The sequence below is a fragment of the Thermostichus sp. MS-CIW-41 genome, assembly GCF_054058915.1.
The window spans coordinates 1-51,353 of the sequence record NZ_JBSSBO010000020.1 but is presented as its reverse complement, the minus strand read 5'-3'; the positions used below and the strand labels follow the sequence as shown (position 1 = coordinate 51,353).

Here is a 51,353-nt window from a genome sequence, read left to right as displayed (position 1 = left end):
TGCTGCCCTTACCGGCCGATAGACCAAGTGGTGCAGCTTGGCGGTGTTCCAGCAGTTCTTTTGTTTGGCGGTGTCGAGAATCTGGTTGCAAGCATCCGCAAAGCCCTGCAAAGTGCGGTCAATTTCTTGACGCAACTCTTGTTGGACTATCAGCTTGCAACGTACAGAGATAGTCTGGCTCATGGGCTTATTGTAGTTCATCCAGACTTTTGACCAGCAAACCTATATGGAGGAGGGCTTTCCTCCCGACACCAAGCCTGCGGCTATGGTGCGGGCCTCCAGCCCGAAAATTTGGTGACGGGGATCGACAACGGGGATTGAGTTGCCGCATTCCCCAAGGCTACGGATTTGGAGATGGAGGCAAGCTCCGTTTGTAGACATCGGGCCACATACTCAACCGCAGCGTAGGTGGTGGCTTTGCCAAGGCTAAGGCGAATGGATCCCAGCGCCTCGGCTTCTGAGTGGCCCATGGCCAAGAGGATGCGGCTGGGGATCAGTTGGCCGCTGCTACAGGCGGAGCCGGCGCTAATGGCGATCCCCTGGCGGCTCAGAGCCCTGACCAGCACATTCCCCGGGATCCCTGCGGTGCAGTAGCTGAGGTGGTGGGGCAGACGCTGCTCCAAATCCACAGGGCCGGTCAGCCGCAAACCGGGCACCTCCGCTAGCAACTGGGCCAAATGCCGTTGCAATTGCCGCAGGCGGGCCGTTTCTTGAGATAGCTCTTGGGCCGCCAAAGCTGCCGCCACTCCCAAGCCGACAATGCCCGGGATCCCTTGGGTGCCAGCCCGCAGCCGCCGTTCTTGCCCACCCCCCCGCAGCAGCGGTCGCAGCTCCACCCCTGGGCGCACGTACAGCGCCCCCACCCCCTGGGGCCCGTAGAGTTTATGCCCGGAAAGGGAGAGCAGATCCACCGGCAGTTGCGCCAGATCCAGCGGGATCCGCCCCACCGTCTGCACAGCGTCGGTGTGGAAGAGCACCCCCGCCTGGCGACAGATCTGACCCAGCTCTGCAATGGGCTGCAGGGATCCCACCTCATTTTGGCCGTGGACGATGGAGACCAAAACGGTATTGGGTTGCAGCGCCTGGATCAAAGTCTGGGGATCCACCTGGCCGGCGGCGTTCACCAGCAGACGGGTGACCTGCCAGCCTTGGGACTGCAACTGGCGGGCAGCATTCTCCACCGAGGCGTGCTCGACGCTGGAGATGATGAGATGTTGGGGAGTAGAGTAGCGCTGGGCCACCCCAAACAGGGCCAGGTTGTTGGACTCCGTCCCGCCTGAGGTAAACAGCAGCGCCTCCGGCTCACAGTTAAGCAGCTCGGCCACCTGCTGCCGCGCCCGCTCCATGGCCATGGCGGCCCGTTCTCCCCACCCGTGCAAGCTGGAGGGGTTGCCCCAGCTTTCCTGCATCGCCATCTGCATGGCCTCGATCACCTCAGGCCGAGGCGGAGTGGTGGCGCTGTGGTCAAAGTAGAGGGCAGGATCCAAACGCAACATGCCAGCTCGACCAGCCGGGGCTCCGTGTTCCTATCTTAAGATCCTTGGCCAGTGTTGCCCAACGCTGGCAGCAGCTTCCCCTTGTTGAGGCCAAACCCGCTGGAGGCAAATTGAGCCTGCCTACTTGAAAAGACTAGTACGCTGGCGGTGCATCACCACCGATTCCACCAAGCCAATGGCCAGAAAATTGGTCAGTAGAGCCGAGCGGCCATAACTTAGAAAAGGCAAAGGCAAGCCGGTAATCGGGGCCAGGCCGATGGTCATGCTGATGTTCACCACCGCCTGAAAGAGGATCATCGCCAGCACCCCAATGGCAATCAGGGATCCAAAATTGTCCTTGGCCCCTTGGGCAATCCAGATCAGCCGCGCACACAGGATCCAAAACAGGATCAGCACCGTCAGGGTGCCGATAAAACCCATCTCTTCCCCAATGGCCGAGAAAATAAAATCCGTGTGCTGTTCGGGGATGAAGTCCAGCTGGGTTTGGGTGCCCTGCTGGATACCGCGGCCCCAGAGGCCGCCGGCTCCGATGGCAATGCGGGATTGAATGAGGTGATAGCCGGATCCCCAAGGCTCTTGCATGGGATCGATGAAAATCTCCAGCCGCCGCCGCTGATAGGGCTTGAGAAGGTGCCAAGCTAGCTGCCCCAACTGCCCCGAGAGCAGGTTGATCACCCCAAAAGTTACGGCCCCCGTCCACCGCCAGGGGAGACGCCAAGCGGCCAACCCCGCCATTCCCAGACACCAGAGCAGCCAAATCCAAAGCATCCAGCTCTGCTCTGGGCGAGTGTGTAAGCCATAGAGAATGGCTCCCACCCCCGGCGACAAAAGCAAGAGGATCCAACTGCCCTTGGCCCCGGCCCAGTAGAGCATGACCAGCACAATCACCACAAACACCAGGGCAGTGCCCAGGTTGGGCTGCAGGAAAATCAAGATCCAGGGGGGAGCGACGACGGCAACAGCCACCCAAATCTGGCTGAAGTACTTGATCGGCCAGTGGTGCAGGAGAGCAGCCAGGGTAACAATTACCCCCAGCTTGGCAAACTCAGAAGGCTGCACCTGAAAGCCGGCGATGGAGAGCCAGCGCTCCGCTCCTCCGCCTGCTGTGCCGAAAAAGAGCACTGCAATTAAACTCGCCAAGGTCAAGAAGTAGGTGAACCAGTGCCAGCGCAACAGCCGCTCATATGGAATCCGGGCCACCACTCCCAAAAACGCCAGGCTGATCCCGGCCATGATCAACTGCTGCAGCCAATAGTGGCTGATGGGACGCTCCCAGACTGCGCTGCGGATGGCAAGAATGCCGATGCCTGTCAAGGCCAGCACCGTGGCCAGCAACATGCCATCGAACTCGCGCCAAGGAGCCAAGATCTGCCGCAGAAGCTTTTTCCACCTAGGCTGAGAAGACACCTTTGGGTCAACGTTGCCCAGCAATAGACCCCATCCTCCAAAGCAAGGCCAGCACCAGTTTGACATGCCCCTTGCCCCACTGGCTCACTCTCGACCCCTCTCCCACGGGGGGAGCTATTCCCAGCTCTGCAGTTGCCCTAGCCAAGCGGAGAGGCGGGATCCCACCTCTTCTCGACGCCCTTCAAGATTGGCTGCCGTCCAAATCAGAAGCAGGCCCAGCAGGATCCCAGTGGCCCAGAGCAGCAGCGCATCAGTTGTTACCAACAGCCATCCCTGCCGCAGGATCCCCAGCCCAAAGGCCAGCGTGCCCACGAAGAGATAGGCTCTTACCCGCAAGGCCAAGCCCAGCAGACCCAAGGCCAAACCCAACCCTACCGGCCAAAAGCCCGTCCACCGTTGCCCGTGAGTTTCCACCAGCACCACCAGCAGCCATGTGCCCAAGGAAACCAGCCGCAGCCAATGCCGCCCCCGCCGTCCGTTGGTTTCCTGTAATCCCGGATCCACCTGGGCCACATAGAGCAGGGATCCCACCAGGGGCAGGGCATAGAACGTCAGGGAAGCCCAATCCTGATGCCAGCCGTAATTCCACAGGATCCAGTTGCTCAAGAACAGGCTGACATAGCCCAGGCGCACTTGGGATCTCCAGATAGCCAGCAGGGCATAGTAGGTTGCCCCCAGCAGCAGATTAAGGGTGTTATTTCCTCCCGCGGTTACCAGAAAAGCGGCCAGGGGCAGCACCAAGGCTGTATTCTGCCAAGGAGCCGCCGGCCAGCCCCACCGTCGCCAGGGCAAGCCATGGTAAACCAGCCCCAGCCCACAGAGCAGGGATCCGGCCCATCGCGCTATGGATAGCTGCGGCAGCCCCAGGAACACACCGCCCAGCAGAACCCCAGCTCCTTGCCATGCACTGAGGTAACCCCAGACCGTTGGCACCCAATTTTGCTCTGTTGGAGATTCTAGAGTTGAGGTTCTCGCCTGTCCGGCGGCATAGGCCACCAGGCCGGATCCCGTCAGCACCCAGAGGAGCTGTCCCCAACGGCTGAGGCGAGGATCGAAAAGGGCAGACCAGAGGACAAGGCTGGCCAGAGCCCAGTTGGCCAAGGCCATCCAGCGCAACCCAGCTCTTTTAAGCTGCAGGGTCGCCGCCAGCCAAGGGGGACAAAAGCCGTAGCCCCAGGCCAAGCTCAGCCCTAACAGAGCGATCAACACCAACCCATTTGCCAGGGATCCCCCAGTTCGCTGGCTGAGGAAGTAAACCCAGCTCTCGTAGGCGGCCACAGACACGCCCCAAGCGCCCAGGAGCCCTTTCCAGTTGGCAGGACGGAGGTCTTCCCGGCCTTGCTCTTGGGCCCGTTGGACCGCCTGTCGACGCCCCAGGCCCAGCAACACGATGGAGAGACCTAAGCTGCCCAAGCCCGTTACCTCACTCCACTGGGCATGGGATCCCAGCCAGCCCAACCCTGCATAGATCAAAGGCCCTGTCCGCCAGAAGCTCAGGGCCCTGACCTGTTGCAGGAGCTGCCCCCCCAAAGACTTTGTCCCGCCAGCGCGAGCGGCCCCCTCAAGCAAGAGTTTTTCCGGCCCAATCCAAAAGAGGATCCCCAGGCTCAGATTGATGACGGCAAGCAGAGGGGCAACAGGACGGGATCCCTGTACCACCCACAAGAGGCTGCTGGCCACCAACAGCTCCAAAGCCCAGATCAGCCCATAGGACAGCCCCTCCATTACAGACCATGAGATGGCCGACGAAGCCTCCTGACCGCTGCCGCCAGTTGAGACATCCTCCGCCCTGGAAGGAGACGGGCTTTCGCTCTCCAAGCCAGCAGGATGGACACCGCCGTCGCGATAAAAAGCGGGAGCCACTTCCACCCAAAGCCGCAAAACAATGGCCACCAGGACAGTCCCAGAGGCCAGGGTCAGAGCCACTGGGGAATCCAGGTACTTTCCACCACCGATGCGACCTGCTTCTGGCTGCAATGTCTGCAACGTTAGGGAAAGTAAAAGTACGATCCCCAGCAGAAAGCCAAAGCCATCCAGCACCGGTCGGTAAGCTGCCCGAAGGCGGGGAGAGAGGTAGTGGAACGGAGTCCCTAGGCTGTAGCGACAGCCGCTAGTGCTCCGCACCGCTGTCGCGAACAACAGCAGCACCCCCAAGGCCGTCAGCCATTCTGACTCCGTTAAAGCGGGGAACAGCCGATGGATTCCCACCAGACCGAACCCCCAGCCAAACGTCACTGTCAACAGCACCTCTGCTGGAACAACTGCGTTGGCGGTGTGGAGCTCATGGTCGGCGGAGGGGAAAGAGGCCCACACCCACACCTGAGTGGCCATCAGCAGCAACCCCAAGCCCAGACCCAGAAACTCAACCCCCGGCCTTCCAAAGGTGAGTAACTGGGCCAGCAAAAGGGAGAGAACTGCCGGGAAACGCAAAGACCCGCGCTCCGGGATCCCCTGCTGCCAGGAAAGGGATCCCAATCCCCCTTGCTCTGGGCTCTGCAGCCAGCGGGGCATGAACTCCAGGGGGGGCAGGGCCAATACCTGAGCTGCCGTCAAAACAAGAGGCACCAGCAGCCACAGCCAGCCAAAGGATTGTTCACCAGTCGCAGACAACTCGGGGAGCCGTTGCAGCAAAAACGCCAAGTAGCTGGATCCCACCAACACCGACCCTATGCCATCTGCACTTCGCTGCCACAGCCCCACGGGCAATCCCCAAAAGCGCTCTGACCCACCCAGAGCTACCCGCCCTGCCCATTGCAATAGGCCCACCAGCAGCAGAACCACTCCCCAACTGGACAGGCTAGTGCTCCGCACCGCTGGCGCGAACAAGTCGGGCAAAAGCCAGCGGATCCCGGCTAGCAGTGCCCCCACTCCGTAGGCGTGGGTCAGGAGTACCCAAAGAAAGTTGGGAGTTTCTCCTGATCTGGACTTTTGTTGTAGCCACCAGGCCAGGATCCCGGCGCTCAAAAGCAAGTGCCAAAAGCGAATGGCCGGATGGGGAAGGCTCAAAAGCAGCAGGGATCCGCCCAACCCCAGCACCAAGCACTCTGTCGGTTCTACCAGCCTAGAAAAGCCTGTCTCACCGGCTTCTGGACCGCTCCTCTGCCAGCGGGCCGCCAACCCCAGCCACAGCACCTCATAGGGCAGCAGCGCCAACCCCAGCAAGCCCCAGGGGGAATCAAGGGGCTGAAACCAGTTGGTTACTGTAGCTACAACCTCTTGCCGCCAGCTTGCTGGCCACACCTGCCAAAAAGCCCAGCAAGTTTCCAGGCCCAGCAAGAACAGCAACGTCAAATGCACCCTAAGGACTTCGTCCCGCTGGGGCGACTGGGTGTGTCGGCGCAAGCGCCCGATTAAGACATGGATCCCCAGCAGGCTAATCCCCAGCAACTGCCAGCCGCTGAAAGGGCTCTCCGCCAAGCCAATGGCAGCCAGCAGCCAGCCCACCACCAACAGCACCCAGCTCCCCTCCCACCAGCGGGAGAGCGTCCCCTCCTGAGCGCCTTCTGCTACGACGTCCGGGGATCCCTGGGGCCATTCCGCTGCTAGCCAACCCAACAGGGCCACCGCCAACCCCAACTGCGGCACTTGGACATGCCCAGACAGCAGCCCCCGTAGGATTAACAGGGATCCGGCAGCCCCGATTAGCCAGATCTTGGAGCCCCGTAATTCCCGAGACCGGCGGCTCCAGGTGTAAATCACGGTGCTGAGGATCCCCAGATACAGGATCCCCAGGACAAAAGCAGGGCGAAGCTCCTGCGGCCCCAAGCTCCAGAAAGCGTGCAAGCCAGAGAGGGCCAAAAAGTTCACCAAGGTTCCGTAAAAGGCATTGGGCTCCACACCGCTGTCGCGAAAGCCGGCACCTGAACCCAGCGAGCGCACCCGACCCTCAGCCGTCAACGGGATCCCCAGCAGCAAGCCCAGCGCCAGGATGCGGATCCCCCAAAGGATCCCCAGCCCATCCAGGGCCCACACGTTCACCGGCACCAGCAGCAGGGCAATAGCCTCCAAGGTTTGACCGGTTAGACGCAGCCCTTCCTGCCGTTGGATCCATCCAGCACCTACCCCAAAAGCCGCCGTATAGGCCAAGAGCACCCCATACTGAGCAGTTGGAGAAAATTGCTCCCAGTGGCTGGCCGCCAGCACCCCGGAGGACACCACCACCAAAAACAGGCCCAGCAGCAACAGCCAAGCCACGCTCAGCTCTGACAGCAAGTTCCGCAGCAAAACAGCCAGCGCCGGGGTAGGGGGGGGCAAGGACTCCGTCCGAGTAGCGCGAGTGGATTGAGGGGCAGCTTGGGGCTCTTCTCCCCCCTCGACCGTAGGTTCCTCAACCCCAGATCCGGCCAGGCGAGCATTTCTTTCCCGCACCATTCCTGGGATCCAAATCAAATCCAGGAGCTGTCCGATCCCCAGCAGCCCAAAGGTCAACAGCCAGAGCAAACCCGTCCGCCAGCGGCCCAGATAAAAACGGTGCAGGCCACAGATGCCAAACAAACCCAAAATCCAGAGCACGTAGGCCGAGCCAAGACGAGCCGGGATCTCGTCGCTGGGGGAAACTGCCGCTGACCTTGGTTCCTCCCCCTCTAGCCGATACTGCTCCACCAGCAGGCGAAAGTGCTCTGGAGTCAGCAAGCTCAGCTCCAGCCAGGCCCGCAAACCCTGCAAGACTTGCTGCCGGGATCCCCGAACGGTGAGCTGCAAAAGGACTTGCTCCGAGGAGGGCGAGCGGTCAGATTGCAGCTCCTCTGCTCCTGGAGGCAAGAGGTGATCCTGGGATCCCATGGCCAGATTCCTTGAGCAAAAGGCTTGGGGCTACTGCTACTCTAAGCCTTGCTCTAGCCGGTTGCCATGCCGTTCTCAAATCCTTCTGATACATTTACGCTGAACACTGCTGAACATCACTGTTCAACTATGCAGCGATAGCATTCTGTTTGTTTCCATTCGCGTTAGCGGGACGGAGTCCAAACAGAATGGCGGTATCCCGCAAAGCTTTGAGTAGAATACCCAAAGCGCAGTTTCCGTGTCGTCTTACTACCAATTTTCTGCTTTGCTTTGGCTACCATGTTGGCAGACTCGAAAGTAAACAGAAAGATCAACTGGTAGTAATCCGTACTGAACATATTATACATTATTTTCAGTATAGTTGAGCTTATTATTGACTAGAGTCATGCTCTTGCTCCGGCAGAGTGTCAGTTCCTGCTGATGCGACCAGCCCTCTAAACCTCAGTCGGGATCCCTGGAATCTCGCTGCTGTTGGTGACGGGGAGTGTCATCATCTGCCCCAGGCGTGAAACGGTGAGCTCCGCCGCCGGAATGGGCTCCGAGACCTGTCCGCCGCTGAACACCATCACTCGGTCGCTGTACTGCAGGATCTCGTCCAAATCCGCCGAGGCAAAAAGAATAGCCGTACCCGCTTGGGTGCGTTCCAGCAATTGCCCCCAGACCCACAGCGCCGACTCAATGTCCAACCCTCGCGTTGGGTGCTCCATCAGCAAAAGACTCAGGGGTGTGGGCAAGAGAGCCAACTGACTGCGCTGTTGGTTGCCCCCCGAGAGTTGCTCCACCCGGCTGTAGGGGTGACCCCGAATGCTGAAGTGTTCAATGGCCGCTTGGGTCTGCTGACGGGCCAGAGCCCAGTTGATCCAGGGATCCTGCTGCTGGAGGGCAAAATGCTCCTGCAAGGTTAAGCCGGGGATCAGCCCTTCCCGCAGCCGATCCGCCGGAGAAAACCCCACCCCACAGCGCAGATAGTCGCCGTAAGGACGGCCTGTCATCTCCTGCCCCCCCAACAGAATCCGGCCACGCCTGGGCGGCAACAACCCTGCACAGGTGAGCAGGAAAGAGCGTTGCCCACTGCCTTCCAAACCGGCCAACCCAATCACTTCCCCCGGCTGCACCGCCAGATCTGGCAAAGCCAGGGTAAACGGCTCATGCCGCACCACCAGGGAGCGCAACTCCAACAGGGGATCCGCTCTCCTTTGCGGAGAATGGGGCCGAGCCGGGGGTGTCAACTCCCGCCCGAACATCCAATCGATCAACCGCTGTTCCAACAGGGCAATGTCTTCACCCCTAACAGGCAGCTCCCCCACCACCTCCCCCTGCCGCATCACCGTCACCCGATCGCAAAGGCATTCCACATCGGCCAGCTTGTGGGAGACGAAGATCACCGATTTGCCCTGCTCCGCCAACCTTCTCAGAGCCGCGAACAGAAGATCTTTTTGCGCTGCAGAAATGCCCGTCGTTGGCTCATCCAAAATCAAGGTGTTGATCCCCAGGGAAAGCAACCGCAGCATTTCCAGTTGTTGCCGTTCCCCCACCGTCAAGCTGCCGATGGCTCCATCGGGGTTGAGGTTGAAACCAAACTCTTCACAGGCTTTCTCGAGACGTCTTCGGCTTTCCCGCAGCCCCAAGCCCAAGCGCCCCCGCTGCCCGGCAATAAAGTTTTCTAGTACCGTCAGAGAAGGAAAATCCAAGGGATCCTGGTGCAACATGCCAATGCCCAGGCGAATGGCCGCTGCAGGGCTGTCGATGCGAACCGGTTGCCCATCGATCCAAATCTCCCCCTGATCGCAGCGCAGAAAGCCGCTCAGGATCTTAACTAAGGTACTTTTGCCGGCCCCATTCTCCCCAAGCAGGCCGTGGATCGTGCCCGCCTCCACCCGTAAGGACACATCGCAGTTCGCCTGTACCGCCCCAAAACGCTTGTGGATGTGCAGCAGCTCGACCTTCATTCTGCTCATAGTAACCTGCCTCCCCAGAAAATCCCCAAGAATACAGTTGCTGAGGTTGCAAGTGCTGGTGCTACGATAGCGACAGCTCGCCGTTAGGCGTTGGCTGCGGACGAGTTCAGCATCGATCTGTGGTTCGCCCTGCCCCTCTTCTCCGCCCTTCCCCCCTGCCACCCATCTCGGATAGCAACCGCCTCAAAATCTTCTCAGGCAGCGCTAACCCGGCTCTGGCTCAAGAGGTGGCGCGTTACTTGGGCATGGATCTGGGCCCGATGTTGCGCAAGCGCTTTGCCGATGGCGAGCTGTACATCCAAATCCAAGAGTCGATCCGGGGTGCCGATGTCTACTTGGTGCAGCCCACCTGCCGCCCCGTCAACGACCACCTGATGGAACTGCTGGTGATCATCGATGCCTGTCGCCGCGCCTCTGCCCGGCAGATCACCGCTGTCTTGCCCTACTACGGCTACGCTCGCGCCGACCGCAAAACGGCAGGCCGAGAAGCGATCACCGCCAAGCTGGTGGCCAACATGATCACCCAGGCAGGGGCCCATCGCGTGCTGGCCATGGATCTGCACTCGGCCCAGATTCAAGGCTACTTCGACATTCCCCTCGACCACGTCTACGCCCAGCCGGTATTACAGGCTTACCTCAAGGAAAAGGGCTTGCTCGACGAAGACATTGTGGTCGTCTCTCCCGATGTGGGGGGTGTGGCTCGTGCCCGTGCCTTTGCCAAAAAACTCAAGGAAGCCCCTCTGGCAATCATCGACAAGCGCCGTCAAGCCCACAACGATGTGGAAGTCATGAATCTCATTGGGGATGTGCGGGGGAAAACTGCCATCCTTGTGGATGACATGATCGATACCGCAGGCACCATCTCGGAAGGGGCAAAATTGCTGCGCAAGCTGGGAGCCAAAGCGGTTTATGCCTGCGCCATTCATCCTGTTTTTTCTGAGCCGGCCATTCAACGCCTGCGGGGTGGTCTATTTGAAGAGGTGATCGTCACCAACACCATCCCTATCCCTCCAGAGCAGCACTTTCCCGAGTTAACCGTTCTCTCGGTAGCCAATGTGCTGGGGGAAGCGATCTGGCGCATCCATGAAGATAGCTCCGTCAGCAGCATGTTTCACTAAAGTAAGTTTCAAAGTAAGTTTCTCCAGAGTATCGCTAGAGTAGAGTGGGTGCAGAATGGGTGCGCCTGCTCCTTTTCCCTGTGGAGATCAGCCCAACCAGGCACCCCCGATCTGTCGTGATGGACTGGGTTGAGCCAGCTCCTTGGCCAGGTTTTCCCATGTCACCTCCCATCTCTCGCTCGCCAAGATCCGTTGTGACCGGTTTTGCTCCCCCGCAGGCTGCTCCCAGGGAAGGGCAGTCCCTTCAAACCGAACTGGGTACAGCGCTGTACCCGCTGTTGCAATTACTGGGTCAACTGTTGAAAGTACCTTTGGTCTATCTAGAACTGGCCCAGCCGGGATCCGATCCCCACTCGCCTTCAAAAGGGATCCTCTACCGGGATCCGCAAGGGATCCCAGCCGGAGAACCTTTCAACCCCGATGTCGGCTCTGAGCAATGGCCTTTTCATGAGTCCTTTCTCTTGCAAACTGAGCAGGGGATCCGGTTGGCCGATCTGCACCTGCTCGACTGCCACCCTCGCCAACTGAGTTCCTTTGAACGGGAACAGATTGACCTCGTTGCCCTCAGCCTGAAGCACATTCTTCTCCAAGCCCAGGAGCATCGGCAAACCCTCGAGCAGCTCCAATCCCAACTGCAGGACAGCCGCAGCACTGCTGCCCGCTACCAGCAGATCTTCGAGAACGCCGTCGAAGGCATTTTTCAAACCACCCTAGAGGGCAAATATCTGGTTGCCAACCCGGCCTTGGCCCATATTTTCGGCTACGAATCCCCTGAGGATTTGATGCACAACGTCTCCGATATTGGCACCCAAATCTATAGCGATCCGGAGCAACGAGCCGAATTCATCCAGCGCATGCTGAGAGAAGGTCAAGTTGTGAATTTTGAACACCAAGTCTGCTGCAAAGATGGCAGGCTAATTTGGATTTCTTTAAATGCCCGTACCATCTACAACGACCAAGGGGATCCCCTCTATTTTGAAGGATTTGTTACCGACATCACAGCATCCCGTCAACTGAAAGAACGACAACAACAATTGGAAGAGGCCCGCCGAGAGAGCGAGCATCGTTTTCTGCAACTGGCAGAGAATACGCAGCAACTGTTTTGGATCACAACACTCTACAGCAAAGAGCTGATCTACGTCAGCCCAGCCTGCGAAGCCCTTTGGGGCCTTTCCGCCGAAGAGGCTTACGCCAACCCCCAAGCCTGGATGCGCCAAATCCACCCCGACGACCGCTGGTTGTTCCCCACCATCCTCAAAGCCCAATCGGAGGGCAAATCCACCGATGTTGTCTTCCGCATTTATCACACTGATGGCCGCCTGATTTGGCTGCGAGAACGCACCTTTCCCATCGCCGACAAAGAGGGCAAAATCTATCGGGTGGCAGGGATCGTCGAAGACATCACTGAGTCCAAGCAACTGGAAGCCGAACGGCGTCGGATAGAGCAAGCTTGGCAACAAAGCGCCAACCATTTTCGGCAGATTTTTGAGCTGGCCCCCAATGGAATTGCCCTTGTGGACTTGCAGGGGCGATTTATTCAGGTCAACGATGCCTTTGCCCAGATTGTCGGCTACACCCCCGAAGAATTGAAGCATCGGCAACAACTGGACATTCTCCACCCCGAAGATGTCAACCCACTGCTGGGGGCCAATGAGGCTTTGCTGGCAGGGAAGGTCTCTGTCAGCCAGCGCCAGATTCGCTACACCCACCGTTCCGGCCAGGTTGTTCATGTGCTGTTTCAGGCCACCCTGCTCACCGACGAGGAAGGACAGCCCACCCAGTTTCTCAACCAGGTGATCGACATCAGCGCCCGCGTGGAGGCAGAAATTGCCCTCAAAGAAAGTGAAGAACGCTTCCGCCAATCCTTTGAGTGGGCTCCCATCGCCAAGGCCATGACCCACCTGGATGGCACCTATTTGCAGATCAACGCCGCTTTTACCGAAACCCTGGGCTACACCCTGGAGGATCTCAAGGGGAAAACCGTCCTTGACATCACCCATCCCGACGACATCGCCACCACCCTGGAAAACAGCAACCGCCTGCTGGCCGGCGAGGTGCATCAGTGGGAACAGGAGCAACGCTACATCCACAAGAACGGCCAAATTGTCTATGCCATTCTCCGCATCACTCTGGTGCGCACAGCCCAAGGGGATCCCAGCTACTTTCTAAGCCAGATTTTGGACATTACCGAGCGCAAGCAAGCCGAGGCAGCCCTTCGCCAAAGTGAGCTGAGTTTACGGGGCATCTTCCAGCAGTCAGCCCTGGGCATTTCCATCGTCGATCATCGGGGCCATTACCTAAAAGTGAACCCCGCTCTGGAAGAGATCTTGGGCTATAGCGCTGCCGAACTGACCCACATGAGCTTCTGCGACCTCACCCATCCCGAGGACATTCAGGAAGATTGGCAACTCTTCCAGGAGGTTTTGAACGGCCAACGGGATCGCTACCACCTGGAAAAACGCTACATCCACCGCAGCGGAAAGGTGGTTTGGTGCCGCCTGGCGGTCTCTGCAGTCCGGGATCCCGAGGGCAAAAACCTCTTCATCATCGGCATTTGCGAAGACATTACCGAAGAAAAACGGGCAAAGCTGCAGATCCAAGCTGCCCTTCAGGAAAAAGAAGTCCTGCTGCGGGAGATTCACCACCGCGTCAAAAACAACCTGCAAATCATCTCCAGCCTGCTGCGGCTCCAAGCTGACCAAATCAAAAGCCGCAAGTACGCCCGCGTTTTTAAGGATGCCGGCAGCCGTATTCAAGCCATGTCTTTGATCCACGAAGGTTTGTACCAATCCAACAATCTGGCCGCTGTGGATCTCAAGCAGTACCTACACAATTTGATCTCCAACCTCTTTCACTCTTACGGGGTAAACCCCGAGAGCATTCGCGCCAACATCCGCGCCGAAGGGATCCGCCTCAACCTGGACGATGCGGTCTTGTGTGGCCTGATCATCAACGAGTTGGTGACCAACAGCCTCAAGTATGCCTTCCCGAAGGGCCGCAGTGGAGAGATAGAGGTTTGTTTCAGCCAAACCCGCAAATATACTCAGTTGCGAGTCTCCGACAATGGCGTTGGCTTGCCCCCGAACTTTGACTTCAAGGAAACTCAATCTCTGGGTTTACAACTGGTTGCAACCCTCACCGATCAGCTACAGGGCAAGATACAATTGAGGAGCAAACCGGGTACTACTTTCATCATTACCTTTCCGAGGAGCGAGCCTTGAAGAGAATTCCACCCCTTGTCAAAGGCAGTATCCTGGTCGTCGAAGACGAGAAGATCATCGCCAAGGACATCGCCAACGTTCTGAAAAAATTCGGCTACGCTGTGCCCGCCATTGCTTCTTCCGGGGAAGAAGCGATCCGAAGGCTGGAAGAGATGCCGGTGGACTTGGTCTTGATGGATATCGTCCTAAAAGGCGATATCGATGGCATAGAAGCCGCCAAGCGGATCACCGAGCGCTTCAACATTCCGGTGGTGCATCTGACGGCCTACGCCGACGAAGACACCCTCTCCCGCGTCAAGGAGACCCGGCCCTTCGGCTACATCATCAAGCCTTTCAAAGAGCGGGAACTCTACACCACCATTGAAATTGCCCTGCACAACCACCGCCAGAGCCTTGAGAACCGCAAGCTGGAAGAAAAAAGAATCGAAGAGCTGCGGCAAAAACTGCAGCAGCTGCAGCAGTTCTCGGAGGTGAAGGGCACTCTGTTCAAGAAATTCTTGCAGGATCTGAGCGAGCCCCTCTCGAACCTCAGCTTTGCCTTGGGTCTGCTCAAGGATGCCGAGTCGGAGCAGAAGCGGGAGCACTACCTGCAGGTGCTGGAGGATGAGTTTCGCCGTGAGCTGGAGCTGATCCACCAGACCTCTAACCTGGAAAATCTCCTGAACCTGGAAAATGTCGGCCTGTTGAGCCAGTTCAGCCTGCTGCGTCCCCAGGAGCCCAGCCCTGGTCACCGGTTGGAGCAGGAAGCACCCACCCCTGCAGCCACGGCCCCCCAAGAGTCGGCAGGCTCTGCCCCCACACCCAGCCCCACCGCCGTTACGGCGCCACGGGCACCGCTGCGCCCCCTCAACCAGACTCAGTTGGCGGAACGTTTGGGGGTGGTGGTTTCCGCCATTACCTATTGGAAATTCAAAACCGGGTTTCCGGAGTGGAGCCGCAGCCGGGATCCCGAGGGCATTTCTTGGCGCTATTCCCCCGATTCCAAGCGCTTTTCACCCGTGCCCTAGCTAGCGTTGCACCACTTCCACCCGCACAGGCGCCAGCCCTGAGCGCACCATCCCCAACACCTCTGCCGCCCGCAGGGAAAGGTCGATGATCCGACCGGGAATAAAAGGGCCGCGATCGTTGATGCGCACGACAGCCTGGCGGCCATTTTTCAGGTTGGTCACCCGTACCTCGGTGCCAAAGGGCAGGGTGGGGTGGGCAGCCGTCATCTCATGGCGGGTTGGGTGCAGGTCATACCAAGAAGCAATGCCCTCTTGCACAGGCCCAACCACGCGGACAGGGGCGGGTTCCTGTTGAGGGGCTGTTTTCGGCTTGGAACCTGCAACAGCGGCTTTGGCGGTCAGAGCAGCCGGTTGAGGCAGGGCCGGAGCTGAAATGGGCGGGGCATCGAGCAGCAGACGGCGCAGACGATTGGCAGCCAAAACAGCCACATCCACCGGGCGCTGGTTGTCGATCAACAGCACTCCATCGTCGATGCGCAGCAATTCCTTGTTGTTGACCTGAATGGTGTAGAGAGGAACACCCAAGCCTTGTTCGGCCAATTCCAAACCTGCCCAACCTAGGGTGATGGTGGTGTCTTTCAGGGATCCCTGGGCCATTTGGTTGAGCTGGGCCACAAGGGTGCTGGCCCGCATCAGCGGTGGTTCTAGCCCAGGGTGCTCGACAAAACTGACAATGGGCAGATCCCGCACATAGACAGTAACCACCTGTTGCCCGTCCATCTGATAGTCGTAGAGGGTGGAGATGGGCTGGTTGGTGTGCTGCTGTTGTTCGCCGATCTTGAGAATGGGTTCTTCTGCTCGACGGGGCAGGATCGCCTGGCGAGATCGGTTCAAGGGATGATCCAAGTTCAGGGTACCCAGTTTGGCAGGGGCAAGACCCTCGTGGCCGGAGATAGGGGTTTGGGGGGTTCTCGGCAGCGTTCTGACTGGGGCTGCGGCAGCAGTGGCGGGTTGGGAAGGGGGAACGAGGTCGGTGGCCGGGGAGGGCAATTGGGAGTCAGATGACAGCTCCGCTGCTCGGGTGTTGGGGGATCCGGTTCGCGTCGAGGCTTGTGCTCGCGGGGCGAAGCTGCCCAACATGCCTACCGGCAAGCCCAAAGCCGTGACACAGAGACAGCTGACCAAGCCCATTTTGCGGGCGGGATCCAGTCCCTGTCCAAGCTGTTTCCAATTTCGCATGAGGCCGCGCTCCTCTCCAATCCTGTACAACTTCCAAGGCGACGGTTAAAACAGAAGTTAATGTACCATAGGTTTCTGAGTTGACCCGTTTGTACGGTCGGACACAGGAGCTCAAGTCTTGATAGCATAAGGGGTTTCGGCATCTTGGACTACCGCTCAGCAGGGGTTGACATCGATCTGGGCCAGGCCTTTGTCAGGGGGATCCGCGAGCGCGTTGAACGGATTCAAATTCCGTCTTCAGGTTCTTCAGGAACCTTGGGCGGCATCGGCGGCTTTGCCGGTCTGTTTGAGCTGCCGACAGGGTATCAAGCGCCGGTGTTGGTGGCGGGCACCGATGGGGTGGGGACAAAGCTGGACATTGCCCAGCAGTGGGGTCAGCACCGGGGGGTAGGTGTTGATCTGGTGGCGATGTGCGTCAACGACGTGCTGACGGTGGGGGCCCGGCCGCTGTTTTTCTTGGACTATGTGGCCACCGGCAAGCTGGAGCCGGAAGCCCTGTGGCAGGTGATCGATGGCATCTTGGCGGGCTGCCAGGAAGCGGGCTGCCAACTGCTGGGCGGGGAAACGGCGGAGATGCCGGGGTTTTATCCCCCTGGGAAGTACGACCTGGCCGGGTTTTGTGTGGGAATTGTGGAGAAGGCGGCCATTCTGGATGGGTCGCGGGTGCAGCTTGGGGATCGGTTGTTGGCTTTGCCCAGCAGCGGCCTACACAGCAACGGCTACAGCTTGGTGCGGCGGATTGTGGCCGACCGGGGTTGGCGCTGGGATCACCGGCCTCCCGGCTGGGATCGGCCTTTGGCGGAAGTATTCCTCACCCCCACCCGCATCTACGTGCAGGCGGTGCAGCGGCTGCAGGCAGCAGGGATCGCCATCCACGGCATGGCCCACATCACTGGCGGCGGGATCCCGGAAAATTTGCCCCGCTGTTTGGCCCCGAACCAGGCGGCACGGCTGCAGCCCCATAGCTGGCCCATCCCACAGGAGTTTCTCTGGCTCCAAGAACAGGGCCAGGTGGAGACCTTGGAGATGTTCCGCACCTTCAACCTGGGGGTGGGCTATGTGCTGGTGATCCCCCCTGAGGCGGAAAATCAGGTGAGATCCCTGCTCCCCGAAGCCTTCCCCATTGGGGAGGTGGTGGCGGCCTGTCCAGGGGAGAGCCGGGTTCTGGGACTGGAACAGTGGGGATCCCTCACAAGCCCTGCCGACTAGCCAACCGATGGATCCCCACCAAAAGGGGGAAAGGGATCCCAGTTCCCTCGACTCATCCTCGCCGTCGCTATGCTAAGTTGGCATGTGGCCTCAGCGCTGTTGCCCGCCTTCTTGCCCGAGCCTGCTTCCCGACATTTGTCCTCTTTGGGAATAGGGGTAACTCGGCCTTGGACCGTTTGCTAATCGCTGCTGACCCTCTAGGTTAGGAGTTGCTGATGACAGGTTTACCCACTGCTCGTGCAACCGCGGGTGCCATCGAAGTTGAGCATCTGAGCAAAACCTACGGCAGCTTCACTGCCATCCGCGATGTTTCCTTCCAGGTGAACGCCGGCGAGATCATGGGTTTTTTGGGGCCGAATGGGGCTGGCAAGACCACTTCCATGCGCATTTTGGCGGGGTATCTGCCTGCCAGCGAGGGGACGGCGCGGGTGGCCGGGTTTGATGTTCACGAAAACTCGATGGCGGTGCGGCAGCGCATTGGCTATCTGCCGGAAAACCCACCCCTCTACCCCGACATGACGGTGGAGGCGTACCTGCACTTTGTGGCCCAGATCAAGCGGGTCAGCGCTGGCGATCGGCCCAGGCGGGTGGACGAGGCGATCCGGCGGTGCAGCCTGGAAGAAAAGCGCCACACCCTCATCCGCAAGCTCTCCAAGGGGTTTAAGCAGCGGGTGGGCATCGCCCAAGCTCTGGTTCACGACCCGCCGGTGATCATCCTGGATGAGCCCACCATTGGGCTGGATCCCAAGCAGATTATCGAGGTGCGCAAGCTCATCAAGAGCCTGGCGGGGGAGCACACCATCATCCTCTCCACCCACATCCTGCCCGAGGTGAGCATGACCTGCGACCGAGTGGTGATCATCAACCGCGGCCAGGTGGCGGCCATTGGCACGCCTGCCGAGCTGACAGCCCAGCTCCAGGATCGGCAGCAGGCAAAGCTGGTGGTGGGGGCAACCGAGGCAATGGCCATCCGGACGGCCCTGCAGCCTTTGCCCCAAGTGGAGGTGGTGAGCCTACAGCCCTTGGCGGCGGATCCCTCCCGCTGGCAGGTGCAGCTCAAGAGCAACGCTGCCGCGGACGGCTGGATCCCGGAGGCAGCCAAAGCGCTGGTGCAGGCGGGGATCGACCTCTACGAGATAGGCCGTCCTCAAGCTTCTTTGGAAGAGATTTTCCTGCAGCTCACTACGCAAGAGGGATCTGAGGGCGCATTGGAGGAAGCGGCATGAACGGAGTGGTTGCCATTTTTCGCAAAGAGCTGCGCGGCTACTTCACCTCCCCCATCGCCTATGTGGTGGCCGCGGTGTTTTGGGGACTGGCGGGGTTTTTCTTCTTTAATATTCTGGTGCGGGTGATCAGCTTTTCTCAGCAGGTGGATCTTTTCGCCCAGTTCGGCCAGGAGAACCCTTTTGACGCCGCCACCATCCTGTCACAGCAGTTTCTCAACCTCTTGGGCACCCTCTCCTTATTTCTATTGCCCATCTTCACCATGAGCTCCTATGCCGAGGAGCGGCGGCGAGGCACGATGGAGCTGCTGGCTACTTCTCCCATCACCAACTTGGAGGTGGCCCTGGGCAAATGGTTGGCGGTCTGGGTGTTTTTCATCACGCTGCTGCTGCCGCCGCTGGTCTACCATGTGCTGGTGCTGAGCAGCGCCAACCCGGCAGTGGACTACCGCCTGACCCTGATGGGTTATGTGGGCCTAACCCTGCTGGCGGGTAGCGTTATGGCCTTGGGGTTGTTTATCTCTTCTCTGACAGACAGCACCCTCATCGCAGCAGTGGCCACCTTTGGCTTGATTTTGTTGCTCTGGGTGATCGACGCGGCAGCCGGCCAGGAGGAGAACTGGATTGCCGCGACGCTGCGGCATGTGTCTTTGCTGCAGCAATACAGCAACTGGGTGCAAGGGATCCTCAGCAGCAGCAGCCTCATTCTTTTCTTGAGCATCATCGTCCTGGGGCTGTTTGCCACGGTGCAATCGGTGGAAAGCCTGCGCTGGCAACAGAGCTGAGGTCAGATGGGAGGAGTGCGGTGTTCGCGGCAGCGGTGCGGAGCATTATGAAGGACTGGCGCGCGTTATTGGACTGGACAGGGATCCTGGGCATTGGCGTCATCGCCATCGGCCTGGTGGTGGGATCCGCCTTTACCGGTTGGACGGCTGTGCCCCTGAGCATGCTGGCAACGGGCCTGGCCCTGCTGGTGGTTTGGGGCATCACCCACCGGCAGGAGGTGGGGGTCTTCCTCGGTTTGCGTTCCACCCAGACCAATGCCAACATCCTGGTGGCGGCGGCGGCGATGGCCGTCATTCTGGTGCTGGTGAATGTGGTGGCGGTGCGCTACGACCTGCGGCTGGATCTCACTGAGGAGGGTCTGTTTACCCTCTCGCCCCAAACCCGGCAATTGGTGCAGGGATTGGCGCAACCGGTCAAAGTTTGGGTGGTCACCACTGCGCCGGATCCCAACTTGCGGGAACAACTGGAGCGCTATCGCCGCCTCAACCCCAACCGCTTCCAGTTTGAGTTTGTGGATCCCAACCGGGATCCCCTGACCATTCAGCGGCTGCAGGTGACCCAGAACAACACCCTGGTGGTGGAGGCCGGAGAAAGCCGGCAACAACTGCCTCAGCCCCCTGCCCCTGATCTGGAGAGCAAACTGACCCCCGTCCTGTCCAAAGTGGTCAACCGAGGGGAGTTAGTGGCCTATTTCGTGCAAGGGCACGGGGAAGTGGGGCTGGAAGCGAGGGAAGGTACTCCAACTCTGGCCCAGGCGGCGGCATCCCTGGGTCAGGAAGGCTATCGGGTAGAGACCCTCAACTTGGTGCAAGCGGAGATCCCAGAGGATGCGGATGTCCTGGTGCTGGCGGGGCCACAGCGGGCTTTGTTCCCCGGCGAGGTGGAGAAACTGCAGGATTATCTGGCGAAAGGCGGACGGCTGCTGTTGCTGATCGGGCCGCGGGTGGAGGCTGGCCTGGATCCCTTGCTGGAAGAGTGGGGCGTGGTCTTGGGGGATGACATCCTCATTGAGGTGAGCAGCGTCAGCCAACTGTTGGGGACAGGGCCGGCGGTTGCCCTGGTTACTACCTACGGGGATCACCCCATCACCGCCCCCTTGGCGGCCCAGCGGCTAATGACCCTGTTCCCCCTGGCCCGCTCTGTGGAAACCGAAGCCCGCGAAGGGATCCAAGCCACGCCCCTACTGCGCACCAGCCCGCAAAGCTGGGGGGAGACCAGTCCTGACCTGGAAAGTGGCCCCCTGCAGTTCGATCCGGAGCAGGACAAGCCTGGCCCCCTTACCCTGGGCGTTGCTTTAACCCGCCGTCTGGACACCGACCCAGAACAGGGCTCGGGATCCCGGCAGGAGGCCCGCCTGGTGGTGATCGGCAATGTCAACTTTGCCCTCAACGGCAACTTGCGGCAGCAGGGCAACCGGGATCTCTTCTTGAACACCCTCAACTGGCTGACTGAGCAAACGGAGCAGATCTCCATCCGCCCCAAATCCATCACGGATCGCCGTCTCACCCTGACCGGTCAAAACTTCCGCTGGCTGGTGCTGGGATCGACGGTCCTTTTGCCCTTGGCGGCCCTGGGTTCCGGAGCTGCCCTGTGGTGGCAAAGACGGTAGAGCTGGAGGAAAGCAGGCATGTTCAAGCGAACCACCTGGATTCTCCTGGGTTTGGCGGTGGCCTGTTTGCTGGGCTACTTCCTCTTGGACAACATCCGGCAACTGCGTCAGGAGCAACAGGCGGAGCGAGCGCGGCTGTTCCATTTTGCCACCGACACCATCGCCCGCATTGAAATCCGCCAACAGAAAGAGGGGGAACCCGTTCGCGGCAGCGGTGCGGAGCACTTGGAAATCCTTTTGGAGCGCACTCCGGAAGAAGAGGGATCCCGCTGGCGGATTGTCAGTCCCATTCAGTCAGCGGCGCTGGACTTCCCCATTGAGCAGTTGCTCAACACCTTCTCCCGCCTCACCCCCCAAATCACTCTGGAGGGGGTCACTGACCTGGCCGCTTTTGGCCTGGATCAGCCGCGACACCAAATCGCCCTTTTCCCCAAAGAAGGGGATCCCTACCGCCTGGCCATCGGCAACGACAACTTCGACGGCTCCGGCTTCTACGCCCAGCCCGAAGGGGGACAGGTGGTGCTTCTAAGCAGTGCCCAGAAGGGATCCCTGTTGCCCTCTCTCTTGGCTTTGCGGGACAAGACTTTGCTTCAGTTTGATACAGCCGAGGTGAAGGCCCTGCAAGTGCAGTTGGCAGAGGCGGAGCCGGAAGTTGTTCGCCTGCAGCGGCAAGACGTTCGCGCCAGCGGTGCGGAGCACTTTACTTGGCAGATTGTCGAGCCCAGAGAGCTGCCTGCCGATGAGATCAACGTCAACCGCTTGCTCAATACTCTGGCCCGCCTGCAGGCCGTGGAGTTCCCCGCCGAGACCAAAGACGAGCTCGCCCCCTATGGCCTGGAGCAGCCTTCCGCCCGCCTGACGGTGGAGCTGGAGGAGGGCAAAACCCTGAAGGTCGCTTTGGGATCGGAGAAAGATGGCCAGGTGTACGTCATCACCTCTGAGCACCCGGCAGTAGCCACCTTGCTCACCTCCACCGCCGATATTCTCCGCTCCGACTTGGAAGAGCTGCGGGATCACCGCATTGCCCGCCTCAATCCCAACCAGGTAGGTCAAGTGACCCTGGAGTCGCTGGGGGAGCGGGTTACCCTTAACCCTCTGCCGCAGGAGAAGGGATCCTTGGAGCTGCGCTGGGAAAACCCGGAGCGACCGGGCCAGCCTGTGGATCTCGGCTCTCTGTTCTCCAGCCTGAATGCTGCCCGTGCCAAGGAGTTTGTGGAACAGGCCGACGCGGAAGCCCAGAGGGTGTTGTCTGATCCGGACCTACGGCTGACCTTTGAGCCCAAACCCGACGCCGAGCAGGATCCCTTGGCCCTGAGCTTGGCCTCCTCTGGCTTGCGGGCCTATGTGCAAAGCAGCCGCCAGCCGGACATTGCCGTGATCGAGCTGAGCACCTTCAACAGCCTGGAAACCGAAGTGAATCGCCTCTTGGAAGGCCAGCCGGAGAGCAAGGACTCTGCCCCACTCACGCGACCAGATCCCACTCCCTCGCCCTAGAGTCCCTAGAGCCTTAGCCAGCAGAGGTAGCTGTCTTCTCCTCCGCGGTTTGGGTTGCTTTTTTCAGGGCTTCCCCTTGTATCGTCAGCACCGAGCAGGGAGCGCGGTGGAGCACGTAGTTGCTGACGCTGCCCAGAAACAGCTCGCTCAGGCCGGAGTGGCCGCGGCGGCCCACCACCACCAAGTCCGCATCCCAAGAGCGGGCCAGATCGCAGATGACTCGACCGGGGTTGCCGTAGTTGAGGCTGTACTCAGCACGGATCCCGTGCTCAGCCGCTTTCTCCACCAGCGAGCGCAGGTAGTCCATCTGGTTTTGCTCGAAGATGGCACATTGCTCCCGGTAGGACTGCCACAGCTCGGCGCTGATGGTGGAGCTGTAATCTACCCCCAGGATCATCGGCGGCTCTGGGGCGCCCGGCTCTTCCTGAGACAGAACATGGAGAATCATCATCTGGGCCTGCATGGCCTTGGCCACTTGGACGGCCTTTTGAAATACTCCCTGGCTCAGCTCCGACCGATCCACTGCCACCAAAATCCTGCTGAACATATTGGCTTCCTCCAGATGGCTAACAGCGGGCAGATGGCTAACAGCGGGGCACAAGGCAGAAGCAGCGTGACTTCGGGGTTGACCTCTGACCCCTTTTCCCTCGACTCCAAGCTCCCCTCTGCTCTGCCCCACCTATCTGTGTTGTAGAAGATTTGGGCGAGAAAACCCCAGATATCTTGAACGAACTAGGCAGATTGGCAACGAAAGTTCAGAGATCTTGACACCGGTCAGAAGGCATCGCCTTGGGCTGCCCACTCCAACACCGCCTGCAGCGCCTCGGCCTGCTCTTGCCAGACTTGATCGAGGGGAGTGCCCCGCAGGATTTCCAGCGTTAGGGTTGGGATCCGCCGTTCCTGCCCTGCCCAAGTGCCCAGAGAACCAGGGGTAGGGTAGCCAATGTCGGCGGCGACGGGCAAGCCGTTGCAAGCGGCCATCACCTGGGCCAGCTCAAGGGCAGGGCCGTTGTAGTTCACACAGGGGTGTGCCTGACAGGAGTGGGCAGAAAGGATAAATTGGGGCTGAATCCGGGCCAAACTCGTCAACAACACTTGCGTTTCGGGCTCGGAGCCTGGGGCTGCTCCGGGCGGATAGCGAGCTTCCAAAGAGGCCGGGATCCAATCTTGGGTGGGCAGATTGCGGTTGAGATCCACACCGTTGGCATTGAGACGTTGCCCCAGGGCACAGCCATCCGGGTTCAAGCGAGGGATTGCCCATAGGGTCGCTTTCCCGGCCAGGGATCCCCATCTCCCCGAGGCCACATAGCGCTCGATCAGAGTGTATCCTTCCACCTCGTCCCCGTGTACTCCGCCGATCAGCAGCAAGGAGCGGATCCCTTGGGTGAGCTGCCAAAGGTGAATAGGACGTCCCTGCACCGAGTAGCCGATGACCTGCAGGGATCCCAAGGGTTCGCCAAGTTTTTGAGACATGGGGGATCCCGGCAAGTCTCGCAACCGTTAGAACGGGAGATCGTCCGGCTCCGGTGGGGAAACCACATCCCCCTCAGAGGATTCCACAATCGCCGGTTCGCCCATCCCCGTCAGAGAGAGGACACGAGCGGATCCCAGCTGATGGACACGGCGCGCGGTGATCTCGGCCAGCTTTTCCTTGCGCCCATCTCGCTCCACCACATTCATGTGCAGTTGGCCTTCCACTGTGATTTGGTCGCCCACATGGCAGGTGTCCACCACCCTTTTGGCCAGTTCTCCAAAAGAGGAAACGCGCACCCGGTAGGGCGGCTCATCCGGGCGCAAGCTGGGAAAGCCAATCACCAAGGACGCAACAGCTAAGTTATCAGGGGTGTAGCGCAGCTCTGGCTCAGACAGAACCTCGCCCATCAACACAATCGAGTTCATAACGGAGCCATCCAGGGATAAGGGGCAGCTCAGGGCACTTCCATCATGCCCGCAGGCCAGGATGCCGTCAAACCTAGCCGACGCGGAGAGTCATGTGGCGCAGCACACTCTCGTTGATGCGCAGGTTTTTCTCCCAGGCAGCCACCGCATTGGGTTCGGCTTCGTAGTTGAACTGGATGTACAGACCCTCCTTGAACTTTTTCATCTCAAACCCGGCAAAGCGGCGCTTGCCCCTATTGGTAATCTCCACGTGGGTTACTCCGTTCTCTCGCAGGATTGCCTCCTGACTGCTGAGCAGTTGTTCGAGGGGTTCATCTGACAGATCAGGACGCACAATCAGCATCGTTTCGTAAGCGCGGGGCATGGAAGCAAGTTCTCCTTAGAATCCAGTGGTAGAGACGCAGTGGACTATACTAGCTTTTCTTTCCTGCAACCGAAAAGGCTGCCGCCCAATTCCCATACCCTGGCCGCAGCAGCCAATGCAGGTGAGGCTGCTCACAAGAGGGGATCCATTGTCCGATACAATAGGGATTGCTTCATTGGCCGCTGGTTGGCCCGGCCAAGACACGCTGAATCGAGAGTTGGGATTCCAAGCATGAGCGCAGACGAAGTTTACAGCCGTGTTCGTAAGATCGTGTCCGATCAACTGGGCGTGGAAGACGACAAAGTGACCCCAGAAGCCAATTTCCAGAACGACCTGGGGGCCGACAGCCTCGATACGGTGGAGCTGGTCATGGCTTTTGAAGAGGAATTCGACCTGGAGATCCCCGATGAAGATGCAGAGGGGATCGCCACCGTGCAAGACGCTGTTAACTACATCCTCTCGAAGAAAGCTGCCTAGTCTGCCCCCAGTTCTGACTCTATACCCCCGGGCTAACACCGGACGATGGCTACCACAGATCCCGCCACTGCTTACAGACCAACCCGCCGCGTTGTGATTACGGGCCTGGGTGCGGTCACCCCTATCGGCAACTCTCCTGCCGAGTTTTGGCAGAGCTTGCTGGCAGGGCGCTCCGGCATTGGGCCGATTACCCATTTCGATGCCTCCCGCCACGACTGCCGTATTGCCGGAGAGGTGAAGGGATTTGATCCCCTCGACTACTTGGATCGCAAGGATGTCAAGCGCACCGACCGCTTTGTGCATCTGGCGATGGCGGCCACCCGGCAAGCCTTGGAGGACGCCGACTTTCGCATCACCGCTCTCAACGCCGAGCAAGTGGGGGTGATCTTGGGCACCGGCATCGGCGGCATCCGCGTCTTGGAAGAGCAGCAGACCATCTATCTGCAGAAAGGGCCGGATCGCTGTAGCCCCTTCATGGTGCCCATGATGATTGCCAACATGGCTGCAGGTCACCTGGCCATTCATTTTGGCGCCAAAGGCCCCAATTCCTGCACAGTTACGGCCTGTGCCTCTGGCTCCAACGCCATTGGCGATGCCTTTCGGCTCATCCAGAGGGGAGAGGTGCAAGCGGCGATTACAGGTGGCACGGAAGCGGCGGTCACCCCTTTGTCCATGGCGGGGTTCAGTGCCATGAAGGCCCTTTCCACCCGCAACGACACCCCGGAGCAAGCCTGTAGGCCCTTTGATCGGGATCGGGATGGCTTTGTCATGGGGGAAGGAGCAGGGATCCTGGTCCTGGAGGAGTTGGAGCATGCCCGCGCCCGCGGGGCCAAGATCTATGCGGAGATAGTCGGCTATGGCCTCACCTGCGATGCCCACCACATGACCAACCCTGCCCCCGGCGGCGAGGGAGCGGCCCGGGCGATGCGGCTGGCCCTCAAGGATGCCGGGCTTCAGCCTGGGGACGTGCAACACATCAACGCCCATGCCACCAGCACCCCTGTAGGGGATATTGCCGAGGTACAGGCCATCAAGTCGGTCTTTGGCGAACATGCCCCCCGTTTGGCCATCAGCGCCACCAAGTCCATGACCGGCCACCTGTTGGGGGGAGCGGGCGGCATTGCCACGGTGGCCACAGCTTTGGCCATCCACCACGGCTGGGTTCCTCCCACCCTCAACTTGGACAACCCCGATCCCGAGTGCGAAGGGCTGGATTTTGTCCCCCACAAGGGGCGGCAGATGGCCGTTGAGGCCGCTTTGGTGAATGCCTTTGGGTTTGGTGGGCACAACGTCACGCTGGCCTTGCGCCGCTACTCTCCCGCTTGAAGGGCTTGGCCTATGTCTTCTCCCGAAAGTTCACTGCCCTCAGTTCGCCAACAGGCCTTGGCCGCTTTGACAGCGGAGCTGGCGCAGCAGGGTCACCCGCCCGAATATGCTCAGCACATGGCGGCGGCGGTTATTTTTCAAGCGGATTTGGATCTGTGTGCAGCCCAATTGGCGCGGGTGCTCAGTTGGCTGAAGCAAAACCATCCTGAACTCTATCCAGAGGCGGTGCAATTGGTGGACGCCACTCGGGAAGAGTTCGAGCGTCGCGTTCAAAATGGATAGACAAGCCATCTGCTGTGATCTGAAGCAGGGATCCGGCAGTTGGGTTGCGGTCGTTAGCAGAGGGTGATGTCCCCCCTATGGGACTGCAAGGGGTGATCTTGAGCTGGAGTGGAGTGGTGGCCGATGACGAGAACTTGCACCTACAGGCCATCAACCAACTGCTGGTGGAAGAGAACCTGCGCCCCTGGAACCTGTGCTGGCCGAAGTCGGGATCCCCTGGGCAGCGGGAGCTCTATCGGCTGCAATACCTGGGCCGACCGGATCGAGAGCGCCTGCCGGCTCTGTGGGGGGATCAAGGGCGGGTGCTCAACCCCAAGCAGCTGGAAGAGCTGCTGAAACGCAAGGCCCTATACTACCAGCAGGCTTTGCAGGGGCAAAGGGAGCTGCCTCTCATTCCCCGCCTGAGGGAAACTTTGGAGACGCTGGAGCGGCTGCAACTGAAGGTCGGCCTGCTGTGCGGCCAATCGGCAGCCGAGGTGACCGCTTTTCTGGAGCGTTTCCAGTCCTGTTGCCCGGCCCTGATACAGTTGACCGATGGGGGATCCTACCGAGTGACGGGGGATGATGCAGGCCCAATATTTTCCCCAGGACACTTGCACCGCCTGCTTTTGCAGCGGATGGAATTGCCCGCCCAGGCGTGTTTGAGCATTGAAGCCACCTACTCTGGCATTCAGGCAGCCCGTTCGGCAGGGATCCCGGTGCTGGCTCTGGCCACCTTCTTTCCTCTGCACATGCTGCAGCGGCGGGCCAATTGGGCGGTGGACGGCTACCACCAGGTGGAATGGGATCGCATCCGGAACTGGTTTGCCGGCGGGCAAAACCGTCCTTCGACCCCAGTTGAAGCAGAAGCGGAGGCCGGTTCCTTCAAGGGATCCCAGGGAGCATGACTCTAGTCAATAATAAGCTCAACTATACTATGTATAATATGTTCAGTACGGATTACTACCAGTTGATCTTTCTGTTTACTTTCGAGTCTGCCAACATGGTAGCCAAAGCAAAGCAGAAAATTGGTAGTAAGACGACACGGAAACTGCGCTTTGGGTATTCTACTCAAAGCTTTGCGGGATACCGCCATTCTGTTTGGACTCCGTCCCGCTAACGCGAATGGAAACAAACAGAATGCTATCGCTGCATAGTTGAACAGTGATGTTCAGCAGTGTTCAGCGTAAATGTATCAGGTCAGCCCCAGCCCTAGGGCAGGATCAGCATGCCATCCCCAAAGGAATAGAAGCGATACCCCTGGTCGACGGCCTCTCGGTAGAGATCCAGCAGCCTTTGCCGCCCGATCAGCGCAGCCACCAGCATCATCAGGCTGGAGCGGGGCAGATGAAAATTGGTGACCAGTCCTTGAATCACCCGCCAGGAGTAGCCGGGGTAGATGAATAGATCGCTTTTCCCCTGCCAAGGCTGCAAGGTGCCAGAGGCTGCCGCGGTTTCCAAAGAGCGCACCACAGTCGTTCCCACCGCGATCACCCGCCCCCCTCGGGCTTGGGCTTTTTGGATGGCTGCCACCGTTTCTGCCGGCACCTTGAGCCACTCGCTGTGGAGACGATGCTCGGTTACCCGCTCCGCTTCCACCGGTCGGAAGGTACCCAGGCCGATGTTCAGGGTGATGTAGGCCGTTTGGATCCCTTTTTGGGCCAGCCGCTCCAGCAGCTCCTGGGTAAAGTGCAGCCCTGCCGTGGGAGCAGCCACCGAGCCGGGGTGTTTGGCCCAGAGGGTTTGGTAGTCTTCAGGGCGAACTTGTCCTGAGCCCGGGGATCCGGAAGCCTTGATGTAGGGAGGAAGCGGGATCCGGCCCACCTGTTCCAGGATTTCCTCAAAAGGTTGCGCCCCCTCCCACTCAAACTGCACCACTCGCCCACCGGTCTCCGGATCCAAATCCAGGACAGTGGCCCTCAGCCCAGAGGGGGATCCCTGCTTGCTCCAAAAACCAATCCGATCCCCCACCTTCACCCGTTTGCCCGGCCTGACCAAAACCCGCCAGCTCCACGCCTGATCCGGCAGAGGTTGCGCAGCGGCAGGGATCCCTTCCAGGCAAGGCTCCAGCAGCAACACTTCGACCCGCGCCCCGGAGGGTTCCTTGGCCCCGAACAGGCGGGCCGGGATCACCTTGGTATCGTTGAGAACCAGCAGATCCCCTTCCTGCAGGTAGTCGGGCAGATGGCAGAAGCGGCGATGCTCGTGCCTATCCGGGTACACCACCAGCATCCGCGCCTGATCCCTGGGCTCCACCGGCGTTTGCGCAATCCGATCTGGAGGGAGGGTGTAGTCGTAGGAAGCTGTGAGCAGATCCGGATTGGGCTCCCTATCGCCCAAAGGCTCGGCCTCACCGGGGGGAGCGGCAGCAGGCGAAAAAGAGTCATCCATGGAGATGAATCAAGATGGGGTTCTACGTGGATCCAGCATAGCCAACCGGATCCCGCCAACCCTCTCCCTTTTGAGGGAAGCAGCTAAACCTTGGCCACCACCACCTGCTGCGGCTGATCCTGATACTTGCCGGCGCGGTCGGCGTAGGTCACTTGGCAGGGATCCCCTTCCAGAAAAAGAAGCTGGACCACCCCTTCGTTGGCGTACACACGGCAGTCGGCGCTGGAGGCGTTGGAAAACTCCAGGGTGAGATAACCCCGCCATCCCGCCTCAGCGGGCGTCAGGTTGGCAATCAGGCCCACCCTGGCATAGGAAGATTTGCCAATGCAGATCACGGTAATGTTATCCGGGACTTGCAGCCGTTCCAAGGACACCCCCAACCCATAGGAATGGGCCGGGATGATAAAGTAATCCCCCATCTCGTCGTGGTGCAGCTCCACCGCTTCCAGATTCTTGGGGTTAAACCGCTTGGGATCCACCACCGTGCCGGGCACATGGCGAAAGATCTTGAACTCCACTGGCGACAGGCGGATGTCGTAGCCATAGGAGGACAGCCCGTAACTCAAAACAGGCCGAGACTCAACAGCGCGCACCAGCTCAGGACAGAAGGGCTCGATCATCCCTCGCCGCGCTTGCTCACAGATCCAGCGGTCGTTTTTCAACATGGCTACAGCCGGCTTCCTGGAGAGTGAGGGCACATCTGGTGGACAAGCTCCAGTCTTATTGGGACTCCGCCCCCCTGACGCGACCCGTGTTGCCTAGGTCTTTCGGAGCGGAAACTGTTTGCGCTAGCGGTGCGGAGCAACATGGGCTGCTGTAGGCATAGCACCTGTGCCGCTGACTTGAGGGGGATCCAGAGAGCAGGCAACATTCGCATCGGCAGTGCGCAGCCCTGGGCCTGGGGTTCCACGTAGGCGCAACTGCGTGATCAAGTCCGCCCGCTCCAGAAACGAATCCGGCATCTCCGGCCCGGTGATCACCATGTCCATGGAGATGGGGCGCTGGTCGATTAAGCTCAGCACTTCCGCTTCTGGGATCAGGCCCAACTTCACAGCCAAGCTCAGCTCATCCAACACCACCAAGTCATAGCGGCCACTCCTGACAGCCTCCTGGGTAAATTGCCACAGCTCATCCAATGCCACCCGCTCCTCAGGCTCTAGGTGAGGTGTATCGATGCACCGGTGCAGGCGACAGCGAACCCACTCCAAGGATCTGCCCAGGGAGAGACGATTTTCGGGCCCCTGATTGATCCCACCCTTGAGAAATTGCACGATCAGCACCCGCGTTCCCTGGCCGGCCAAGCGCATCGCCTGAGCCATGACGGGCGTAAACATGCCCCGGCTGGGGTGGGTGTAAAGCTGCAGGGATCCCTGGGGAACCAACTGGGCGGAGAGGGATCCATTCTGCTGAAGGAAAAGCTCGCCGGCAGCAGGGCTGGCTTGAGCCGCAGGCTGTTTGGCGCGGGCTACAGGAGCGGCATCCTTGGAGGAAGGCATAGGATTTGGAGAAGCAGTGCAAACCACGTTCTATCTCGCGAGCAGGCTAGAGAACACGGCCCTAGGTTACAAGGCCTACAAGTGGTGGAGAGCGTCGGCTATGGATTCCATGAAACACCACCTGTGCGTATCCGTCAATGAGTCGGTTCTGCTTCTAGCTGGCATACAAATCATCCCCAATAGAGTAATAGAAAATACAATCCTTGCCCATCCTAGCCTTTTGGCACAAGAGGCAATACCTGAAAAGCTTTGACAGGGGATCTCAATAAAATTTCAGGCCTAGCCCAGAAGCTTGTGTGTGGGGCTATCTCACTTGAGTATAGAGGTGCTCTATAAAAATTTGAGAAAAAGATCAATTTCTTCCAAATAAGATTAACTCTCACAAACAGGAATGCCAGTACCAGCAGCCCACCCACGAGAGAGGAGCAAGGGTCAACCTACCCCAAAAGCCTTGTCCACCAGGAGAGATAGTCATTTTTAAAATAACTATACATTTGGTCGGGAGCCGGGTAGGCCTACACATTAGCGAACATTCGTAGTAGAGAGAATTGTAACCAAAAGTCCAAGGAGTTAATTTCTAACCTCGAGAGTGAAGAAATATAAATTCGTCAATCATCTTCGTCAAAAAATGGATTATTGACAATACTTTTTTGAAAACCAGCATCTGATTTAGCAGAAGCGTAAAGAATTGCGTGCCTTTTATAATCTGAGGTCGTCTTCTTCAAGAGATCGCCTCTTTGATCATTTTTCTTACCGGTCTCAAGGCCAATGTTTTCTACTTAATTTAATCTCTATTTCTGTTATGAGAAATGAGCATTGGGCGTTCAGTTTGGATCCCACTTAAAATTGACCTGAAAAAGCTCTGGGGCTTTGGGTGCTGAGATTGCCGGGATCCCATTGCGCAATCAAAGCCGAGTCCTTCCTCTGGCGGGGGGAGAGATCTTTTTCTTGAGAAGGTAGATCCAATCCTGGAGAATACTTGACCCCTCATCCAATCAGCCAGAAAGTCCGGGGATCCCACCCTCGATCCCTGGATCAAAGGGAAAAGACTCCATCCCGCCGGCACAAAAGTTTTCTGTCACCGACTTGGGCTTGGGAAAAACCCTAGGCCATTGTGAACTCGGGGTGTGCGCCGCCGGGAGGGACTGGGATCCGTCTCACTGTTGGGTGGGCTGGCTTCTGGGTGCCGGTGTTCCCAATTGACGGCTTCTCCCCCCAGCACCAAGGTGGAAGCATTGCCCCCATCCAAGTTCAGGGCATGGCGACAGCCCAATTGCTGCATCAACTGCGCCATCTCCAGCAGGGTAAGCCCTTGGTTTTCCTGGGCATTGCCGGCGGTCACCAGCAGCAAATGTCCGCTGTCCAGTTGGCCAATGGCACTGCGGGCGGCTCGCTGCCGGCGAAAGAGGGGTTGAAATGCCTCCAATCGGGCATCCAAAACCACCTGCCCATCCAAGAGCAAGAGCGGCCCTGCCCCTAGGATGTGGGGATAAGCTTCCAGCTCGGGCGGATCCAAGCGCAGATGAAGGCTGAGGCGATCCCCGGGAACCAGCTTGCGGGCTTCTAGGGCACCTTCTAGCCCCCGCCCTGCCAATACATACCCCTCGCTGGGAATCTGTACCGTCAAACTGCCGGCCAGGCCCGCCACCAGAATTTCTTGCACCTGATCCTCCCGCACCATCACGAGCATTTCGTCGTCCGTTTGGGTGGTGTAGGTGGATCCCCAGTCGGGGGTGAACTGGGAGATGCCAGGCAGGATATAGCCTGTATTGATGCCCACCACTGGGATTTGATCCCCAATGGCATTGCGCAGCTCTGCTTGCATCTGCAGACGGGCAAAGCGCACGGATCCCCCTTCTTGCCCTGCCGTCCCATCCGACCAAGCGATGACCCCACGGCCCAAAGTGGGGCTGGAGATCCAACGGCCATCCCGACGAATTGCCCCCAGCGGCTGACGGGTGTTGCGGTTGAAAAACCCACCGTTAATGGCGGCTACTGCTCCCTGTTCGGGGCCAAAGGAAGACAGCTCCCCCAGACCCACCAGCCCCGCAGGTGCAGCCCAGATAGGCCGCAGTTGGCCCGCTGCGAGAGAAATGACCACGATAGAAACGGGGATCCGATTGTCTCCAACCCAAACCTCCTTCTGGTACAAAGGGATCCCTTGCACCACCCGCACCGGCTGCACACCGAGGGTCACCTGAGCTTGGGCAGCCACGCTGGGCAAAAAGAGAGCAGCAGTGCAGGCTAACCCACAGCTCATGACCCAGGCGCTCAGCTTGGTTTTGGACATGTCTTCACGTCTTTAGGGCTTCACCATTGTCATTGGGAGATGATTATCCCCCTGCGGCAAAGGTTCCCATCACAATGAGCGACAACAGGATCCCGGGAAAGAGCAGCGTCACCAAGATCAGCAGTTCGGATAGGGTCATTGGGGAATGCTACCTACTTAAGGATTGAGCCAACACAGCAGCCCTAATTTTCACCCTAGCGATCCTATGGAAGTGGCCCAGGATCCCTTTGGGATCCCTTAACACTCGATCACCGGTTTTTGCGGCTGCCCGTGCATGCCATCTCTCGCTCTGCCGACAGTATCCTGGCAAGGGGAAAGCCTTATCCAACGGTTCCTATGGGCATCCAAGGCAAACGCATTGCCGTCGAACCCGACAATCTTCGCCCCTGGCTCAAAGAGGCTGTTTTGGCGGGGGGCGGCGAAATTGTGCCCCTGGCAGAAGCAGAAGCCTTGGTCTGGGCCGATGCCTTTGATGTGCCCGGCCTGAAGCGTTGTCTGGCGGAAGGGAAAGGGATCCGCTGGGTGCAGTTGCCCTGGGCGGGGGTAGAGCCTTTTGTCCGGGCAGGGGTTTTGCATCCTGCCTATGTGTGGACTTGTGGCAAGGGAGTCTATGCTCAACCGGTGGCAGAACATGCCTTGGCCTTGACCTTGGCCGGCTTGCGCGACTTGAAGATCCGCGCCTTGGCCCAAACGTGGCAGGAAGGCTCCGGTACCAGCCTCTGGGGCAGCCGCGTGGTCATTTTCGGGGCCGGGGGCATCGCCCAAGAGTTGATCAAGCTGTTGCAGCCTTTTCAATGCTCCATCGACGTGGTGCGTCGCAAGGCGGATCCCTTGCCGGGGGCCACGCGGGTGGTGACACTCGCGGAACGGCAAACGGTGTTGGCAGGGACAGATGTGGTGATCCTGGCTTTGGCCCTCACGCCGGAAACCGAGGGGATCATCGCCCAAGCTGAGTTGGAGCAGATGGGATCCCAGTGTTGGTTGGTGAATGTGGCGCGAGGCAAGCACATCGTGACCCCCGACTTGGTGGCCGCCCTGCAGCAGGGGGTCATTCGCGGGGCCGCCTTGGATGTCACGGATCCCGAGCCCCTACCGGATGGGCATCCCCTCTGGAGCTTGCCCAACTGCCTGATTACCCCCCACACTGCTCTTACCGATGCCATGATTGTCCCAGCCCTCTCTAAGCGGGTGCGAGAAAATGTGCGGCGCTTCCGGGCCGGGGATCCCTTGCTGGGGGTGGTGGATCCGGTTTTGGGGTATTGAGTCCTCTAGCCCCCCTCCCTTGGGGAGCCTGGGATCAGAACATTTGACGCCAAACCCTACTGCGAAGCCATCTCCCGCACGCGGGCAGCAATGGCCTCTGCCATCTCCTGAGTGCCGACGGGATCCCCTGTGGCCAGGTCATAGGTGACCTGCTTGCCCTCGGCGATCACCGCCTGCACCGCCGCCTCCACCCTTGCGGCAGCCTCCCGCTCTCCTAGGTAGCGCAGCATCATCGCCCCGGAGAGGATCAGAGCGCAGGGGTTGACTTTGTTTTGGCCGGCATATTTGGGAGCAGAGCCGTGAATGGCCTCAAAAACCGCAATGCCGTCGCCGATGTTGGCCCCCGGCGCCACCCCCAGCCCGCCGATCATCCCCGCGCACAAGTCGGAAATGATGTCCCCATAGAGGTTGGTGAGCACCAGCACATCGTAGAGCTGCGGCTTTTGCATCAGTTGCATGCACATGTTGTCCACGATGCGATCTTCAAACTCGATGTCGGGATACTCCTGGGCCACCTCCCGCGCCACCCGCAGAAACAAGCCATCGGTGAATTTCATGATGTTGGCTTTGTGCACTGCCGTCACCTTCTTGCGGCCATTCTGGCGGGCGTACTCAAAGGCAAATTTGACAATGCGGCGGCTGCCGAAGTCCGAAATGGGCTTGATGCCGATGGCGGATCCCTCGCGGATGGGTTTGCCGGAGAGGCGCATCATTTCCTCCCGCGCTTGGATGGCTTCCGGCGTGCCCCGTTCAAACTCGATCCCGGCATAGAGATCTTCAGTATTTTCCCGCACCACCACTAGGTCAATGTCTTGAAAAGGGCTTTTGACACCGAGCATGGATTTGGCCGGGCGCAGATTGGCGTAGAGATCCAGCTCCTTGCGAATGGCTACGTTGACCGAACGAAAGCCAGTACCTACGGGAGTGCCAATCGGCCCTTTGATCGCCACTTTGGTTTCCCGAATGGACTCCAACACCTGGGGTGGCAAGGGGGTGCCGTATTTCTCGATCACCTCCACTCCTGCTTCTACCGGGATCCATTCGAACCGAACCCCAGTAGCCTCCAAGACCGTGGTCATCGCCTTGGCCACTTCCGGGCCGATGCCATCCCCAGGGATCAAAGTCACACGATAGGCCACAGATGCTTCTCCTCGCAGTGTTAACGACAGCGCAAAAACTCCGCCTTGCCAGCGTGAGAGGATCCCCTACAAACGGGTCAGACAACCGGGGATCCGTTGAGCTTAAACGACTATAGAACAGGTTGAGACCGAAAATGCTGCGTCTGCTACCTTGAAAAGACTGGGCTGGGGACAAGATTAGGAACTCGGCGGCAAAGAGATCCGCAGTTCCACCACTGTGCCACTGCCAAAGCGGCGATTACGCCAAGCAATGCTTGCCCCGATCAACTCGGCTCGGTAGCGCATGTTGAGCAACCCGTGTCCATGGCCAGACGGCTGGGCGGGATCCACCCCACTCTTGGACGCCGGCATACCACAGCCATCGTCGATGATCTTCAGCTCCAAGTGGGTGTAGGGAGCGTAAACTACTCGACCCTGACTGCTTCGCAGTACAGGGCGGGCTTTCGGTAGCCCTGCAGTTGGCAAGCCAACCACGAACCTCTAGGCTGGTTTACGACAGCCCCCAAGAGCGCAATCACATTCGCACCATTCAAATCCGCATCCCCTTCCCATCCACAGTGCCCACACTTGAACGACTTGCCACTGCGGTAGGATTGCGCAGGATCGGGATGGATGTGTAAACACTTGTGACAGGTCTGCGACGTGTAGGCGGGCGGAACAAGAATCAGAGAAACCCCTGCAACCCTCGCCTTGTACTCCAGAAACTGACGTAGTTGGTAGAACGCCCAACTGTTGGTCCTACGCCGCTCGGCTTTGCTGCGTGGCTGTTGATTGACTCTTTCCCGGATCCCTGTCAGGTCTTCCAGAGCAATAGCGCTGTTGGTAGCTTTTGCCCTAGAGACAATAGCTTTGGAGATGCGATGATTGACCCACGCTTGAAAGCGTCTCTCCTTGCCAGACAGCCGTTGCAACAGTTCTCTGCATCTGCGCCGCGAACTGCGGGTGCCCTTACTGGCTTTGCGTTGGAGTACCGCCCTCAGTCGGGAGTAGTGGTCGCGGACTCGGTTCAACTGTTGTCCATTCCAGTTCTTCCCCTCTGAGGTATGAGCGATATCTATCCTTCCCAAATCCACCCCGATCACCTTGTCGGTATCTTGTTGCTTGGGTGGCTTTTTCTCTACGCAAATCTGGATGTAGTAGGAGCCATCTTTGCGCTTGATCAGCGTGGCAGCTTTTGGGTTGGAACCAGCCAGCATCCCACGCTGGTAGTTACCAATGGCTAGCTCAAAGCGTTCTCTCCCTTCCACCGTGGTCAGCGACACCGTCCAGTCTTTTTGACGGAACGAGAAGATGCGTGCGTCGTAGGTAACGAACCCACGCTTGAACTCTTTAACCGGACGGTTGCGCTGTCTCGCCACTTTGCGAGCGCCTGCCACCCGTCTGCACACCTGTTGAGCCAAGTTACTGGACAAGCCGAACCGGGCTCGAATCTCGTAGTAGCAAAGGGATTGCAACTTGACCGCGTTGACGATCTTCTCCGGCGTGTTCTGGTTGACCCAGTTCAATGCCTGCACAAAGACATCCATCGTCGCGTCCAATTTGGCGGCTTGCGACTGGGACGCCTTGAGCTTACAGGAGACGGTCAGGACTTGGCTCATAAGTTCATTGTACTTCATCAAAGCGCATTCCTCCCGGCACTGACCCTACGGGTACAGTGCGGGGCTCCTGCGATTTCTAGCTGAGAAGAGAGCAGCACCAGTTCTTGGACAATTTGGTTTGCAGCCTGTAGCTGGCCTAGCAGCATGGGATCCCGATTGCGGCAGCGGTGCGGAGCACTTTCAACAGAGGCAACCGAAGGCATGACAGCAAGAGATGGGCTTCCATCAACAAGGAACCAACTTCTGCACAGCCTCTAACCGCCCCAAAGCCCAGCCCCGCCGCTGCAGAAGCGCAAAAGATTGCAGCAAATCCGGCCCCTGCAGATCCCCTGTCAGGGCGGCCCGCAAACTCTTCATCAGCAGGCCCTTTTTCATGTTCTGGGCTTTGGCCACCTGATCCACCAGCGGCTTCAAGCTGTCCACCATTCGCGTCAGCGGGACGGAGTCGTTAACCTGAGGCAGCTCGGCAGCAGCCAGCGTGGCAGCCATAGCAGCCATAGCCTCTGCCACCCCAGGCAGGCGCAACTGTTCCAGAGCTGGCAACGTGTAGCTGAGGGGCTCCTGAAACAAAAAGCGGCTGAGCGGAGGAGCCTCTGCCAGGCGGTCGATACCATCGGCAATCAGGCGGGCCACATCTTCCAACCAGGTGGGATCCGGCACTCCGGAAAGGTCAAACCCTGCCGCCTGCCAAAAGGGGGTGAGCCGTTCTACCAGTTCTGGCGGAGAAAGCCGCTTGATGTACTGGCTGTTGATCCAGTTGAGTTTGTCCCAGTCAAAGCGGGCAGCCGCACGGTTAACCCGGTCAAAGTCGAACAGCGCAGCCGCCTTTTCCAAAGAGAAAAGCTCTTCCCCATCCGGGGGCGACCAACTGAGCAAAGCCAAATAGTTCTTGAGAGCTTCCGGCAAAAAGCCCAGTTGCTGGAACTCTGCTACCGAAGTTGCCCCATCCCGTTTGGAGAGCTTTTTCCCTTCCGGGTTCAGGATTAAAGGAGAATGGGCGAACTGGGGAGGTTCGTAGCCAAGAGCGCGGTAGAGCAAAATCTGCTTGGGGGTATTGCCGATGTGATCTTCGCCGCGAATCACATGGGTGATGCCCATGTCAATATCATCCACCACCACCGCCAAGTTGTAGAGAGGGTAGCCATCCGCTCGGGCAATGACCATGTCTCCTCCCAAATCCTGGGTGTTCCAGGTAATGGGGCCGCGGATGAGATCCACCCAAGACACCTCTAGGGGCTCCTCGATTTTGAAGCGGATCACCGGCTGCCGACCCTCGGCTTCGTAGGCCCGTCGCTGGGCTTCGGTGAGAAAGCGGTGGCGGTTGTCGTAGCGGGGGGCTTTGCCGGCGGCCTTCTGGGCAGCGCGCATCTCCTCCAGCTCCGCCTCGCTGACGTAGCAGCGGTAGGCCAACCCTCGATCCAGAAGCTGCTGCACCACTGCTTGGTAGCGCTCGATGCGCTTGGATTGGTAGATCGGCCCTTCGTCCCAGTCTAGGCCCAACCAGGCCAGGCCCGCCAAAATGTTGCGGGTGTAGCGGGGCAAAGAGCGGTCGCGGTCGGTGTCCTCGATGCGCAAAATGAACCGGCCACCGTGGCGACGGGCATACAGCCAGTTGAACACTGCCGTTCGGGCGGTGCCGATGTGCAGATTTCCAGTTGGACTGGGGGCAAGGCGAACACAAACACTCACAGGTCTAAGGATCCCAAGCAGAGCATTCTGATCCTAGTCGGCGGCGAGATCCTTTGTCATGTTGGCCCTCCATTGGGTTGCAGGCGGTTGCCAATTGAGGCATTTCGAGTAGAATCCGCTCTAGCCGCCGGTCAAAAGGTAGGCTGCACGGGGATCAAGGTTGACTGGCAATGTCCAACCCCCCCTTTTTTCCGGTGTTGAGGAAAAGCTGTAGCGCAGGAGGAATCACAGCACATGCGTCTGACTTTGGCCATTCTTCTGGGTTGTCTGTCCGCCGGGATCCCGATTGGATCCGCCTTGGCCCAAATTGCCTATCCTTCCTATCCGGTGGGAGATGCCCTGGATAGGATCCTGTTGGATACAGGCAGGAATGTGGATCCGGTCATTTTCCCTGAGGAGGTGGTGCGCTCCCAGGCCCGGCAGACCACCGCCTTCTTCACCACGCTGCTGAACCAACGCACCAACATCCCACCCCTGCGCTCGCTGGATTTGCCCAGCCCCTATCAGGCTTCGGTTCGTACCCAGGCCGGGTACTACCGCGTGACCCAGACAGAGCCCGTTTTGGATTTTGAAATCTTGCGCTAGGCAGGGCAGGTATTCGGGGCCTGTTCCAGCGCCGGCCTGTTGCTGTTGCCAAAACGTTGTGTATGAAGCTCCGTTCTACTGCTGCGCGGAAGAAAGCTAGCTAGGGCGGTGGTTGTGCCCTGGTCGGCGTGGCGGAAAGGGCAGTGACTGCCTGGTGGTTGCCTTAAAGCTGTTCACCCAGGAGAGCATGGTTTTTCTCAGCGAAACAGCTCCCTGGAGAGGCGCTCCGCCGGTGCAATCGGACAAGAGGGAACTGGGGAAAGTTGTGTTTGTGAGAGCCTTCATCCTATGGCCCGCTCGCGCGGACGGTAACTGCCTCTCCGGTCAGCGAAAAAGCTCGCGTGGCGGTAATGCGCACCGGCACCAGGGATCCCTGCAGTTGCTCTGGATCCCCTTCAAAGAACACCAAGCGATTGCCGCGGGTACGCCCCATTGCCTGGCGGGGGTTTTTCGGGTTGGGGCCTTCCACCAGCACCTCTTGCACCTGGCCTAGGAGTCGGGCACTGCGGGCGGCGGCCACCTCGGCCACCAGTCGGTTCAGCCGTTGCAGGCGGTCGCTTTTTTCCTCCTCGGGCACTTGGTCGGGCCACTCAGCGGCGGGGGTGCCGGGACGAGGGGAGTAGGCGGCGGTGTTCACTTGGTCAAAGCCAATGTCCTGCACCAGTTGCAGGGTTTCTTGGAACTGAGCTTCGGTCTCTCCCGGGAAGCCGACAATGGCATCGGCGCTGATGGCGGCTTCGGGCATGTATTGGCGGATGAGCTGGATGATCTGGCGATAGCGCTCGTGGGTGTAGCCGCGCCGCATCCGCTTGAGCACTTCGTTGCTGCCCGCCTGGAAGGGAATGTGGAAGTGCTCGCAGACTTTGGGCAGCTCGGCGCAGGTGGCGATCAGCTCCTCGGTAAAGTAGCGCGGGTGGCTGGTGGCAAAGCGAATCCGTTCAATACCTTCCACCGAATGGACGAAGCGCAACAAGCTGGCCAGGTTGGTTTTCGGATCCAGATCCCGTCCGTAGGCATCGATGTTCTGCCCCAGCAACGTCACCTCTCGATAGCCTGCTCTGGCCACGTCTTCGATTTCGGCGCGGATGGCCTGGGGCTGGCGGGACTGCTCTTGCCCTCGCACCCGCGGCACGATGCAGTAGGTGCAGCGCTCGTTGCAACCGTAGATGACATTGATCCAAGCAGTGACCTGGCTGTCGCGGCGGGGCTTGGTGATGTCTTCTGGGATCTCAACCGGCTCGGTGGCCACCACCTGGTTTCCGGCTTCCACCTGCGCCAACAGATCCCCAAGGCGGTTCACGTACTGGGGGCCCATGACCAGATCCAGCTCAGGGACGCGGCGCAACAATTTTTCCCCTTCCTGCTGGGCCACACAGCCGGCCACGATCAGCTTGATGGCCGGGTTCTTGCGCTTGCGCTGTGCCTGGATGCCCAGGTAGGAATAGACCTTCTGCTCAGCATTGTCGCGGATGGTGCAGGTGTTGTAGAGAACTAAGTCCGCCTGCAACTCATCTTCGGTGGCCACATACCCCAGGGACTCCAGGATCCCGGCCATGCGCTCGGTATCGGCGCGGTTCATTTGGCAGCCGAAGGTGATGGTGTAATAGGTGGGAGCAGCCATGGGAAGTAACAGCACAAAGAACCACCATCTTCGAGCTTAGCGGATCCTTAAAAATGGCTGAGGGGTTTGAGACTGCAACGGTTAGTCTAGATAAAAGTTCCTACACCGGCAAAGGCTCATGTTGCCCAAGCATCGTCCCAAGCAACTGTCGCTGGGCCCTCTGGAATCGGAAATCTTGGAGATCCTCTGGGATCTGGGCAGCGCCAGCACCCGTCAAATCCACGAGCGCATCTTGGCCGATCCGGATCGGGAGCTGGCCTATGCCTCTGTGACTACAGTTTTGCAGCGCTTAAGCCAGAAGGGCTGGGTGAGCTGTGAGCGCCGCACCGATCCCCAAGGGCGGAATCTGCCCATGCTGTGGCGGCCTCGTCTTTCGCGTCAGGAAGCGGCCAGCCTCAGGGCCTTCACCCACCTGCAGCAGTTTTTGGCCGTGGGGGATCCCGATACGGTGGCAGCCTTTGCCGATAGCCTGGATCAGGCCAGTGTGTCCCAGTTGCAGGCGATTGCCGAACGGCTGCGGGCGGCCCGTCAAGCCAGGAGGGATCCGCGATGAGCCACTTGGGCATGTTACTGCTGGGCTTGGGCCTCAGTTGCCTGTGGCGAGCCCAGGTGCGCCTGGACAGGAGTGGGGGATGGGGCCGACGTTGGCAGCGGGCTTGGATCCACTTCTTGCTGCCCCCGCTGCTGTTGCTGACCACTGCTTTGGCCTTGGCCTGGATGGGGCCGTGGGGACAAATGGCCGGGGTGGGGGGCTGGTTCTGCTACGGCTGTGCTCTGCTGTTGCTGGCCGTGGCCGGCGGCGTGGCCTTGCACTGGATTTGGGAATACTGGCGCTCCTATCGACGTGCCCATCTGCAAGCTTTAGCCCATGTGGATTTGCATGGCTCTCCGGCCTATGTGCTGGATTTGGAGATCCCTTTTGCTGCCCAAGTGGGGGTGTGGAATGCCCAGTTGGTGGTCAGCCGCGGCCTGCTGGAGCAGTTGGATGATGAGCACTTGCGGGCTGTAATCGCTCACGAAGAAGCCCATCGCCACTACCGCGACACCCTGTGGATGTTTGGGGTGGGCTGGCTGCGACGCCTCACCGGCTGGCTGCCCAACACCGAGGCCCTCTGGCAGGAATTGCTCACTCTGCGGGAACTGCGGGCGGATCGCTGGGCGGCCCAACGGGTGGATCCCTTGCTGTTGGGAGAGGCCCTGCTGCAGGTGGTGGGCTATGGCGTGGTGGAGCAACCGGCGGCGGCCTGGGTTGGCTTTGCAATGGCCGTGAGTTCAGACTCAGGGCAACGGCTGCAGGAGCGTATCGATGCCCTGCTGCAGCAGGCAGAGTCAGGGCCCGTCGATCCCCTACCCCATTCTTCTTCCATTCGGGGTTGGGCCTGGTTGGGGTTGTCCCTATTGCCTTTGCTGGCGATCCCGTTCCATACCTGAAGATTGACGGCGATTCCTCAACCAAATTGTCCTTGGGTTGGGGAAGCGAGCTTGAAAAAAAACCACCAGTTGACGCCCAAAGCCTGAGATCTGCTTTGCAAGCAGAATGGGATACTCTAGGTCAGGTTTTCTGGACTTCTAGGGACTTACAGCAGTGCAAACCAACTCTTCCCTTTCTGAGGCGACCGGGTCGGCGTGTGATCCCCTTACGCGGGCGCAGATCCTCATCGAGGCTTTACCCTACATTCAGCAGTACCAGGGCCGCGTTATTGTCATCAAATACGGCGGCGCAGCCATGGTGCACCAAGAGCGACGGGCCGAGGTGCTCCGAGACATCGTCTTTCTGGCCTGTGTGGGGATCCGCCCGGTGTTGGTGCATGGGGGGGGGCCGGAGATCAACAGTTGGCTGCAAAAACTGGACATTCCCTTCAAGTTTGTGGATGGCTTGCGGGTTACCGATGCCGCCACCATGGAAGTAGTGGAGATGGTGTTGGTGGGCAAGGTTAATAAGCAGATCGTCCAGCTCATCAGCTTGGCCGGCGGATCGGCGGTGGGGCTGTGCGGGCGGGATGGCAACTTGATCAAAGCGCGATCCCAGGGCCGGGCAGAGATCGGCTTTGTTGGGGAAGTGAGCAGCATCAACCCCCAGTTGCTGCAAACCCTATTGGAAGGTGGACAGATTCCGGTGATCTCCAGTGTGGCTGCCGATGAGACGGGCCAAGCCTACAACATCAACGCCGATACGGTGGCGGGAGAACTGGCGGCCTCTCTGGGGGCAGAAAAGCTGATTTTGCTCACCGACACCCCTGGCATTCTCAAAGATCCTCAGGATCGCAGCTCTCTGATTACGTTGCTGGATATCGAGACGGCTCGCCAGTTGATCCAAGCCGGTGTCGTCAAGGGCGGCATGATCCCGAAGGTGCAGTGTTGCATTCGCGCCTTGGCACAAGGGGTGCGGGCGGCCCACATTCTGGATGGGGGATCCCCTCATTCCCTATTGCTGGAGCTGCTGACCGATGCCGGGGTGGGCACCAAGCTTGTTCCTTCTCAGTTTTCCGCTCAGTTGGAAGGACTGAACAACGGATCCCGCTAAGCTTCCTTGATAAAGCGAAGAATCTCCCGCACATGGCCGAGAAACTGGCTATCCACACTGAGCTGAGCCACAGCTTGGTGGGTCTCCTGGCGCAATTGCCTGTGCTCCAGCTCGTTGCTGGCCCGCAACTGTTCCAGTTGGGCTTTGAGCGCGGCCAGCTCCTGCCGTAGGTAGCGCCGGGTTTCTTCCTCTTGTTGGGCCCAAGAGCCAGGTTTGCCGGGATCCCATTGCTCCTGCAACTGCTCGACTTGGCGTGTCAACTGCTTTATCCGCTCGGCCAACTCGATGGCATCTTCGCGAGGGATCTGGATTTGCCCTTGCAACTGGGCCAAGCGGTCGGCCAAATACTCGTAGCCGCGGATGGCCGGGCGCAGAGCCGTCAACAACAGGGCAGCCACAGCGCTGGGGTAGCCGAGGGGGGTCACCTGCCCAGCCGCCAGGCCGTAGAAAGCCAGAGCCGACAGCCCATGCAGGGCAATGGCCACGCGCAACGACCAGCGGCTGAGCTTTTGTAGGAAAGCCAAGGTTGAATCTTCCACCGGGATCCCTCGTTCCTGAGACACGACCGCCTCCTGCTGAACGGCCTTGGCCTGAAAGTAGAGGTTCCAGGGAAGGGTGACGATCACCACCAGCCACCAAAAGCTGGCGATCCCAATGGCCCAGTCGGCCAGCTCCCCAATAGGTAGCCCAAAAGCCCGCAACAGGCCAAACAGGATCCCGCCGCCGATCAACAACAGCAGCCCCGCCACCCAAACTGGGAAAAAGATTTTCGAGTAAGACACGGAGTAAGAGGTTGAGTAAGACATTGCCGGTTTCTCCTCATCAAGCTGCCTACAGCCTGCCCGAACCGAGCGGCCAGAAGCTCGTAAACTACCCGACTCCGACCGCTAAGCGGTACGGAGCGGGCTTTCAGTAGCCCTGAGCCTGTTCTGCTCTACCAGAGAACAAAACAAGCCCGGACCTCTAGGCTGGTTTACGACAGCCCCCAAGAGCGCAATCACATTCGCACCATTCAAATCCGCATCCCCTTCCCATCCACAGTGCCTACACTTAAACTTCTTTCCACTGCGGTAGGATTGCGCAGGGTCGGGATGAATGTGCAAACACCGGTGGCAGGTCTGCGACGTGTAGGCAGGCGGTACCAGAATCAAGGCAACCCCTGCACGCAGAGCCTTGTACTCCAGAAAATGACGGAGTTGATAAAACGCCCAACCGTTGGCCCTGCGCCGTTCGGCTTTGCTCCGCGGCTGTTGATTGACCCTTTCTCGGATCCCTGTCAGGTCTTCCAGGGCGATAGCGCTGTTGGTAGCTTTTGCCCTGGAGACAATAACTTTGGAGATGCGATGATTGACCCACGTTTGAAAGCGTCTCTCCTTGCCAGACAGCCGTTGCAACAGTTCTCTGCATCTGCGCCGCGAACTGCGTGTGCCCTTACTGGCTTTGCGTTGGAGTGCCGCCCTCAGCTTGGAGTAGTGGTCGCGGACTCGGTTCAACTGCTGTCCATTCCAGTTGTCCCCCTCTGACGTATGGGCGATATCCGTCCTGCCCAAGTCCACCCCGATCACCTTGTCGGTATCTTGTTGCTTGGGTGTTTTTTCCTCTACGCAAATCTGGATGTAGTAGGAGCCATCTTTGCGCTGGACTAGGGTGGCCGATTTGGGGTTAGAGCCAGCCAGCATTCCCCTCTGGTAGTTACCAATGGCTAGCTCAAAGCGCTCTCGACCCCCAACGGTGGTCAGCGACACCGTCCAGTCTTTCTCGCGGAATGAAAAGATACGTGCATCGTAGGTAACGAACCTACGCTTGAACTCTTTAACCGGACGGTTGCGCTGTCTCGCCACTTTGCGGGCGCCGGCCACCCGTCTGCACACCTGTTGAGCCAAGTTACTGGACAAGCCGAACCGGGCTCGAATCTCGTAGTAGCAAAGGGATTGCAGTTTGACCGCGTTGACGATCTTCTCCGGCGTGTTCTGGTTGACCCAGTTCAATGCCTGCACAAAGACATCCATCGTCGCGTCCAATTTGGCGGCTTGTGACGGGAACGCCTTGAGCTTACAGGATATGGTCAGGACTTGGCTCATAAGTTCATTGTACTTCATCAAAGCGCATTCCTCCCGGCACTGACCCTACGGGTACAGTGCGGGGCTCCTGCGATTTCTAGCTGAAGAAGCGGCGGCGCGACATCAGCCGCTTTGATCTGCGCCAGTTGGCCGCAGCCTGTGAAGGCTTCTCCGGCGCGGAGATCGAACAAGTTTTGATTGCTGCCATGTACGAAGCGTTTGCCCAGAACCGCGAATTTACCCAACTGGACATTTTGGCAGCAACGAAAGCAACTCAACCGCTATCTCGCACCATGACGGAGCAAGTGGTAGCGTTGAGGGAATGGGCCCAGCAGCGGGCTCGGCCTGCAGCGGCCTCTGTAGCCGAGTACCAGCGGCTGGAGTTCTAGGAGGAGGTGAGGATCCAAAGCTACCTTGACAGAAGCAGGGACGGCAGGGCCCAAACCTTCCCCAAAGAACAGTGCCCATTGTTTGTGTTGATGTTCCAACCCCTACACACAGGAGAGAAACACCATGTCTCATTTTAGCACCTTGCGTACCAAGATCACCGATAGCCAAATCCTGATCAACTCTCTGCGCGATCTCGGCTACACCGTTAAGCTGAACGCCGACGTGCGTGGCTACAACGGCCAGCGTGTTCGCGCTGACATCGTGGCTCAGTTGGAAGGCGACTACGATCTGGGCTGGTCGAAGAATCCCGACGGTTCCTACGACCTGATTGCCGATCTGTGGGGCGTGGCCAAGAAGCACAACCAGACCGAGTTGATCAACTCCATCAACCAGAAGTACGCCGTCAACAAGACCTTGGCCGAGGTGAAGCGTCCTGGCTTGAACAACGCCAACGTTAAAGTGGTGATGCACTAAGCCGGATCCTGTCTCGCCATCGCTGCAGCGATCTACACCGACTAAAGTTAGGAGGGGCTGAATCCAGCCCCTACTTTTTGGCTTGGTTTTTGGATTGGAGGGGCTGGGACCCGAAGGAGGAACCTACGCTTCTGTGAGAGCGGCAATGCCGGGCAGCACCTTCCCTTCCAATAGCTCCAGGCTGGCTCCGCCACCGGTGGAGATATGGGTCATTTTGTCGGCCAGGCCCACTTTTTCCACGGCAGCCACCGAGTCTCCCCCGCCGATGATGGTGGTGGCTCCCGCTTGAGTGAGATCGGCCAGGGTGCGGGCAATGGCTTCTGTGCCCAGGGCAAAGCGGTCGAATTCGAACACGCCCATTGGCCCATTCCAGACCACGGTTTGGCACCCCTGCAGGGCAGCCTGGAAGGCTTTGATCGATTCCGGGCCGATGTCCAAGCCCATCCAATCCTCGGGGATGGCGTGGATGGAAACGGTCTGGGCCTGGGCATCTTTGTCAAACCTATCGGCTACCACCACATCCACCGGCAGCAGCAGCTCCACCCCCCGCTCTTTGGCTTTTTCCATCAGGGAGCGGGCCAGATCCAGCTTGTCGGTTTCTACCAGGGATTTGCCGGTCTTGAGGCCCTGGGCTTGGTAAAAGGTGAAGATCATGCCGCCGCCGAGGAGGAGCTTATCCACCTTCTCCAGCAGCCTCTCGATGACGCCGATTTTGCTGGACACTTTGGAGCCGCCGATGATGGCCGCCAAGGGGCGCCGCGGATTCTCGATGGCGCCGGAGAGGAATTGCAGCTCCTTTTCCACCAGGTAGCCGGCCACAGCAGGCTGGAGGTAGGCGGTGACGCCGGCAGTGGAGGCGTGGGCGCGGTGGGCGCTGCCAAAGGCGTCGTTGACAAACAGGTCGGCCAGTGAGGCCAGCTTGCGGGCAAATTCCGGGTCGTTGTCCTCCTCTTCTGGGTAGAAGCGGACGTTTTCCAGCAGGGCCACCTGGCCGTTTTCCAGGCGGTTCACTACCGCCTCGGCCTCAGGGCCGATGCAGTCGGGGGCAAAGGCGACCGGCTGGCCCAGCAATTGAGAAAGACGGGTGGCCACGGGGGCTAGGCTATTGCCCTCGCGAGCGATCTTAACCGCGCCTGTCTCTTTGTCTTTTTTGACGGGGCGGCCCAGGTGGCTGGCGAGGATCACTTTGGCGCCCGCTTGGATGAGGGCCTGGACGGTGGGCAGAGCAGCCCGAATGCGGGTGTCATCGGTAATGTTGCCCTGGGCGTCCAACGGGACATTGAAATCGGCTCGCACCAGCACACGCTTGCCGGCCAGATCAAAGCCGGATGACAGCAGGGATCCCAGTGTTTGTTTGGCCATCGTTGTCTTTCCCCCCGGACTGCGGAAAATCTTTACTTTTTCTTCCGTATGTATCCTACCAGCGATTGGGATCCCGGCAGCGAGACCGATGGGCTCAGGGATCCCCTTGTTCCGCTGCTTTTGCTGGGTCGGCCTTCCGTCTGCCCCTTGGCCCCGGCAATTGTAACGGTTTGCAAATAGAATAAAAATGTTGCTTTGTCGTTACCCTCATGCGTGTTGCCATTGCTGGTGGCGGGCTGGCCGGGCTGGCCTGTGCCAAGTATCTCTGCGATGCCGGGCATCAACCGCTCCTCTTTGAGCGGCGGGATGTTTTGGGTGGCCTGGTGGCTGCCTGGAAAGATGCCGACGGCGACTGGATCGAGACGGGGCTGCACAACTTTTTTGGCGCCTACCCCAACACGTTGCAGCTGTTCCGGGAGCTGGGCATCTCCGATCGCCTGCAGTGGAAGGAACACAGCTTGATTTTCAACCAGCCGGACAAGCCGGGCACCTATTCCCGCTTTGACCTGCCGGATATTCCCGCTCCTTTCAACGCCATTGTCGGCATCTTGCGCAACAACGACATGCTCACCTGGGGGGAAAAGGTGAAGTTTGCCCTGGGGCTGGTGCCGGCCATGATTCGCGGCCAGCGCTATGTGGAGCAGATGGATCGCTATAGCCTCTTGGAATGGCTGCGGCGGCAGGGTATTGACGAGCGGGTCAACACCGATATTTTCATTGCCGTCTCCAAGGCCCTGGCCTTCATCAACCCGGAGGAGATCTCGGCCATGGTGCCCCTGACGGCCTTGAACCGCTTTTTGCAGCAAAAAGATGGCTCTAGGATTGCCTACCTAGACGGCGCTCCCCCAGAGCGGCTCTGCCAGCCGATGGTGGACTACATTGTCGCCCGTGGGGGGGAAGTGCATTTGAAGGCGGCGTTGCAGGACATTCGTCTCAACCTCGATAACAGCGTGGCCGGGTTTTGCTTAGCCACCCCCTCTGGGCCGGTGGAGGTGACTGCCGATGCCTATGTCTCGGCCCTTTCGGTGGACGCGCTCAAGGAGCTGCTGCCGGCGCAGTGGTGGGGGATCCCCTTTTTCCAAAAGCTGCGTGAACTGGAGGGGGTGCCAGTAATTAGCCTGCAGATCTGGTTTGACCGCAAGATTACTCACATCGATCACTCCTTGTTTTCCCGCTCGCCGCTATTGAGCGTGTATGCCGACATGAGCAACACCTGCCGGGCCTATGCCGATCCGGAGCGGTCCATGTTGGAGCTGGTGCTGGCTCCGGCTGCCGAGTGGATTGATCGCGGCGATGAGGAGATCTTTGCCGCCACGCTGGAGGAACTGAAAAAACTCTTTCCCCAGCACCTTACCGGCCCCAACCCCGCCCGCGTGCGCAAGTGGGTGGTGGTGAAAACGCCGCGCTCGGTCTACAAGGCTACCCCTGGCAGACAGCAGTATCGCCCCACTCAAGTTACCCCTATTCCCAACTTCTTCTTGGCGGGCAGCTACACCCTACAGCCCTTCCTGGGCAGCATGGAGGGGGCCATCCTCTCCGGCAAGTGGGCGGCGGAGGCCATCAACAAGGGGATCCCATTTCAACGCGCTTCTGTCTCGGCCTCAACTCTGGCAGCTGCGGGGGTCTAGCTCTCCGCCGTCCGCCTCCTATGCCTTTTGAATCTTTCTTTTCCCCACAACCTCTTCTAGGCTATCCGCGGCGTCCGCTTTCCCGTAGTGTTGATATGTGCCCTCGCCGTTCCTCTTCCTTCTCTATCCTGGCCCTGCGCCCCTGGAGATCAGCCAGATGAGTCCGCTTGAGCAATCTTTTGCCCTCTGTCGCCAGATTACGGCCAAGCACGCTAAGACTTTCTACCTGGGATCCCTGCTCTTGCCCCAGTCCAAACGGCGGGCCATCTGGGCCATCTACGCTTGGCTGCGGCAAACCGATGAGTTGCTGGATGGACTGGAAGCCAGCCAGGCAGAGGTGGAGGTCACCCGCAGCAAGCTGGAGCAGTGGGGATCCCATCTGGAGTCGTTATTTCAGGGGGGTGAGCCGCAAGTCCCCACGGACCTCGCTTTGATCCACACCATCCGCACCTACCGCCTTTCCATCGAGCCGTTTCGCGAGATGCTGCGGGGGCAGAGCATGGACTTGGATACCCAGCGCTACGCCACCTGGGAGGATCTGCGGGTCTACTGCTACCGCGTGGCCGGGGTGGTGGGGCTGATGTGCTCGGAGATCATGGGGTTTGTGCCGGGCCGGGATGGCCGCGAGGAGGCGGTGGCGCTGGGGATCGCCATGCAACTAACCAACATCTTGCGGGATGTGGGAGAGGACGCCCGCCGCGGGCGGATCTACATCCCCCTGGAAGATCTGCGCCGCTTCAACTACTCCGAGCGGGACCTGTTTAACTATGTTATTGACGAGCGCTGGATGGCTTTGATGGACTATGAGATCCGGCGGGCTAGAGAGCTCTATGCCCAAGCGGAACGGGGGATCCCTACCCTGCAGCCGGACTCCCGCTGGCCGGTAGCCGCTTCCTTGATGCTCTACCGGCAGATTCTCAACGCCATCGAGCGCAACCACTACCAGGTTTTTCGCACCCGCGCTTACGTGTCCACTCTCAGCAAGGCATTGGCGCTGCCGGTGGCCTGGTGGCGGTCGCGGCGCTCCAACTACTACGGTTACTAGTAGGGAGCAGCAAGCAGTTCCCCACGGCCGCGGCAGCAGAAAACAAGAAGACCTCTAATACAGCGAAGAAAACCTATGGTAAGCCGTGCCCTGACCCTACCCTATCAGCGAATCTGGGAAGACAGTTTAACCATCTTCTGGCGCGACTGGCTGGATCTGCGGGGGCGAGTTTGGCAGGTGGTGGCCTCGGGGCTGGTGGCTCCCCTCATCTACATTGTTGCCTTTGGGGTGGGCCTAGGGGGATCCCTGCGGGCCGAAGCTTTGGCCGAGGTGGCCGGATCCACGGCGGCAGGTTCTTATTTGCGCTTTATCTTGCCGGGGATGGTGGCTCTTTCAGCCATGACCATCAGCTTTGCCGGCACCACCTTCTCCATTTGTGGATCGCGGCTATTTACCAAGAGCTTTGAAGAGCTGCTGCTGTTGCCGGTGCACCCCTTGTCTTTGCATCTGGGCAAGGTGCTGGCGGGCATTGCCCGCGGCCTGCTGACGGCCTTGGGGGTGTTGGCGGTGGGGGTGCTGGGTACGGGGGCCTGGGGCCTGCTTCACCCCTTGTCGCTGTTGGTTCTACTTTTGGATTGCGCCGTCTTTGCCGGCATTGGGGTAATTGCTGGCTTGAAGGTGCCCAGCCTGGAGAGTGTGGGCGTGCTAACCAACTTTTTGATTACGCCCATGTCTTTCCTAGGGGCCACCTTTTTCGATCCCGCCCAGTTGCCGACCTACCTGCAGGTGCTGGTCTATTGCCTGCCCCTTTCCTACGCCAGCATTGGCATGCGGGCAGCCGCCTACCAGCCGCTTGCGGAGTTTCCCTGGTACACGGTGGGAGTTTTGGGCGGCTTGGCGGTAATCCTGGCTTTTGTGGGAGCTTATCTGTTTTCCCACCAGCAGGACTAGGTTGTGTTGATCTTTCATTTGAGCCAAAAGAGAGCACTGACGAGATAGAGAAAACTCAAGAAGTTCCTGGCCAATTTGTCAAAACGAGAAC

General features: G+C 59.3%; 43 protein-coding genes and 2 pseudogenes. 23 read left to right on the top strand and 22 right to left on the bottom strand.

The genetic code is table 11. From position 1 onward, the window contains the following. The 5 genes and pseudogenes from ACVWXE_RS07835 to ACVWXE_RS07815 all read right to left on the bottom strand — a co-directional run. Window positions 1-183: pseudogene (locus ACVWXE_RS07835) on the bottom strand (RNA-guided endonuclease TnpB family protein); the annotation flags it as partial. Between the two features lie 80 nt (window positions 184-263). Continuing rightward, window positions 264-1,496, bottom strand: coding sequence for a cysteine desulfurase family protein (locus tag ACVWXE_RS07830; RefSeq protein ID WP_457490004.1), 1,233 nt, complete (start codon window positions 1,494-1,496; stop codon window positions 264-266). 120 nt (window positions 1,497-1,616) lie between these two features. After that, window positions 1,617-2,927: a rod shape-determining protein RodA gene (gene rodA / locus ACVWXE_RS07825; RefSeq protein ID WP_457442789.1), complete on the bottom strand. Its 1,311-nt coding sequence runs from the start codon at window positions 2,925-2,927 to the stop codon at window positions 1,617-1,619. Between the two features lie 90 nt (window positions 2,928-3,017). Continuing rightward, window positions 3,018-7,685 (bottom strand): NINE protein, encoded by a 4,668-nt coding sequence (locus tag ACVWXE_RS07820; protein WP_457490003.1) that lies wholly within the window; start codon window positions 7,683-7,685, stop codon window positions 3,018-3,020. A gap of 434 nt (window positions 7,686-8,119) precedes the next feature. Beyond that, window positions 8,120-9,643 (bottom strand): ABC transporter ATP-binding protein, encoded by a 1,524-nt coding sequence (locus ACVWXE_RS07815; RefSeq protein WP_457490002.1) that lies wholly within the window; start codon window positions 9,641-9,643, stop codon window positions 8,120-8,122. Window positions 9,644-9,762: 119 nt separating this feature from the next. Between ACVWXE_RS07815 and ACVWXE_RS07810 the strand changes: the two genes are divergently transcribed. The 3 genes from ACVWXE_RS07810 to ACVWXE_RS07800 all read left to right on the top strand — a co-directional run bounded on the left by ACVWXE_RS07810 (window position 9,763) and on the right by ACVWXE_RS07800 (window position 14,989). Continuing rightward, on the top strand, window positions 9,763-10,761 hold the full coding sequence (locus ACVWXE_RS07810; protein ID WP_011433256.1) for a ribose-phosphate pyrophosphokinase: 999 nt from the start codon (window positions 9,763-9,765) through the stop codon (window positions 10,759-10,761). Window positions 10,762-11,060: 299 nt separating this feature from the next. Continuing rightward, window positions 11,061-13,982, top strand: a complete 2,922-nt coding sequence (locus ACVWXE_RS07805) for a PAS domain S-box protein (RefSeq protein WP_457490001.1) — start codon at window positions 11,061-11,063, stop codon at window positions 13,980-13,982. Continuing rightward, the gene (locus ACVWXE_RS07800) at window positions 13,979-14,989 is read left to right on the top strand and encodes a response regulator (protein ID WP_457490000.1); all 1,011 of its coding nucleotides are present in this window, start codon (window positions 13,979-13,981) and stop codon (window positions 14,987-14,989) included. The genes ACVWXE_RS07805 and ACVWXE_RS07800 overlap by 4 nt, the downstream gene beginning before the upstream one ends. Here ACVWXE_RS07800 and ACVWXE_RS07795 read toward each other — a convergent pair whose 3' ends face one another. Continuing rightward, a complete protein-coding gene (locus ACVWXE_RS07795; RefSeq protein ID WP_457466489.1) occupies window positions 14,990-16,168 on the bottom strand; it encodes a septal ring lytic transglycosylase RlpA family protein in 1,179 nt (392 codons plus the stop codon). It abuts the gene before it with no gap. A gap of 144 nt (window positions 16,169-16,312) precedes the next feature. On the opposite strand from ACVWXE_RS07795, the gene purM reads away from it, so the two are divergent. The 5 genes from purM (at window position 16,313) to ACVWXE_RS07770 (ending at window position 22,489) form a co-directional block, all read left to right on the top strand. Further along, window positions 16,313-17,377, top strand: a complete 1,065-nt coding sequence (gene purM / locus ACVWXE_RS07790; RefSeq protein WP_457466490.1) for a phosphoribosylformylglycinamidine cyclo-ligase — start codon at window positions 16,313-16,315, stop codon at window positions 17,375-17,377. A 215-nt stretch (window positions 17,378-17,592) separates the two neighbouring features. Beyond that, the gene (locus tag ACVWXE_RS07785) at window positions 17,593-18,603 is read left to right on the top strand and encodes an ABC transporter ATP-binding protein (protein WP_457387269.1); all 1,011 of its coding nucleotides are present in this window, start codon (window positions 17,593-17,595) and stop codon (window positions 18,601-18,603) included. Then, complete coding sequence (locus ACVWXE_RS07780; protein ID WP_414343288.1) at window positions 18,600-19,385, top strand: ABC transporter permease; 786 nt, start codon at window positions 18,600-18,602, stop codon at window positions 19,383-19,385. The genes ACVWXE_RS07785 and ACVWXE_RS07780 overlap by 4 nt, the downstream gene beginning before the upstream one ends. Window positions 19,386-19,432: 47 nt before the next feature. After that, entirely contained in the window at window positions 19,433-20,995 is a 1,563-nt protein-coding gene (locus ACVWXE_RS07775; protein ID WP_457489999.1) for a GldG family protein, read from the top strand. Between the two features lie 18 nt (window positions 20,996-21,013). Beyond that, the gene (locus ACVWXE_RS07770) at window positions 21,014-22,489 is read left to right on the top strand and encodes a DUF4340 domain-containing protein (protein WP_457489998.1); all 1,476 of its coding nucleotides are present in this window, start codon (window positions 21,014-21,016) and stop codon (window positions 22,487-22,489) included. 13 nt (window positions 22,490-22,502) lie between these two features. On the opposite strand, the gene ACVWXE_RS07765 is transcribed toward ACVWXE_RS07770, so the two are convergent. From ACVWXE_RS07765 to rpsF, 4 genes are all read right to left on the bottom strand, one after another. Further along, a complete protein-coding gene (locus ACVWXE_RS07765; protein ID WP_457402522.1) occupies window positions 22,503-23,036 on the bottom strand; it encodes a universal stress protein in 534 nt (177 codons plus the stop codon). 227 nt (window positions 23,037-23,263) lie between these two features. Continuing rightward, window positions 23,264-23,962, bottom strand: a complete 699-nt coding sequence (locus ACVWXE_RS07760) for a M14 family zinc carboxypeptidase (protein WP_457394338.1) — start codon at window positions 23,960-23,962, stop codon at window positions 23,264-23,266. A 27-nt stretch (window positions 23,963-23,989) separates the two neighbouring features. Continuing rightward, entirely contained in the window at window positions 23,990-24,388 is a 399-nt protein-coding gene (locus ACVWXE_RS07755; RefSeq protein WP_414332102.1) for a single-stranded DNA-binding protein, read from the bottom strand. A gap of 73 nt (window positions 24,389-24,461) precedes the next feature. Continuing rightward, window positions 24,462-24,752: a 30S ribosomal protein S6 gene (rpsF, locus tag ACVWXE_RS07750; protein WP_011433268.1), complete on the bottom strand. Its 291-nt coding sequence runs from the start codon at window positions 24,750-24,752 to the stop codon at window positions 24,462-24,464. Window positions 24,753-24,983: 231 nt separating this feature from the next. On the opposite strand from rpsF, the gene ACVWXE_RS07745 reads away from it, so the two are divergent. From ACVWXE_RS07745 to ACVWXE_RS07730, 4 genes are all read left to right on the top strand, one after another. Then, window positions 24,984-25,229, top strand: coding sequence for an acyl carrier protein (locus tag ACVWXE_RS07745; protein WP_041436540.1), 246 nt, complete (start codon window positions 24,984-24,986; stop codon window positions 25,227-25,229). A gap of 45 nt (window positions 25,230-25,274) precedes the next feature. After that, a complete protein-coding gene (gene fabF, locus ACVWXE_RS07740) occupies window positions 25,275-26,555 on the top strand; it encodes a beta-ketoacyl-ACP synthase II (RefSeq protein WP_414419164.1) in 1,281 nt (426 codons plus the stop codon). A 12-nt stretch (window positions 26,556-26,567) separates the two neighbouring features. Then, window positions 26,568-26,837, top strand: a complete 270-nt coding sequence (locus ACVWXE_RS07735) for a hypothetical protein (RefSeq protein WP_414421639.1) — start codon at window positions 26,568-26,570, stop codon at window positions 26,835-26,837. 77 nt (window positions 26,838-26,914) lie between these two features. Beyond that, window positions 26,915-27,724, top strand: a complete 810-nt coding sequence (locus ACVWXE_RS07730) for an HAD family hydrolase (RefSeq protein WP_457489997.1) — start codon at window positions 26,915-26,917, stop codon at window positions 27,722-27,724. A 304-nt stretch (window positions 27,725-28,028) separates the two neighbouring features. Here ACVWXE_RS07730 and queA read toward each other — a convergent pair whose 3' ends face one another. The 4 genes from queA to ACVWXE_RS07710 form a co-directional block, all read right to left on the bottom strand. Next, window positions 28,029-29,207, bottom strand: coding sequence for a tRNA preQ1(34) S-adenosylmethionine ribosyltransferase-isomerase QueA (queA, locus tag ACVWXE_RS07725; protein WP_457489996.1), 1,179 nt, complete (start codon window positions 29,205-29,207; stop codon window positions 28,029-28,031). 83 nt (window positions 29,208-29,290) lie between these two features. Next, window positions 29,291-29,872, bottom strand: a complete 582-nt coding sequence (dcd, locus tag ACVWXE_RS07720) for a dCTP deaminase (protein WP_011433274.1) — start codon at window positions 29,870-29,872, stop codon at window positions 29,291-29,293. A 123-nt stretch (window positions 29,873-29,995) separates the two neighbouring features. Next, a complete protein-coding gene (locus ACVWXE_RS07715; RefSeq protein WP_457489995.1) occupies window positions 29,996-30,703 on the bottom strand; it encodes a cob(I)yrinic acid a,c-diamide adenosyltransferase in 708 nt (235 codons plus the stop codon). A 1,078-nt stretch (window positions 30,704-31,781) separates the two neighbouring features. After that, window positions 31,782-32,993 carry a phosphodiester glycosidase family protein gene (locus ACVWXE_RS07710; RefSeq protein WP_457489994.1) on the bottom strand — a complete coding sequence of 404 codons (1,212 nt, stop codon included), beginning with the start codon at window positions 32,991-32,993 and terminating at the stop codon, window positions 31,782-31,784. A 336-nt stretch (window positions 32,994-33,329) separates the two neighbouring features. Between ACVWXE_RS07710 and ACVWXE_RS07705 the strand changes: the two genes are divergently transcribed. Next, window positions 33,330-34,256: a D-isomer specific 2-hydroxyacid dehydrogenase family protein gene (locus tag ACVWXE_RS07705; RefSeq protein WP_457489993.1), complete on the top strand. Its 927-nt coding sequence runs from the start codon at window positions 33,330-33,332 to the stop codon at window positions 34,254-34,256. 56 nt (window positions 34,257-34,312) lie between these two features. On the opposite strand, the gene ACVWXE_RS07700 is transcribed toward ACVWXE_RS07705, so the two are convergent. From ACVWXE_RS07700 to gltX, 4 genes are all read right to left on the bottom strand, one after another. Further along, window positions 34,313-35,395 carry an isocitrate/isopropylmalate dehydrogenase family protein gene (locus ACVWXE_RS07700; protein WP_457384769.1) on the bottom strand — a complete coding sequence of 361 codons (1,083 nt, stop codon included), beginning with the start codon at window positions 35,393-35,395 and terminating at the stop codon, window positions 34,313-34,315. A 177-nt stretch (window positions 35,396-35,572) separates the two neighbouring features. Beyond that, window positions 35,573-35,869 (bottom strand): ATP-binding protein, encoded by a 297-nt coding sequence (locus ACVWXE_RS07695; RefSeq protein ID WP_457384768.1) that lies wholly within the window; start codon window positions 35,867-35,869, stop codon window positions 35,573-35,575. Further along, window positions 35,800-36,993 carry an RNA-guided endonuclease InsQ/TnpB family protein gene (locus ACVWXE_RS07690; RefSeq protein ID WP_457490006.1) on the bottom strand — a complete coding sequence of 398 codons (1,194 nt, stop codon included), beginning with the start codon at window positions 36,991-36,993 and terminating at the stop codon, window positions 35,800-35,802. Before ACVWXE_RS07690 ends, ACVWXE_RS07695 begins: the two co-directional genes overlap by 70 nt. Before the next feature lie 225 nt (window positions 36,994-37,218). Next, window positions 37,219-38,682, bottom strand: coding sequence for a glutamate--tRNA ligase (gltX, locus tag ACVWXE_RS07685; protein WP_457489992.1), 1,464 nt, complete (start codon window positions 38,680-38,682; stop codon window positions 37,219-37,221). A 234-nt stretch (window positions 38,683-38,916) separates the two neighbouring features. Here gltX and ACVWXE_RS07680 point away from each other — a divergent pair, with 234 nt between their 5' ends. Then, entirely contained in the window at window positions 38,917-39,267 is a 351-nt protein-coding gene (locus ACVWXE_RS07680; protein WP_011433285.1) for a hypothetical protein, read from the top strand. Window positions 39,268-39,553: 286 nt separating this feature from the next. Here ACVWXE_RS07680 and miaB read toward each other — a convergent pair whose 3' ends face one another. Next, window positions 39,554-40,888: a tRNA (N6-isopentenyl adenosine(37)-C2)-methylthiotransferase MiaB gene (gene miaB, locus ACVWXE_RS07675; protein WP_457489991.1), complete on the bottom strand. Its 1,335-nt coding sequence runs from the start codon at window positions 40,886-40,888 to the stop codon at window positions 39,554-39,556. Window positions 40,889-41,006: 118 nt separating this feature from the next. Here miaB and ACVWXE_RS07670 point away from each other — a divergent pair, with 118 nt between their 5' ends. The 3 genes from ACVWXE_RS07670 (at window position 41,007) to argB (ending at window position 43,412) form a co-directional block, all read left to right on the top strand. Continuing rightward, complete coding sequence (locus ACVWXE_RS07670; RefSeq protein WP_414344770.1) at window positions 41,007-41,441, top strand: BlaI/MecI/CopY family transcriptional regulator; 435 nt, start codon at window positions 41,007-41,009, stop codon at window positions 41,439-41,441. Continuing rightward, complete coding sequence (locus tag ACVWXE_RS07665; RefSeq protein ID WP_414373669.1) at window positions 41,438-42,319, top strand: M56 family metallopeptidase; 882 nt, start codon at window positions 41,438-41,440, stop codon at window positions 42,317-42,319. The genes ACVWXE_RS07670 and ACVWXE_RS07665 overlap by 4 nt, the downstream gene beginning before the upstream one ends. Before the next feature lie 154 nt (window positions 42,320-42,473). Continuing rightward, on the top strand, window positions 42,474-43,412 hold the full coding sequence (gene argB, locus ACVWXE_RS07660) for an acetylglutamate kinase (protein ID WP_011433289.1): 939 nt from the start codon (window positions 42,474-42,476) through the stop codon (window positions 43,410-43,412). On the opposite strand, the gene ACVWXE_RS07655 is transcribed toward argB, so the two are convergent. Next, window positions 43,409-44,218 carry a hypothetical protein gene (locus ACVWXE_RS07655; RefSeq protein WP_457489990.1) on the bottom strand — a complete coding sequence of 270 codons (810 nt, stop codon included), beginning with the start codon at window positions 44,216-44,218 and terminating at the stop codon, window positions 43,409-43,411. The genes argB and ACVWXE_RS07655 overlap by 4 nt on opposite strands. A gap of 81 nt (window positions 44,219-44,299) precedes the next feature. After that, window positions 44,300-45,493, bottom strand: a complete 1,194-nt coding sequence (locus ACVWXE_RS07650) for an RNA-guided endonuclease InsQ/TnpB family protein (protein WP_457490005.1) — start codon at window positions 45,491-45,493, stop codon at window positions 44,300-44,302. Between the two features lie 80 nt (window positions 45,494-45,573). On the opposite strand from ACVWXE_RS07650, the pseudogene ACVWXE_RS07645 reads away from it, so the two are divergent. Both ACVWXE_RS07645 and ACVWXE_RS07640 read left to right on the top strand, forming a co-directional pair. After that, a pseudogene (locus ACVWXE_RS07645) lies at window positions 45,574-45,861 on the top strand (AAA family ATPase); the annotation flags it as partial. A 124-nt stretch (window positions 45,862-45,985) separates the two neighbouring features. Beyond that, window positions 45,986-46,336 carry a DUF1257 domain-containing protein gene (locus ACVWXE_RS07640; protein WP_414355711.1) on the top strand — a complete coding sequence of 117 codons (351 nt, stop codon included), beginning with the start codon at window positions 45,986-45,988 and terminating at the stop codon, window positions 46,334-46,336. A 123-nt stretch (window positions 46,337-46,459) separates the two neighbouring features. Here the strand turns inward: ACVWXE_RS07640 and ACVWXE_RS07635 are convergent, their stop codons facing one another. After that, a complete protein-coding gene (locus ACVWXE_RS07635; protein ID WP_457489989.1) occupies window positions 46,460-47,698 on the bottom strand; it encodes a phosphoglycerate kinase in 1,239 nt (412 codons plus the stop codon). A 48-nt stretch (window positions 47,699-47,746) separates the two neighbouring features. On the opposite strand from ACVWXE_RS07635, the gene ACVWXE_RS07630 reads away from it, so the two are divergent. The 4 genes from ACVWXE_RS07630 (at window position 47,747) to ACVWXE_RS07615 (ending at window position 51,262) form a co-directional block, all read left to right on the top strand. Next, window positions 47,747-47,878 carry a hypothetical protein gene (locus ACVWXE_RS07630; RefSeq protein ID WP_414400357.1) on the top strand — a complete coding sequence of 44 codons (132 nt, stop codon included), beginning with the start codon at window positions 47,747-47,749 and terminating at the stop codon, window positions 47,876-47,878. Window positions 47,879-47,907: 29 nt separating this feature from the next. Then, window positions 47,908-49,326 carry a 15-cis-phytoene desaturase gene (pds, locus tag ACVWXE_RS07625; protein ID WP_011433297.1) on the top strand — a complete coding sequence of 473 codons (1,419 nt, stop codon included), beginning with the start codon at window positions 47,908-47,910 and terminating at the stop codon, window positions 49,324-49,326. Between the two features lie 157 nt (window positions 49,327-49,483). Further along, window positions 49,484-50,371, top strand: a complete 888-nt coding sequence (locus ACVWXE_RS07620; protein ID WP_414350814.1) for a phytoene synthase — start codon at window positions 49,484-49,486, stop codon at window positions 50,369-50,371. 75 nt (window positions 50,372-50,446) lie between these two features. Next, entirely contained in the window at window positions 50,447-51,262 is an 816-nt protein-coding gene (locus ACVWXE_RS07615; RefSeq protein ID WP_414342371.1) for an ABC transporter permease, read from the top strand. Window positions 51,263-51,353 lie beyond the last annotated feature (91 nt).

Coding starts and splice junctions, on each gene's coding strand:
- ACVWXE_RS07830 (WP_457490004.1), bottom strand. CDS start 1,496: ATGTTGCGTTTGGATCCTGCCCTCTACTTTGACCACAGCGCCACCACT.
- ACVWXE_RS07820 (WP_457490003.1), bottom strand. CDS start 7,685: ATGGGATCCCAGGATCACCTCTTGCCTCCAGGAGCAGAGGAGCTGCAA.
- ACVWXE_RS07815 (WP_457490002.1), bottom strand. CDS start 9,643: ATGAGCAGAATGAAGGTCGAGCTGCTGCACATCCACAAGCGTTTTGGG.
- ACVWXE_RS07795 (WP_457466489.1), bottom strand. CDS start 16,168: ATGCGAAATTGGAAACAGCTTGGACAGGGACTGGATCCCGCCCGCAAA.
- ACVWXE_RS07785 (WP_457387269.1), top strand. CDS start 17,593: ATGACAGGTTTACCCACTGCTCGTGCAACCGCGGGTGCCATCGAAGTT.
- ACVWXE_RS07780 (WP_414343288.1), top strand. CDS start 18,600: ATGAACGGAGTGGTTGCCATTTTTCGCAAAGAGCTGCGCGGCTACTTC.
- ACVWXE_RS07775 (WP_457489999.1), top strand. CDS start 19,433: ATGAAGGACTGGCGCGCGTTATTGGACTGGACAGGGATCCTGGGCATT.
- ACVWXE_RS07770 (WP_457489998.1), top strand. CDS start 21,014: ATGTTCAAGCGAACCACCTGGATTCTCCTGGGTTTGGCGGTGGCCTGT.
- ACVWXE_RS07765 (WP_457402522.1), bottom strand. CDS start 23,036: ATGTTCAGCAGGATTTTGGTGGCAGTGGATCGGTCGGAGCTGAGCCAG.
- ACVWXE_RS07760 (WP_457394338.1), bottom strand. CDS start 23,962: ATGTCTCAAAAACTTGGCGAACCCTTGGGATCCCTGCAGGTCATCGGC.
- ACVWXE_RS07755 (WP_414332102.1), bottom strand. CDS start 24,388: ATGAACTCGATTGTGTTGATGGGCGAGGTTCTGTCTGAGCCAGAGCTG.
- rpsF (WP_011433268.1), bottom strand. CDS start 24,752: ATGCCCCGCGCTTACGAAACGATGCTGATTGTGCGTCCTGATCTGTCA.
- ACVWXE_RS07745 (WP_041436540.1), top strand. CDS start 24,984: ATGAGCGCAGACGAAGTTTACAGCCGTGTTCGTAAGATCGTGTCCGAT.
- fabF (WP_414419164.1), top strand. CDS start 25,275: ATGGCTACCACAGATCCCGCCACTGCTTACAGACCAACCCGCCGCGTT.
- ACVWXE_RS07735 (WP_414421639.1), top strand. CDS start 26,568: ATGTCTTCTCCCGAAAGTTCACTGCCCTCAGTTCGCCAACAGGCCTTG.
- ACVWXE_RS07730 (WP_457489997.1), top strand. CDS start 26,915: ATGGGACTGCAAGGGGTGATCTTGAGCTGGAGTGGAGTGGTGGCCGAT.
- queA (WP_457489996.1), bottom strand. CDS start 29,207: ATGGATGACTCTTTTTCGCCTGCTGCCGCTCCCCCCGGTGAGGCCGAG.
- dcd (WP_011433274.1), bottom strand. CDS start 29,872: ATGTTGAAAAACGACCGCTGGATCTGTGAGCAAGCGCGGCGAGGGATG.
- ACVWXE_RS07715 (WP_457489995.1), bottom strand. CDS start 30,703: ATGCCTTCCTCCAAGGATGCCGCTCCTGTAGCCCGCGCCAAACAGCCT.
- ACVWXE_RS07710 (WP_457489994.1), bottom strand. CDS start 32,993: ATGTCCAAAACCAAGCTGAGCGCCTGGGTCATGAGCTGTGGGTTAGCC.
- ACVWXE_RS07705 (WP_457489993.1), top strand. CDS start 33,330: ATGGGCATCCAAGGCAAACGCATTGCCGTCGAACCCGACAATCTTCGC.
- ACVWXE_RS07690 (WP_457490006.1), bottom strand. CDS start 36,993: ATGAGCCAAGTCCTGACCGTCTCCTGTAAGCTCAAGGCGTCCCAGTCG.
- ACVWXE_RS07680 (WP_011433285.1), top strand. CDS start 38,917: ATGCGTCTGACTTTGGCCATTCTTCTGGGTTGTCTGTCCGCCGGGATC.
- miaB (WP_457489991.1), bottom strand. CDS start 40,888: ATGGCTGCTCCCACCTATTACACCATCACCTTCGGCTGCCAAATGAAC.
- ACVWXE_RS07670 (WP_414344770.1), top strand. CDS start 41,007: ATGTTGCCCAAGCATCGTCCCAAGCAACTGTCGCTGGGCCCTCTGGAA.
- ACVWXE_RS07665 (WP_414373669.1), top strand. CDS start 41,438: ATGAGCCACTTGGGCATGTTACTGCTGGGCTTGGGCCTCAGTTGCCTG.
- ACVWXE_RS07655 (WP_457489990.1), bottom strand. CDS start 44,218: ATGTCTTACTCAACCTCTTACTCCGTGTCTTACTCGAAAATCTTTTTC.
- ACVWXE_RS07650 (WP_457490005.1), bottom strand. CDS start 45,493: ATGAGCCAAGTCCTGACCATATCCTGTAAGCTCAAGGCGTTCCCGTCA.
- ACVWXE_RS07640 (WP_414355711.1), top strand. CDS start 45,986: ATGTCTCATTTTAGCACCTTGCGTACCAAGATCACCGATAGCCAAATC.
- ACVWXE_RS07635 (WP_457489989.1), bottom strand. CDS start 47,698: ATGGCCAAACAAACACTGGGATCCCTGCTGTCATCCGGCTTTGATCTG.
- ACVWXE_RS07630 (WP_414400357.1), top strand. CDS start 47,747: ATGTATCCTACCAGCGATTGGGATCCCGGCAGCGAGACCGATGGGCTC.
- pds (WP_011433297.1), top strand. CDS start 47,908: ATGCGTGTTGCCATTGCTGGTGGCGGGCTGGCCGGGCTGGCCTGTGCC.
- ACVWXE_RS07620 (WP_414350814.1), top strand. CDS start 49,484: ATGAGTCCGCTTGAGCAATCTTTTGCCCTCTGTCGCCAGATTACGGCC.
- ACVWXE_RS07615 (WP_414342371.1), top strand. CDS start 50,447: ATGGTAAGCCGTGCCCTGACCCTACCCTATCAGCGAATCTGGGAAGAC.